General features: G+C 69.3%; 48 protein-coding genes and 2 tRNA genes (1 of these 50 running past the window's edge). 9 read left to right on the top strand and 41 right to left on the bottom strand.

What is annotated here, in order from left to right; all coding sequences use genetic code 11:
- The 20 genes from nusA to tpiA all read right to left on the bottom strand — a co-directional run.
- Positions 1-1,007: the 5' portion of a transcription termination factor NusA gene (nusA, locus tag SLW55_RS11410; RefSeq protein ID WP_017908136.1), read on the bottom strand. Its footprint begins 505 nt before the window's first position; the window shows 1,007 of its 1,512 coding nt (coding positions 1-1,007); the start codon lies at positions 1,005-1,007; the stop codon falls past the left edge of the window.
- Positions 1,004-1,609 carry a ribosome maturation factor RimP gene (gene rimP, locus SLW55_RS11405; protein WP_152180887.1) on the bottom strand — a complete coding sequence of 202 codons (606 nt, stop codon included), beginning with the start codon at positions 1,607-1,609 and terminating at the stop codon, positions 1,004-1,006. Before rimP ends, nusA begins: the two co-directional genes overlap by 4 nt.
- Before the next feature lie 207 nt (positions 1,610-1,816).
- Positions 1,817-1,893: transfer RNA gene (locus tag SLW55_RS11400), tRNA-Met, on the bottom strand.
- 207 nt (positions 1,894-2,100) lie between these two features.
- Positions 2,101-3,576: an NADH-quinone oxidoreductase subunit NuoN gene (gene nuoN / locus SLW55_RS11395; protein WP_026143462.1), complete on the bottom strand. Its 1,476-nt coding sequence runs from the start codon at positions 3,574-3,576 to the stop codon at positions 2,101-2,103.
- 36 nt (positions 3,577-3,612) lie between these two features.
- On the bottom strand, positions 3,613-5,115 hold the full coding sequence (locus tag SLW55_RS11390; protein WP_295930980.1) for an NADH-quinone oxidoreductase subunit M: 1,503 nt from the start codon (positions 5,113-5,115) through the stop codon (positions 3,613-3,615).
- A gap of 20 nt (positions 5,116-5,135) precedes the next feature.
- Positions 5,136-7,283, bottom strand: coding sequence for an NADH-quinone oxidoreductase subunit L (nuoL, locus tag SLW55_RS11385; RefSeq protein ID WP_267093798.1), 2,148 nt, complete (start codon positions 7,281-7,283; stop codon positions 5,136-5,138).
- A gap of 7 nt (positions 7,284-7,290) precedes the next feature.
- Positions 7,291-7,596 (bottom strand): NADH-quinone oxidoreductase subunit NuoK, encoded by a 306-nt coding sequence (nuoK, locus tag SLW55_RS11380; protein ID WP_017908131.1) that lies wholly within the window; start codon positions 7,594-7,596, stop codon positions 7,291-7,293.
- Positions 7,593-8,240 (bottom strand): NADH-quinone oxidoreductase subunit J, encoded by a 648-nt coding sequence (locus tag SLW55_RS11375; protein WP_017908130.1) that lies wholly within the window; start codon positions 8,238-8,240, stop codon positions 7,593-7,595. The genes nuoK and SLW55_RS11375 overlap by 4 nt, the downstream gene beginning before the upstream one ends.
- Positions 8,241-8,249: 9 nt before the next feature.
- Complete coding sequence (gene nuoI / locus SLW55_RS11370) at positions 8,250-8,738, bottom strand: NADH-quinone oxidoreductase subunit NuoI (protein ID WP_012915532.1); 489 nt, start codon at positions 8,736-8,738, stop codon at positions 8,250-8,252.
- A gap of 3 nt (positions 8,739-8,741) precedes the next feature.
- Positions 8,742-9,833 carry an NADH-quinone oxidoreductase subunit NuoH gene (gene nuoH, locus SLW55_RS11365; protein ID WP_017908129.1) on the bottom strand — a complete coding sequence of 364 codons (1,092 nt, stop codon included), beginning with the start codon at positions 9,831-9,833 and terminating at the stop codon, positions 8,742-8,744.
- On the bottom strand, positions 9,830-12,079 hold the full coding sequence (nuoG, locus tag SLW55_RS11360; RefSeq protein WP_320745142.1) for an NADH-quinone oxidoreductase subunit NuoG: 2,250 nt from the start codon (positions 12,077-12,079) through the stop codon (positions 9,830-9,832). Before nuoG ends, nuoH begins: the two co-directional genes overlap by 4 nt.
- Complete coding sequence (gene nuoF / locus SLW55_RS11355; RefSeq protein ID WP_043092569.1) at positions 12,076-13,419, bottom strand: NADH-quinone oxidoreductase subunit NuoF; 1,344 nt, start codon at positions 13,417-13,419, stop codon at positions 12,076-12,078. The genes nuoG and nuoF overlap by 4 nt, the downstream gene beginning before the upstream one ends.
- A gap of 5 nt (positions 13,420-13,424) precedes the next feature.
- Positions 13,425-13,952 carry an NADH-quinone oxidoreductase subunit NuoE gene (gene nuoE / locus SLW55_RS11350; protein WP_320745141.1) on the bottom strand — a complete coding sequence of 176 codons (528 nt, stop codon included), beginning with the start codon at positions 13,950-13,952 and terminating at the stop codon, positions 13,425-13,427.
- Positions 13,949-15,256, bottom strand: coding sequence for an NADH-quinone oxidoreductase subunit D (locus tag SLW55_RS11345; RefSeq protein ID WP_017912135.1), 1,308 nt, complete (start codon positions 15,254-15,256; stop codon positions 13,949-13,951). The genes nuoE and SLW55_RS11345 overlap by 4 nt, the downstream gene beginning before the upstream one ends.
- Positions 15,253-16,002, bottom strand: coding sequence for an NADH-quinone oxidoreductase subunit C (locus SLW55_RS11340; protein ID WP_026144075.1), 750 nt, complete (start codon positions 16,000-16,002; stop codon positions 15,253-15,255). The genes SLW55_RS11345 and SLW55_RS11340 overlap by 4 nt, the downstream gene beginning before the upstream one ends.
- A gap of 32 nt (positions 16,003-16,034) precedes the next feature.
- On the bottom strand, positions 16,035-16,589 hold the full coding sequence (locus SLW55_RS11335) for an NADH-quinone oxidoreductase subunit B (protein WP_010343006.1): 555 nt from the start codon (positions 16,587-16,589) through the stop codon (positions 16,035-16,037).
- Positions 16,580-16,936: an NADH-quinone oxidoreductase subunit A gene (locus tag SLW55_RS11330; protein ID WP_010343005.1), complete on the bottom strand. Its 357-nt coding sequence runs from the start codon at positions 16,934-16,936 to the stop codon at positions 16,580-16,582. Before SLW55_RS11330 ends, SLW55_RS11335 begins: the two co-directional genes overlap by 10 nt.
- Positions 16,937-17,043: 107 nt before the next feature.
- Positions 17,044-17,128: transfer RNA gene (locus tag SLW55_RS11325), tRNA-Leu, on the bottom strand.
- A gap of 51 nt (positions 17,129-17,179) precedes the next feature.
- Positions 17,180-17,605 carry a preprotein translocase subunit SecG gene (gene secG / locus SLW55_RS11320; RefSeq protein WP_267100183.1) on the bottom strand — a complete coding sequence of 142 codons (426 nt, stop codon included), beginning with the start codon at positions 17,603-17,605 and terminating at the stop codon, positions 17,180-17,182.
- A 62-nt stretch (positions 17,606-17,667) separates the two neighbouring features.
- The gene (gene tpiA / locus SLW55_RS11315) at positions 17,668-18,429 is read right to left on the bottom strand and encodes a triose-phosphate isomerase (protein WP_267100182.1); all 762 of its coding nucleotides are present in this window, start codon (positions 18,427-18,429) and stop codon (positions 17,668-17,670) included.
- 113 nt (positions 18,430-18,542) lie between these two features.
- Here tpiA and SLW55_RS11310 point away from each other — a divergent pair, with 113 nt between their 5' ends.
- A complete protein-coding gene (locus SLW55_RS11310) occupies positions 18,543-19,343 on the top strand; it encodes an SDR family NAD(P)-dependent oxidoreductase (RefSeq protein ID WP_267100181.1) in 801 nt (266 codons plus the stop codon).
- 129 nt (positions 19,344-19,472) lie between these two features.
- Here the strand turns inward: SLW55_RS11310 and SLW55_RS11305 are convergent, their stop codons facing one another.
- From SLW55_RS11305 to trpB, 5 genes are all read right to left on the bottom strand, one after another.
- Entirely contained in the window at positions 19,473-20,411 is a 939-nt protein-coding gene (locus tag SLW55_RS11305; protein WP_242156702.1) for a 2-oxoglutarate and iron-dependent oxygenase domain-containing protein, read from the bottom strand.
- Positions 20,412-20,528: 117 nt separating this feature from the next.
- Complete coding sequence (gene glmM, locus SLW55_RS11300) at positions 20,529-21,872, bottom strand: phosphoglucosamine mutase (protein WP_152236077.1); 1,344 nt, start codon at positions 21,870-21,872, stop codon at positions 20,529-20,531.
- Between the two features lie 142 nt (positions 21,873-22,014).
- Complete coding sequence (gene accD, locus SLW55_RS11295; RefSeq protein ID WP_017909810.1) at positions 22,015-22,902, bottom strand: acetyl-CoA carboxylase, carboxyltransferase subunit beta; 888 nt, start codon at positions 22,900-22,902, stop codon at positions 22,015-22,017.
- Positions 22,903-23,240: 338 nt separating this feature from the next.
- Positions 23,241-24,044 carry a tryptophan synthase subunit alpha gene (trpA, locus tag SLW55_RS11290; RefSeq protein WP_267100180.1) on the bottom strand — a complete coding sequence of 268 codons (804 nt, stop codon included), beginning with the start codon at positions 24,042-24,044 and terminating at the stop codon, positions 23,241-23,243.
- 155 nt (positions 24,045-24,199) lie between these two features.
- On the bottom strand, positions 24,200-25,417 hold the full coding sequence (gene trpB, locus SLW55_RS11285) for a tryptophan synthase subunit beta (RefSeq protein WP_150409858.1): 1,218 nt from the start codon (positions 25,415-25,417) through the stop codon (positions 24,200-24,202).
- Positions 25,418-25,514: 97 nt separating this feature from the next.
- On the opposite strand from trpB, the gene SLW55_RS11280 reads away from it, so the two are divergent.
- Positions 25,515-26,417, top strand: a complete 903-nt coding sequence (locus SLW55_RS11280; protein ID WP_295959672.1) for a LysR family transcriptional regulator — start codon at positions 25,515-25,517, stop codon at positions 26,415-26,417.
- A 172-nt stretch (positions 26,418-26,589) separates the two neighbouring features.
- On the opposite strand, the gene SLW55_RS11275 is transcribed toward SLW55_RS11280, so the two are convergent.
- From SLW55_RS11275 to prmB, 12 genes are all read right to left on the bottom strand, one after another.
- Positions 26,590-27,678, bottom strand: coding sequence for a toxic anion resistance protein (locus SLW55_RS11275; protein ID WP_320745140.1), 1,089 nt, complete (start codon positions 27,676-27,678; stop codon positions 26,590-26,592).
- A 42-nt stretch (positions 27,679-27,720) separates the two neighbouring features.
- Positions 27,721-28,434 (bottom strand): hypothetical protein, encoded by a 714-nt coding sequence (locus tag SLW55_RS11270; protein ID WP_320745139.1) that lies wholly within the window; start codon positions 28,432-28,434, stop codon positions 27,721-27,723.
- A complete protein-coding gene (locus SLW55_RS11265) occupies positions 28,431-33,779 on the bottom strand; it encodes a DNA repair ATPase (RefSeq protein WP_320745138.1) in 5,349 nt (1,782 codons plus the stop codon). Before SLW55_RS11265 ends, SLW55_RS11270 begins: the two co-directional genes overlap by 4 nt.
- 122 nt (positions 33,780-33,901) lie before the next feature.
- Positions 33,902-35,902, bottom strand: coding sequence for a hypothetical protein (locus SLW55_RS11260; protein WP_320745137.1), 2,001 nt, complete (start codon positions 35,900-35,902; stop codon positions 33,902-33,904).
- Positions 35,899-36,579, bottom strand: coding sequence for a DUF1449 family protein (locus tag SLW55_RS11255; protein WP_017912820.1), 681 nt, complete (start codon positions 36,577-36,579; stop codon positions 35,899-35,901). Before SLW55_RS11255 ends, SLW55_RS11260 begins: the two co-directional genes overlap by 4 nt.
- 233 nt (positions 36,580-36,812) lie before the next feature.
- On the bottom strand, positions 36,813-37,475 hold the full coding sequence (locus tag SLW55_RS11250; RefSeq protein WP_010342993.1) for a phosphoribosylanthranilate isomerase: 663 nt from the start codon (positions 37,473-37,475) through the stop codon (positions 36,813-36,815).
- Entirely contained in the window at positions 37,472-38,245 is a 774-nt protein-coding gene (truA, locus tag SLW55_RS11245) for a tRNA pseudouridine(38-40) synthase TruA (protein ID WP_017911049.1), read from the bottom strand. Before truA ends, SLW55_RS11250 begins: the two co-directional genes overlap by 4 nt.
- A 217-nt stretch (positions 38,246-38,462) precedes the next feature.
- Positions 38,463-40,505 (bottom strand): FimV/HubP family polar landmark protein, encoded by a 2,043-nt coding sequence (locus SLW55_RS11240; RefSeq protein ID WP_320745218.1) that lies wholly within the window; start codon positions 40,503-40,505, stop codon positions 38,463-38,465.
- A gap of 554 nt (positions 40,506-41,059) precedes the next feature.
- Positions 41,060-42,085 carry an aspartate-semialdehyde dehydrogenase gene (locus tag SLW55_RS11235; protein ID WP_267096802.1) on the bottom strand — a complete coding sequence of 342 codons (1,026 nt, stop codon included), beginning with the start codon at positions 42,083-42,085 and terminating at the stop codon, positions 41,060-41,062.
- 100 nt (positions 42,086-42,185) lie between these two features.
- Positions 42,186-43,220 (bottom strand): D-glycerate dehydrogenase, encoded by a 1,035-nt coding sequence (locus SLW55_RS11230; RefSeq protein ID WP_267093791.1) that lies wholly within the window; start codon positions 43,218-43,220, stop codon positions 42,186-42,188.
- Positions 43,213-44,316 (bottom strand): chorismate synthase, encoded by a 1,104-nt coding sequence (aroC, locus tag SLW55_RS11225; RefSeq protein ID WP_320745136.1) that lies wholly within the window; start codon positions 44,314-44,316, stop codon positions 43,213-43,215. Before aroC ends, SLW55_RS11230 begins: the two co-directional genes overlap by 8 nt.
- Before the next feature lie 10 nt (positions 44,317-44,326).
- The gene (gene prmB, locus SLW55_RS11220; protein WP_160960969.1) at positions 44,327-45,253 is read right to left on the bottom strand and encodes a 50S ribosomal protein L3 N(5)-glutamine methyltransferase; all 927 of its coding nucleotides are present in this window, start codon (positions 45,251-45,253) and stop codon (positions 44,327-44,329) included.
- 79 nt (positions 45,254-45,332) lie between these two features.
- Between prmB and SLW55_RS11215 the strand changes: the two genes are divergently transcribed.
- Positions 45,333-45,983, top strand: a complete 651-nt coding sequence (locus tag SLW55_RS11215; RefSeq protein ID WP_010340523.1) for an SCO family protein — start codon at positions 45,333-45,335, stop codon at positions 45,981-45,983.
- Positions 45,980-46,825 (top strand): archaetidylserine decarboxylase, encoded by an 846-nt coding sequence (gene asd / locus SLW55_RS11210; RefSeq protein ID WP_295912135.1) that lies wholly within the window; start codon positions 45,980-45,982, stop codon positions 46,823-46,825. The genes SLW55_RS11215 and asd overlap by 4 nt, the downstream gene beginning before the upstream one ends.
- A gap of 680 nt (positions 46,826-47,505) precedes the next feature.
- On the opposite strand, the gene SLW55_RS11205 is transcribed toward asd, so the two are convergent.
- The gene (locus SLW55_RS11205) at positions 47,506-49,104 is read right to left on the bottom strand and encodes a transglycosylase SLT domain-containing protein (RefSeq protein WP_320745135.1); all 1,599 of its coding nucleotides are present in this window, start codon (positions 49,102-49,104) and stop codon (positions 47,506-47,508) included.
- A gap of 221 nt (positions 49,105-49,325) precedes the next feature.
- Between SLW55_RS11205 and SLW55_RS11200 the strand changes: the two genes are divergently transcribed.
- On the top strand, positions 49,326-50,942 hold the full coding sequence (locus SLW55_RS11200) for a helicase HerA-like domain-containing protein (protein ID WP_320745134.1): 1,617 nt from the start codon (positions 49,326-49,328) through the stop codon (positions 50,940-50,942).
- Between the two features lie 58 nt (positions 50,943-51,000).
- Positions 51,001-51,453 (top strand): GFA family protein, encoded by a 453-nt coding sequence (locus SLW55_RS11195; protein ID WP_295926825.1) that lies wholly within the window; start codon positions 51,001-51,003, stop codon positions 51,451-51,453.
- A gap of 129 nt (positions 51,454-51,582) precedes the next feature.
- Here SLW55_RS11195 and nudK read toward each other — a convergent pair whose 3' ends face one another.
- Complete coding sequence (gene nudK, locus SLW55_RS11190) at positions 51,583-52,185, bottom strand: GDP-mannose pyrophosphatase NudK (RefSeq protein WP_267100168.1); 603 nt, start codon at positions 52,183-52,185, stop codon at positions 51,583-51,585.
- A 249-nt stretch (positions 52,186-52,434) separates the two neighbouring features.
- On the opposite strand from nudK, the gene SLW55_RS11185 reads away from it, so the two are divergent.
- A complete protein-coding gene (locus tag SLW55_RS11185; RefSeq protein ID WP_320745133.1) occupies positions 52,435-53,715 on the top strand; it encodes a hypothetical protein in 1,281 nt (426 codons plus the stop codon).
- A 61-nt stretch (positions 53,716-53,776) separates the two neighbouring features.
- On the opposite strand, the gene SLW55_RS11180 is transcribed toward SLW55_RS11185, so the two are convergent.
- Positions 53,777-55,216 carry a rhomboid family intramembrane serine protease gene (locus SLW55_RS11180; RefSeq protein WP_320745132.1) on the bottom strand — a complete coding sequence of 480 codons (1,440 nt, stop codon included), beginning with the start codon at positions 55,214-55,216 and terminating at the stop codon, positions 53,777-53,779.
- Between the two features lie 108 nt (positions 55,217-55,324).
- Between SLW55_RS11180 and greB the strand changes: the two genes are divergently transcribed.
- On the top strand, positions 55,325-55,831 hold the full coding sequence (gene greB / locus SLW55_RS11175) for a transcription elongation factor GreB (RefSeq protein ID WP_017911327.1): 507 nt from the start codon (positions 55,325-55,327) through the stop codon (positions 55,829-55,831).
- Positions 55,832-55,873: 42 nt separating this feature from the next.
- Here the strand turns inward: greB and rimO are convergent, their stop codons facing one another.
- Positions 55,874-57,280, bottom strand: a complete 1,407-nt coding sequence (gene rimO / locus SLW55_RS11170; RefSeq protein WP_320745131.1) for a 30S ribosomal protein S12 methylthiotransferase RimO — start codon at positions 57,278-57,280, stop codon at positions 55,874-55,876.
- A 36-nt stretch (positions 57,281-57,316) separates the two neighbouring features.
- Between rimO and SLW55_RS11165 the strand changes: the two genes are divergently transcribed.
- On the top strand, positions 57,317-57,671 hold a 355-nt coding region (locus SLW55_RS11165), incomplete at its 3' end, for a recombinase family protein (RefSeq protein WP_320745130.1).

The raw sequence follows: 57,671 nt of genomic DNA, 5'->3' as shown, positions 1-57,671 counted from the left end.
GTCAGGCGGCTGGCCAGGCGCACGTTCTGGCCGCCCTTGCCGATCGCCTGGGCCAGGCGGTCTTCCGCCACCGCCAGGTCCATCGAGTGCTTCTCTTCATCGACGATGATCGACTGCACCTCGGCCGGCGCCATCGCGTTGATGACGAAGTTGGCCGGGTTGTCGTTCCACAGCACGATGTCCACGCGCTCGCCGTTGAGCTCGTTGGACACCGCCTGCACGCGCGAACCGCGCATGCCGATGCAGGCGCCGATCGGATCGGTGCGGGTGTCGTGCGCCAGCACCGCGATCTTGGCGCGGTCGCCCGGATCGCGTGCGCAGGCCTTGATCTCGACCAGGCCCTGGCCCACTTCCGGCACTTCCAGCTTGAACAGCTCGATCATGAATTCCGGCGCGGCGCGGCTGATGAACAGCTGCGGGCCACGCGGCTCCGAACGCACTTCGGCCAGGTAGCCGCGCACGCGGTCGCCGGCGCGCAGCACGTCGCGCGGAATGCCCTTGTCCTTGGGGATGAAGGCCTCGGCGTTGCCGCCCAGGTCCACGTAGATGTTGCCGCGCTCGGCGCGCTTGACCACGCCGGTGACCAGCTCGCCGACGCGATCCTTCCACGCGTCCACCACCTGCTGGCGCTCGGCCTCGCGTACGCGCTGCACGATCACCTGCTTGGCGGCCTGCGCGGCGATGCGGCCGAAGTCCGGGTTCTCGATCTGCTCTTCGATGTAGTCGCCGACGTCCACGCCCTCGGCCTCGTCGACCGCGTCCATCAGGCGGATCTGCCGGTCGGGCGATTCCATCACCACATCGTCGGCCACCACTTCCCAACGCCGGAAGGTTTCGTAGGTGCCGTCCTTGTGGTCGATGGTGACGCGCGTCAGCACGTCCTGGTCGGGGTAGCGCTTCTTCGCCGCCGACGCCAATGCGGCCTCGATCGCGTCGAAGATCACTTCGCGCGGCACGCCCTTTTCGTTGGCCACCGCGTCGACTACCAGCAACAGTTCCTTGCTCATTCTTTCGCTCCGCGCGCAGCCTCGTCGGCCGCCGGTTCGTTGGATGGTTTCTTATTGGATTTTGCGTTCTTGCCGGCCGGCTTCGGGCCCTTGCCCGGCTTGGTCGGCGCCAGACCCAGCGCCGCCCAGTCGGGCATGATCCGCGCCTTGTCGATGTTGTCGAAGTCCACCGCCAGTTCGGCGCCGTCGACCTCGAAGATGATGCGGCCGGCAGCGGCGTCGGCCTGCACGATGCGCCCCTGCAAGCGACGACGGCCCTGCTGCGGCAGCTTCAACACCACCTTGGCCGATTCGCCGAGGTGACGGGAAAACTGTTCGGCGCTGAACAGCGGCCGGTCCACGCCCGGCGAGGACACTTCCAGCGTGTAGTTGCCGCTGATCGGGTCTTCCACGTCCAGTTGCGCCGAGACCTCGCGGCTGACCCGCTCGCAGTCGTCGATATTGACCACGCGTTCGGGCTGCTCGGCCAGCGGCACGTCGATGTACAGGCGCAGCGTGGCGCCGCCGGGGGCCGGAAGATATTCCGCGCCCAGCAGTTCCAGGCCCAACGCGTCCACGGTCGGGCCCAGCAGAGTCGCGATTTCGTTTGCCTTGTCGCTCACAGCCTGCCTTGCATCTGAAAAGGTTGAAAAGTCGATTGCGTGCATTTCCCGGACCCCGGAAACGACAAAGGGCCCTCTGGGCCCCTTGTCCGGTAAAACTCCGGTCACGCTGGATTCCGGTTGCGACGACGGGAACATGCGTCATCGCGAAGCCCAAACTTCCCTGCCGCAGACAACCGATGCACTGGTTGCCGCTGCAGACAAAGATGGTAGCGGGGGCAGGATTTGAACCTGCGACCTTCGGGTTATGAGCCCGACGAGCTGCCAGACTGCTCCACCCCGCAGCAGAAGCGGAATTATGAAGAATCAGTGCGTCGATTGCAAGCCCTGATTTTCATCTCGATGCGGTAGCGACGCTGCCGTTCGAAGGACGCCATGATAACCGCACACGATGGAAAACGAAACAACAATCGCATCGCCGAATGCAAAAACGCCAACGCCGCCTTGCGGCGGCGTTGGCGGAAAACAGCGGGAAAACCGCCCTTTCGCGATCAGGCCAGGTGCGCGAAGGCGCGCTGGCACCACGCCATCAGCGGGCTCCAGGCCAGGCCGAAGGCCAGCAGGCCCAGCGCGTTGACGCCCAGCGCCACGCCCAGCACGCGGTCGTCGTTGGCCGGCAGCGGCGTGCCGACCGGCTCGTCGAAATACATCACCTTGATCACGCGCAGGTAGTAGAACGCGCCGATCACCGCGCACAGCACCGACAGCACCGCCAGGCCGGTCCACCACAGGTTCTGGTCGGGCACCGCGACGACCGCGCCCAGCACCGCCAGCTTGGCCCAGAAGCCCAGGAACGGCGGCACGCCGGCCAGCGAGGCCATGATGCACAGCACCAGCAGCGCCATCCACGGGTTGCGCGCGTTCAGGCCCTTGAAGTCGTCGATGTTCTCGGCCTCGAAGCCCTTGCGCGACAACGCGATGATCGCGCCGAACGAGGCGGTGGACATCACCGCATAGCAGATCGCGTAGAACAGTGCCGCCGCATAGCCGCGCTCGCCGCCGCCGGCCACGCCCAGCAGCAGGAAGCCGATGTGCGAGACCGTGGAATACGCCAGCATGCGCTTGAGATTGCTCTGCGCCACCGCCATCAGGTTGCCGACCACCAGCGACAGCGCCGCCAGGCCGCCGATCACCCAGTGCCACTGCGCCGCCAGCGGGCCCACGCCCACTTCCAGCAGGCGGTAGGCCATGCCGAACGCGGCCAGCTTGGACGCCGAACTGATGAACAGCGCGATCGGCGCCGGGGCGCCCTGGTAGACGTCCGGCAGCCACATGTGGAACGGCGCGGCGCCGAGCTTGAAGGCGACGCCGGCGATCATGAACACGGTGCCGGTGAGCAGCAGCATGTGCTCGCGGCCGTTGCCGATCGCCTCGTGGATGCCGCTCAGGCTCAGCGTGCCGGTGGCGCCGTAGATCAGCGACATGCCGTACAGCAGTAGGCCGGAGGCCAGCGAACCGAGCACGATGTACTTCATCGCCGCTTCGGTGGCCATGCCGTTGTCGCGGTTGGAAGCGACCAGCGCGTAGGAGCACAGCGCCAGCAGTTCCAGGCCCAGGTAGACCATCAGCAGGCTGCCGGCCGAGACCAGGATCATCATGCCGACCGTGGCGAACAGCACCAGCACCGGGATCTCGCCCTGGTACAGCTTGCGCTCGCGCAGGTAGCTCCAGCCATAGATCAGGGTCAGCGCGCTGAGGCCCACGATCACCGTCTTCATCACGTCGGCGGCGGCATCGCGCACGAACATGCCGTTGAACACCTCGCCCTGCCCGCCCACGCCGGCCAGCAGCATCGCGAACACCGCGACCAGGATCGCCACCGAGACGATGTGGGTCCAGGCCTTGTTGCGCTCGCTGATGAACAGATCGAGCATCAGCAGGAAGAAGGCACCGGCGGTCAGCACCAGCTCGGGCAGCAGGGGCGGCAGGTCGACGGTGGTCAGAGGCAGCAGCGCAGGGGTGGTCATCATCAAATCTCTGGAATCAATACGCTCGACGGCCGCTTACAGCTTGCTGGTGGCGATCTGCGCCGCCAGCTTCGCGATCGAGGGCTCCATCAGGTCGGTCAACGGCTTCGGATACAGGCCCAGGGCGAGCACGCCGAGCGCGAACACGCCCAGCACCAGCGCCTCGCGGCCGTTGATGTCCTTCAGCTCGGCCACGTGCGCATTGGCGACCTCGCCGAAGAACACGCGCTTGTAAAGCCACAGGGTGTAGGCGGCGGTGATCACCAGGGTGGTCGCCGCGCCGAAGGCCAGCAGCGGGTGCGCCTGGAAGCTGGCCATGATGACCATGAACTCGCCGACGAAGCCGCTGGTGCCCGGCAGGCCCGCATTGGCCATGAAGAACAGCATCGCGAAGGTCGCGAACCACGGCATCACGTTGACCACGCCGCCGTAGTCGGCGATGCGGCGGGTGTGCATGCGGTCGTACAGCACGCCGACGCAGGAGAACATCGCGCCGGACACGAAACCGTGCGAGATCATCTGCACCATCGCGCCCTGCAGTCCCAGCCGGGCCGCATCGGTGCTGCCGAAGCCGACCAGGGCGAAGGCGACGAAGGTGCCGAGGGTGACGAAGCCCATGTGCGCGATCGACGAGTAGGCGATCAGCTTCTTCATGTCGTCCTGGACCAGGGCGACCAGGCCGACATAGATCACCGCGATCAGCGACAGCGCGATCACCAGCCACGCCCACTCGTTGCTGGCGTCGGGCAGGATCGGCAGGTTGAAGCGCAGGAAGCCGTAACCGCCGATCTTCAACGCGATCGCCGCCAGGATCACCGAACCGGCGGTCGGCGCTTCCACGTGCGCGTCCGGCAGCCAGGTGTGCACCGGGAACATCGGCACCTTGACCGCGAAGGCGATCAGGAAGGCGAAGAACAGCCAGGTCTGCTCCTTCGAGGTCAGCGACAGCTGGTAGAGGTCGGCGAGCTGGAAGCTGCCGCCCTTCAGGTACAGGTAGATCAACCCGACCAGCATCAGCACCGAGCCGAGGAAGGTGTACAGGAAGAACTTGACCGCGGCGTAGATGCGGCGCGGGCCGCCCCAGATGCCGATGATCAGGAACATCGGGATCAGCATCGCCTCGAAGAACACGTAGAACAACATCGCGTCGGTGGCGGAGAAGATGCCGACGGTGACGCCTTCCAGGATCAGGAACGCGGCCACGTACTGGTTGACGCGCTTGTCGATCGAGGTCCACGCGCCGATCAGCGCCAGCACCGTGACCAGCGTGGTCAGCACGATCAGCGCCACCGCGATGCCGTCGGCGCCGAGGTTGTAGCCGATGTCGTATGCCGGGATCCAGGCATGTGTCTCGACGAACTGCAGCGCGTCGCTGGCGTAGTCGAAACCGGTGAGCAGCGGCACGCTGAGCGCGAAGGTCAGCAACGCCACCAGCAGCGACGCCCAGCGCGCCGCACGCGCATCACGCAGGGCGAGCACCAGGGCGCCGCCGATGATCGGCAGCCAGATCAGGATGGAGAGTAGAGGCCAGTTCGACACGTGTTCTTATTCCGTACAGGTCAACGCCAGAAATGCATCAGCACGCCCAGCAGGGCAATGAGACCGACGATCATCGCGAAGGCGTAGTGATAGAGGAAACCGGATTGCGTGCGACGCAGCAGATTGGCCGCCAGGTCGATCACGCGTGCGGTGCCGTTGACCATGACGCCGTCCACGACATGCGTATCCACCGCGCGCGACACCTTGCCCAGGCGCACGCCGCCGCTGGCGAAACCGCCGATCCAGAGCTTGTCGAAACCGTACTTGTTCTCGAGGATCCACACCGGCACCGAGAAGGTCTTGCGCGCCTTCGCCGCCAGTTCCGGCTTCCACAGGTACAGGATCCACGCCAGGGCGAAACCGGCCAGGGTCAGGAAGAACGGCGGCTGGGTCAGGCCGTGCAGGGCGAACGCGACCGGGCCGTGGAACTCCTCGGCCAGCGCGCCGACGGTGTCGCGCGCCGGATCGTAGAAGTCGACGATGCCGGTGAAGAAGCTGACCGCCTGGCCCTTGATCGCCGCCGCGGCATGGTGCCCCGCCCAGTCGGTACCGAACAGCATCGGGCCGATGGTGAAGAAGCCGATCGCGATCGACGGGATCGCCAGCAGGATCAGCGGCACCGTCACCACCCACGGCGACTCGTGCGGTTCATGCGCGCCGTGGTGGCCGTGGCCGTGATCGTCGTGTGCGTGATCGTCGTGGGCATGCGCACCGTGGGCGTCGTCATGATGCGCATCGTGGTGCGCATGCGCATCGCGGAAGCGCTCCTGGCCGTGGAAGGTCAGGAACAGCAGGCGGAAGCTGTAGAAGCTGGTGATCAGCACGCCGCCGAGCACGGCCCAGTAGCCGTAGGTCGCGATCCAGCCATGCGAGGTATGCGCGTGGTGCTGCGCCGCCTCGATGATGGTGTCCTTGGAGTAGAAGCCGGCGAAGAACGGGGTGCCGACCAGCGCCAGGGTACCGATGACGCTGGTCCAGTAGGTGATCGGCATGTACTTGCGCAGGCCGCCCATCTTGCGCATGTCCTGCTCGTGGTGCATGCCGATGATCACCGAGCCGGCCGCCAGGAACAGCAGCGCCTTGAAGAAGGCGTGGGTCATCAGGTGGAACACCGCGGCCGAGTACGCCGACACACCCAGCGCCACGGTCATGTAGCCCAGCTGCGACAGCGTCGAGTAGGCGACCACGCGCTTGATGTCGTTCTGCACGATGCCGATCAGGCCGGTGAAGAACGCGGTGGTGGCGCCGACGACCAGCACGAAGTTCAGCGCGGTCTGCGACAGTTCGAACAGTGGCGACATGCGCGCCACCATGAAGATGCCGGCGGTGACCATGGTCGCGGCGTGGATCAGTGCCGAGATCGGGGTCGGGCCTTCCATCGAGTCCGGCAGCCACACGTGCAGCGGCACCTGCGCCGACTTGCCCATGGCGCCGATGAACAGGCACACGCAGATGATGGTGGAGACATTCCAGGCATGGCCCGGCAACAGTTGCACCTGGGCCAGACCGCCGGCGGCATCGCTGCCCAGCACCGCGGTGGCATTGGCGAACACGCTGGCGTAGTCCAGCGTGCCGAACCACAGCAGCACGCCGGCGATGCCGAGGATGAAGCCGAAGTCGCCGACGCGGTTGACCAGGAACGCCTTCATGTTGGCGAACACCGCGGTCGGGCGCTTGAACCAGAAGCCGATCAGCAGGTACGACACCAGGCCCACCGCTTCCCAGCCGAAGAACAGCTGCAGGAAGTTGTTGCTCATCACCAGGCTCAGCATCGAGAAGGTGAACAGCGAGATGTAGCTGAAGAAGCGCTGGTAGCCCGGATCGTCGGCCATGTAGCCGATGGTGTAGATGTGCACCAGCAGCGACACGAAGGTCACCACCACCATCATCATCGCGGTCAGGCGGTCGACCATGAAGCCGACGTGGGCCGAATAGTGGCCGACCTCGAAGAAGGTGTAGAGGTTCTGGTTGAACGGCGAGGCGCCCTGCCCGACCAGCTGGTACAGGGTCCAGCACGACAGCGCGCAGCTGACCGCGACGCCGAGGATGGTGGCGAACTGCGCGCCCTTGCGGCCGACCTGACGGCCGAACAGGCCGGCGATGATGCTGCCGACCAGCGGGGCCAGCACCACCGCGATCAGCAGACTCTTGGAGAGCGTAATTTCCATCTGCAGGTCAGCCCTTCAGCGAATCGACTTCGGCCACATTGATCGTGTGGCGGGTACGGAACAGCGTCACCAGGATCGCGAGGCCGATGGCGGCTTCGGCCGCGGCCACGGTCAGGATGAAGAACACGAACAACTGGCCGGCGGCGTCGCCGAGCTCGCGCGAGAAGGCGACGAAGTTGATGTTGACCGACAGCAGCATCAGCTCGATCGACATCAGCAGCACGATGACGTTCTTGCGATTGAGGAAAATGCCGGCCAGGGCGATGCAGAACAGCACCGCGCCGAGCGCCAGCAGATGGCCTAGGGAGATCATGGCTGGCCCTCCTGCGATGCCGGCGGAGTGTGGAGCGTGGGCTTTTCGGCGGCCATCTTGACCATGCGCAGACGGTCGCCGGCCTTGACCCGCGACTGGTCGCCCGGGTTCTGGGTCTTGATGCCGGTGCGCTTGCGCAGGGTCAGCATCACCGCGGCCACGACCGCCACGGTCAGGATGATCGCGGCGAACTCGAACGGCAGCAGGAACTGGGTGAACAGGGTCTTGGCCAGCCAGGTGATGTTGGAGGTGTCGGCGGCCTGCGCCGCGGCGTTGTCGGCCGGGAACGGCGCCGCGCTGCGCGCCTTCACGCCGATCAGGGTGACCATCTGCACCAGCATCGCCACTGCCACCACCAGGCCCACCGGCAGGTAGCGCACCCAGCCTTCGCGCATGCGGGCGGTGTCGATGTCCAGCATCATCACCACGAACAGGAACAGCACCATCACAGCGCCGACGTAGACCAGCACCAGGGTCACGCCGAGGAACTCGGCGCCCACCAGCAGCCACACGCAGGCGATGGAGAAGAACGTCAGGATCAGGCACAGCACTGCGTACACGGGGTTGCGCACGCTGATCACCGCGCCGGCGGCGACCGCGGCGATGGTGGCGAAGATCCAGAAAGCGATATTGACCCAATCCATTTCGGAACCTCAGCGGAAGGGAGCGTCGGCAGCGCGGCGCTCGGCGATCTCGGCCTCGAGCCGGTCTCCGATCGCCAGCAACTGCGGCTTGGTGACGATGTTCTCGCCGCGCTTTTCGAAGTGGTACTCCAGCACCTGGGTCTCCACGATCGAATCCACCGGGCAGCTTTCCTCGCAGAAGCCGCAGTAGATGCACTTGAACAGGTCGATGTCGTAGCGGGTGGTGCGGCGGGTGCCGTCCTCGCGCTTGGTCGAGTCGATGGTGATCGCCAGCGCCGGGCACACCGCCTCGCACAGCTTGCAGGCGATGCAGCGCTCTTCGCCGTTGGGATAGCGGCGCAGCGCGTGCAGACCGCGGAAGCGCGGCGACTGCGGGAACTTCTCCATCGGGTACAGCACGGTGTACTTGGGACGGAACGTGTACTTCAAGGTCAGCCACAGGCCGCCGAGCAGCTCGAGCAGCAGCAGGCTCTTGAAGTAATGGGTGATTTTATTCATCGCTTACACGCCCTTCTGGATCACGCCGTAGAACACCATCAATGCCGTCACCGCGATCCACACGATCGTCAGCGGGATGAACACCTTCCAGCCCAGGCGCATGATCTGGTCGTAGCGGTAGCGCGGGAAGCTGGCGCGGAACCAGATGTACGCGCTGGCGAAGAACAGCACCTTCATCAGCAGCCACGGCCAGCCGCCGGTCCAGATCCAGTTGACCCACGGCGAGATGTCCGCGGTGACCCAGCCCTGGATCGGGCTCAGCCAGCCGCCCAGGAAGAAGATCGAGACCAGGAAGCTGACCAGGATCATGTTGGCGTATTCGGCCAGGAAGAACAGCGCGAACGCACCGCCCGAATACTCGACCATGTGGCCGGCGACGATTTCCGACTCGCCTTCGACCACGTCGAACGGCGCGCGGTTGGTCTCGGCCACGCCGGACACCCAGTACACGATGAACAGCGGGAACAGCGGGATCAGGAACCAGTCGAAGAACCCGGAGCTGCCGGCCTGCGCCTGCACGATCGTGCTCAGGTTCAGGCTGCCGGCCGCGATCATCACGCCGACCAGGGCGAAGCCCATCGCGATCTCGTAGCTGACCACCTGCGCCGCCGAGCGCATCGCGCCCAGGAAGGCGTACTTGGAGTTGGACGCCCAGCCGGCCAGGATGATGCCGTACACGCCCAGCGAGGTCATCGCCAGCAGGTACAGCAGGCCGGCGTTGGCGTTGGACAGCACCAGCTTGGCGTCGAACGGCACCACCGCCCAGGCGGCGAAGGCCGGCGCCAGGGTGATCAGCGGCGCGATCACGAACATCGCCTTGTGCGAGCTGCTGGGCTGGATGATTTCTTTGAACAGCAGTTTGAAGACGTCGGCGAAGGCCTGGAAGATGCCCATGCCCACGTACATCGGCCCGTGGCGCACGTGCATCCAGCCGATCAGCTTGCGCTCCCAGACCACGTAGAACGCCACCGCGATGATCACCGGCATGGCGATCAGCAGGATCTTCAGCACGATCCACAGGACCACGCCGAGGGCGCCCAGGCCGAGGAACCACTGGTGCAGCGGATCGACCACGTTCAACAGCATCTCGTTCATGCAGCCACCACCGTCACCCGACCGGCGCCCAGCGGCGCGGTCGCGCCGTGGCCCGTTTCGATCCAGGCCGCGCCCGGCGCGACCCGCTTGTCCGTCGCCAGCGGCAACGTGGCGCTACCCGCCGCGGTGCCGACCTTGACCATCTGCCCGTCGCTCAGGCCCAGGCGCGCCGCCTCGTCCGGATGCAGCGCAATGCCCGGCGCGCGGTTCAGCGGATGCTGCTGCAGCGCCTGCGCGCGGCGCACCACCGCATCGGTGCGGTAGATCGCCGGACTGGCGGCCAGTTCCAGGCCCTCGTCCTGGCGTGCCGGCTGCGCCGAGCTCGCCGCGGCGACCTCGCGCGGCTGCAGGCCGTCGCGTAGCCCGGCCAGGTCGATGAACTCGAAGCCGGGCAGGCCCAGCTCGCCGCCGAGCGCACGCAGCACGCGCCAGCCCTCGCGGGCCTCGCCCGGCAGCTTGCCGCCGGCGCGGGTGCGCTGGTCGCTGCCGTTGAGGTTGGTCAGCGTCGCCTCGATTTCCGGCAGCGCGCCGATCGGCAGGATCACATCGGCCACGTCGCGGGTGGAGGCGCAGGCGAAGTGGCTGAACGCCACCACCTTGGCGCCGGCCAGCGCGCTGCGCGCGGCGGCGGCGTCGGCGAAGTCCAGGCCCGGCTCCAGGCCGTACAGCACGTAGGCGCTGCGCGGCTCGGCCAGCATCGCGGCGACGTTGCGACCGCGCGGCAGCACGCCGTAGCGCGACAGGCCCAGCGCGTTGGCGCCCTGCGGGATGCGGCACAGCGCCGCGCCGGTGGCGGCGGCGAAGTCGCGCGCGGCGGCACGCAGCGCCGCGGCCTGCGGATGGTTCTCGGCCAGCGCGCCGACGATCAGCACAGCACGGCCGGCGCCCTGCACCGCGTCGCGCAGCGCGGCGTCGGCCAGCGCCTCGGCGAACTTCGACGGCGCCACGATCTGGCGGCCGGCCTGGTCGAAGGCCACGTCGAAATCGACCGGGTTGATCGAATACACCTTGGTCTGGCGCTGCATCCGCGCCTTGCGCAGGCGTGCATGCAGCAGCGGCAGTTCATGGCGCAGGTTGCTGCCCAGGATCACCACCACGTCGGCCTGCTCGATCTCCGCCAGCGGCAGCGCGAACGGTTCGGCCAGCGCGGCATCGGAGAAGTCGCGGTTGTACACGCGGTGATCGAGGTTGCCACTGTCCAGGCCCTCGGCCAGGCGCGCCAGCAGCGCGCCCTCCTCGTTGGAGGTGGACGGATGCGCGAGCACGCCCAGCGCGTCGCCGCGGTTGGCCTTGAGGATCTCGCTCGCGGCGGACAGCCCTTCGGCCCACGACACCTCGCGCCACTGCCCGTCGACCTTGCGCATCGGCCGCAGTGCGCGGTCCTCGGCGTACAGGCCCTGGTGCGAGTAGCGGTCGCGGTCGGACAGCCAGCACTCGTTGACCGCTTCGTTGTCGCGCGGCACGGTGCGCAGCACTTCGCCGCGGCGCACGTGCAGGAACAGGTTGGAGCCCATCGCGTCGTGGTAGCCCAGCGACTCGCGCGCCCCCAGTTCCCAGGGCCGCGCGCGGAACTGGAACACCTTGTTGGTCAGCGCGCCGACCGGGCACACGTCGACCACGTTGCCGGACAGCTCGGTGGTCAGCGGCTTGCCGTCGTAGGTGCCGATCTGCAGGTTCTCGCCGCGGTACATGCCGCCCAGCTCGTAGGTGCCGGCGATGTCCGCGGTGAAGCGCACGCAGCGGGTGCACTGGATGCAGCGGGTCATCTCGGTGGCGACCAGCGGCCCGATGTCCTCGTCCGGCACCACGCGCTTGCGCTCGTTGAAGCGGCTGACCGAACGGCCGTAGCCCAGCGACACGTCCTGCAGTTCGCACTCGCCGCCCTGATCGCAGATCGGGCAGTCCAGCGGATGGTTGATCAGCAGGAATTCCATGACGCTGCGCTGGTACTTCAGCGCCTTGTCGCTGCGCGTCTGCACCTTCATGCCGTCCATGACCGGCGTGGCGCAGGCCGGCGACGGCTTGGGCGACTTTTCGACATCGACCAGGCACATGCGGCAGTTGGCCGCGATCGGCAGCTTCTCGTGGTAGCAGAAGCGCGGGATCGGGATGCCGGCCTTGTCGGCGGCCTGGATGATCATCGAGCCCTTGGGCACGACCAGCGACTGGCCGTCGATCTCGACGGTCACATGGCCTTCCGGCACGACCGCGGGGGTCGCGCCGGGATTGTTGGGTTGCGCGCTCATGCGGCGGCTGCCTCCACCTTCTTGCCGTCAACCATCGAATGACCGTTGACGATGTAGTACTCGAATTCGTCCCAGAACTGGCGCAGGAAGCCCTGGATCGGCCAGGCCGCCGCTTCGCCGAAGGCGCAGATGGTGTGGCCTTCGATCTGCCCGGCGACGGTGCGCAGCTGGTGCAGGTCTTCCATCGTGGCCTTGCCGGCGACGATGCGCTCCAGCACGCGATGCATCCAGCCGGTACCTTCGCGGCACGGGGTGCACTGGCCGCAGGACTCCTTGTGGAAGAACTGCGAGATGCGGCAGGCGAACTTCACGCAGCACACGCTGTCGTCGAGCACCACGATCGCGCCCGAGCCCAGGCCGGTGCCCAGCGCGCGCAGGGTGTCGTAGTCCATCTGCAGGTCTTTGAGCTGCTCGGCCTTCAGCACCGGCATCGACACGCCGCCCGGGATCGCGCCCTTGAGGGTGCGGCCCGGCTTCAGCCCGCCGGCCATTTCCAGCAGTTCGTCGAAGGTGGTGCCCAGCGGCACTTCGAAGTTGCCGCCCTTCTGCACGCAGCCGGACACCGAGAAGATCTTCGGGCCGCCGTTCTTGGTCTTGCTCAAGCCCAGGAACCATTCCGGGCCGTTGCGGATGATCGCCGGCACCGACGCGTAGGTCTCGGTGTTGTTGATCGTCGACGGCTTGCCGTACAGGCCGAAGTTGGCCGGGAACGGCGGCTTGTAGCGCGGCTGGCCCTTCTTGCCTTCCAGCGACTCCATCAGCGCGGTCTCTTCGCCGCAGATGTAGGCGCCGGCACCGAGGGCGCCGTAGATGTCGATGTCGATGCCGCTGCCGAGGATGTCCTTGCCCAGCCAGCCATTGGCGTAGGCGTCGGCCAGGGCCTGCTCGAAATGCTCGAACGGCTCGTGGTGGAACTCGCCGCGCAGGTAGTTGTAGCCCACGGTGGAGCCGGTGGCGTAGCAGGCGATGGCCATGCCCTCCACTACCGAATGCGGGTTGTAGCGCAGGATGTCGCGGTCCTTGCAGGTGCCCGGCTCGGACTCGTCCGAGTTGCACAGGATGTACTTCTGCGGCGCGCCCTTGGGCATGAACGACCACTTCAGGCCGGTCGGGAAGCCGGCGCCGCCACGGCCGCGCAGGTTCGACTGTTTGACCATCTCGATCACCTGCTCCGGCGGGATCTTCTCTTCGAGGATCTTGCGCAGCGCGGCGTAGCCACCGGTCTTCAGGTAGCTCTCGTAGGACCACGGGGTGTCGTAGTGCAGCGTGGTGTACACCACCTGGTGCGGCTGCGGCGCGGGGCCGACCGGACCGGTGGGGGCGTGGGGATGCTGTGCCATTGCCGTTACTCCAACCCGTCCAGCAATTCGTCGACCTTGTCCTTGGTCAGATGCTCATGGTAGTGGCCGTTGATGACCATCATCGGTGCGCCGGCGCAACCGGCCAGGCACTCTTCCTCGCGCTTGAGGTAGACGCGGCCGTCGGCGGTGGACTGGCCCAGCTTGCAGCCGAGCTTCTTCTCGGCGTGCGCGACCAGATCCTCGGCACCGTTGAGCCAGCAGCTGATGTTGGTGCAGAACGCGACGTTGTTGCGGCCGACCTTCTCGGTCTCGAACATCGAGTAGAAGCTGGCGACCTCGTAGGCCCACACCGGCGGCAGCTCCAGGTACTTGGCCACGCCGGCGATCAGTTCGTCGGTCAGCCAGCCCTCGTTCTGTTCCTGCGCGGCGTGCAGGCCCTGCAGCACCGCCGAACGCTTGCGGTCCGGCGGGAACTTGCTCAGCCAGTGATCGATGTGCGCGCGCGTCTTGTCGCTCAGCACCACCATCGGATCGACGTCGCGCGCCGCTTCGAAATTACCTGTCGCCTTCATCGGTCGACCTCACCAAACACCAGATCATAGGTACCAATCATCGCCACCACGTCGGCCAGCATGTGGCCGCGCACGATCGCGTCCATCGACGACAGATGGGCGAAGCCCGGCGCACGCAGGTGCACGCGGAACGGCTTGTTGGCGCCGTCGGACATCAGGTAGCAGCCGAACTCGCCCTTCGGCGCCTCGACCGCGCAGTAGGTCTCGCCGGCCGGCACGCAGTAGCCTTCACTGAACAGCTTGAAGTGATGGATCAGCGCTTCCATGTCGTCCTTCATCTCGGCGCGCTTGGGCGGCGCCACCTTGAAGTTCTCGACCATGACCGGGCCCGGGTTGGCCTTCAGCCACTGCACGCACTGCTTGATGATGCGGTTGGACTCGCGCATCTCGGCCACGCGCACCAGGTAGCGGTCGTAGCAGTCGCCGTTGGTGCCGAGCGGAATGTCGAAATCGACGCTGTCGTACTTGGCGTACGGCTGCTTCTTGCGCAGGTCCCAGGCGATGCCCGAGCCGCGCAGCATGGCGCCGGTCATGCCCCAGGCGTAGGCCTGCTCCGGGGTGACCACGCCGATGCCGACGGTGCGCTGCTTCCAGATGCGGTTGTCGGTGAGCAGGGTCTCGTACTCGTCCACGCGCGCCGGGAAGGTGTTGGTGAACTCCTCCAGGAAGTCCAGCATCGAGCCTTCGCGCGCGGCGTTGAGCCGCTTCAGCGCATTGCCCTTGTGCCAGCGCGATTCCTGGTACTTGGGCATACGGTCCGGCAGGTCGCGATAGACGCCGCCCGGGCGGTAGTAGGTCGCGTGCATGCGCGCGCCCGACACCGCCTCGTAGACGTCCATCAGCTCTTCGCGCTCGCGGAACGCGTACAGCATCACCGCCATCGCGCCCAGATCCAGGCCGTTGGAGCCGACCCACATCAGGTGGTTCAGGATGCGGGTGATCTCGTCGAACATGGTGCGGATGTACTGCGCGCGCTCCGGCGCCTCGATCCCCATCAGGGTCTCGATCGCGCGCACGTAGGCGTGCTCGTTGCACATCATCGACACGTAGTCCAGGCGATCCATGTAGCCGATCGACTGGTTGAACGGCTTGGACTCGGCCAGCTTCTCGGTGCCACGGTGCAGCAGGCCGATGTGCGGATCGGCGCGGACCACGGTCTCGCCGTCCATCTCCAGGATCAGGCGCAGCACGCCGTGCGCGGCCGGATGCTGCGGGCCGAAGTTCATCGTGTAGTTGCGGATTTCCTGCTTGGCTTCGGCAGGATTGCTGGCGAACCCGTCGTGCGCCTGGTGGTACTCGCTCACTTGGCGGACTCCTTCTGTGCTTCGCCCGCCGCGGTCTGGTAGCGCGCATCGTCTCGGATCACGCGCGGCACGCCCACGCGCGGCTCCACCGAGGTCACCGGCTCGTAGATCACGCGCTGCTTCTCTTCGTCGTAGCGCACTTCGACGTTGCCGATCAGCGGGAAATCCTTGCGGAACGGATGGCCGACGAAGCCGTAGTCGGTGAGGATGCGGCGCAGGTCCGGGTGCCCGGCGAAGACCACGCCGAACAGGTCGAACGCCTCGCGCTCGAACCAGTTCGCGCCCGGCCAGATGTCGGTGACCGAGGCCACCACCGGCAGGTCTTCGTTCGGCGCGTAGCAACGCACGCGCAGACGCTGGTTGTGGCGGTAGGAAATCAGCTGCGCCAGCACCGCGAAACGCTGCTGTGGGACCGGCAACGGCTGGGCGCCGCCGGCAGCCTCACCGCTGGGGAACTCACCCCAGGCGAAACGGCCCACGGCCTTGCCTTCGACGCCGCGGCTGAAGCCGTGCGAGGACACGTCGGAGGTATCCCACTCGTCGCTGCCGTAGCCGAGGTAATCGACGCCGCACAGGTCGGACAGCTGTTCGAAACCGAACTCGTCGCGCAGCGCCAGGCAGGTGGCGTGCCAGGCGTCGGCCGGCACTTCCAGGGTGACTTCGCCGCGCGGAAGGGCCACGAAGACCTGGCTGCCGGGGAAACGGGCGCCGAGTCGGTCGCTAAAGGAAGATGCTTGCTCTGCCATGGGGGCTTGGCGTGCTCTCGAGGAAAGAGGAATCAGCGCGCGATGGTCTGGGTTCGCCAGATCTTCTTCTGCAACTGCAGGATGCCGTAGACCAGGGCCTCGGCGGTCGGCGGGCAGCCCGGGACGTAGACGTCCACCGGCACGATGCGGTCGCAGCCGCGCACCACCGAATACGAGTAATGGTAGTAGCCGCCGCCGTTGGCGCAGCTGCCCATCGAGATGACCCACTTCGGGTCTGGCATCTGGTCGTAGACCTTGCGCAGCGCCGGGGCCATCTTGTTGACCAGGGTGCCGGCGACGATCATCACGTCGGACTGGCGCGGCGACGGGCGGAACACCACGCCGTAGCGGTCCAGGTCCAGGCGCGCGGCGCCGGCGTGCATCATCTCGACCGCGCAGCAGGCCAGGCCGAAGGTCATCGGCCACATCGAGCCGGTGCGCGCCCAGTTCAGCAGCGCATCGACGCTGGTGGTGACGTAGCCCTTTTCCAGCAGAGGGTTTTCGCCTTCGGGACGCAGGATGTCGTCCACCCGCCCTTCCGGGATCGGGTTGGTCATCAGGCGATCCAGGGTCTGAATCACTCCCATTCCAGCGCTCCCTTCTTCCACACGTAAACAAAACCGAGGAACAGCATGCCGACGAACAGTCCCATGGTGACCAGGGAGCGAGCGCCCAGGTCCATGAACACCTGCGTCCACGGCACGATGAAGATGATTTCCAGATCGAAGACGATGAACTGGATGGCGATCAGGTAGTAGCGCACATCGAACTTCATGCGCGCGTCCTCGAAGGCCTCGAAGCCGCACTCGTACGGCGAGAGCTTCTTCAGGTCGGGACGCCGGGGACCGAGGAACCGTCCCACCAGCATCAGCGCGACGCCGATACCGGTGGCCACGATCAGAAACAGCAGGGTCGGCAAATATTCGGCCAGCACTCGCGATTCTCTCTTGCCTGTGCCCGCACGCGTGCCGCGCAGGCATGGGATAGACGATTCTCCGGGCGAGGGCGTGATGCCTTCGCGCAGAAACCGTAGCCAAACAATGGTGCCCAAGAGGGGACTCGAACCCCTACGACCTAAGTCGCTACCACCTCAAGGTAGTGCGTCTACCAATTCCGCCACCTGGGCTTGCGTAAAACCTGCGCGGCAATCCCGCCGCGCAGCATATTGTAACCGCCTTCAGTCTTTCTGCGACGGGGCAGGCGACTTTTCTTGCGCTTTTTGCGGCGCCTGCTGGGCGGCCGGGGCGGCAGCCGGCGCCGCGGCGGCGGCCGACGGCGCCTGCGGGACCTGCAGTTCGCCGGCCGGCGCAGCCGGCGCCGGGGTGGCCGACTGCGACATCACGCCCAGATTGGCGTCGGCCGGACGCGCGCTGTGGCCGGCGTACCAGGCCATGAACAGGCTGATGGCGAAAAACACCACCGCCAGCCACTTGGTCGATTTGGACAGGAAGTTGGACGCGCCGCGCGATCCGAACACGGTGCCGGACGCGCCGGCGCCGAACCCGGAACCCGCCGCCGCACCGGCGCCGCGTTGCATCAGGATCAGCGCGATCATCGCGATCGCCACCAGCACGTAGACCACATTGAGGATGACCATCAGCATTTCGAAATCCGTCCGGACAGTACGACTTGGGGGACGAACGGCCGCCAGCGGCGGCCGTTCGCTCAACAGGTGGCCGCCGCTCGCACGATGGCCAGGAATTCCGCGGCGACCAGCGAGGCGCCGCCCACCAGCCCGCCATCGACATCCGGCTGCGCGAACAGCTCGGCGGCGTTGTCGGGCTTGACGCTGCCGCCATACAGGATCGGCAACGAATCCGCGATTCTAGCATCGCGCGCCGCCACTTCGCCACGGATGAACGCGTGCACCGCCTGCGCCTGCGCCGGGCTGGCGGTGCGGCCGGTGCCGATCGCCCAGACCGGCTCGTAGGCCACCACCGCGCGGGCGAAGCCCTCGGCGCCGACCAGATCCAGCACCGGCGCCAGCTGCGCGGCGATGACCGCCTCGGTGCGCCCGGCCTCGCGCTGCTCCAGGGTCTCGCCCACGCACAGGATCGGGACCAGCCCGGCGTGCATGGCGGCGGCGAACTTGCGCGCGACCAGCTCGCTGCTCTCCTGGTGGTACTGGCGCCGCTCCGAATGCCCGACCAGGCCATAGTCGGCGCCCACGTCCACCAGCATCGCCGCCGACACCTCGCCGGTGTAGGCGCCCTTCTCGTTGCTGCTGACGTCCTGCGCGCCGAAGCGCAGCAGCCGGCCCTCGAAATGCTCGATCAGGTCGCCCAGGTAGGGCAGCGGCGGCAGGATCACCACCTCCACGTCGTGCTCGGCCTCGTGCAGCCCGGTGACGATCTCCCGCACCAGGTCGGCGGCGAAGTGGCGGGTGCCATGCAATTTCCAGTTTCCGGCTACGATCTTGCGTCGCATCGGCGCATCTCCGGCGAAAAAGTGCCGAGAGGATAGCCGATGCGCCGCCAAGGGCAGGCATCGCCCCTGCCCCGCCCTGCGCCACGCCGCCCGCTCCACACCCAGAGACCGTCATGACCCAGCTTCCCGGCTACGCCCTGATCACCGGCGCCTCCAGCGGCATCGGCCGCGAGATCGCCCGCGAATACGCCCGCCGCGGCGTGCCGCTGATCCTGACCGCGCGCCGCGAGGCGCAGTTGCAGGCGCTGGCCGCCGAACTGCGGCCGCAGGTGCCGGTGGAGGTACTGGTCGCGGACCTGGCCGATCCGGCCGCGCCAGCCGCACTGGTGGCCGAGATCGAACGGCGCGGTCTGGCGGTGCGGATCCTGGTCAACAACGCCGGTTACGGCGTGCCCGGCCGCTACATCGCCCAGGACTGGGCGGTGCACGCGGCATTCCTGCAGGTGATGGTCGGCGCCGTGTGCGAACTGACCTGGCGGCTGCTGCCGGCGCTGCGCGCCAGCGGCCACGGCCGCATCCTCAACGTCGCCTCGTTCGCCGCCCTGGTGCCGGGCGCGGACGGCCATACCCTGTACGCGGCGGCGAAGTGCTTCATGCTGCGCTTCAGCGAATCGCTGGCGCTGGAGAACGCCGACCGCGGCGTCGGCGTCTGCGCGTTATGCCCAGGCTTCACCTGGTCCGAGTTCCACGACGTCACCGGCACCCGCGAACAGATGAACGCCCTGCCGCGCTGGCTCTGGCTGCAAACCGCCGCGGTGGCCCGCGCCGGCATCGACGGCGCCGAACGCGGCAAGGTCCGGGTGGTCCCCGGCGCGGTCTACCGCGCCCTGCTCGGCCTGACGGCACTACTGCCCAATGCCCTGCTGCTGCGGATGATGGGGCGCGGCTCGCATCGGATCAGGAGTGTGGAATGAGGCTGGGAATGGAGAAACGGGAAAGGGGAATGGGAACAGCCGCGCCTCCAAGCCGACGAAGGCCTGTAGCAACACTGGGCACGGAAACCCGCTTTTACCGATTCCCCACTCCCTATTCCCGATTCCCAGCTACTTCAGCTTGATCTCGCGCAACCGCTCCTCCAGATACCCCTGCGCGGTGATCGGCTCGGGATAGCGGCTGGGGTTGTCGGCGCTGACGCAGGACGGCAGCACGTCGATCACGAAGTCCGGGTTCGGGTGCAGGAAGAACGGTACCGAGTAGCGCGGCTGGCGCGCCTGCTCGCCCGGGGGGTTGACCACGCGGTGGGTGGTCGAGGGGTACACGTGGTTGGTCAGGCGCTGCAGCATGTCGCCGATGTTGACCACGATGGTGTCGGCGTCGGAGGTGAACGGCACCCACTCGCCCTGCTTGGACTTCACTTCCAGGCCGGCGGCGCTGGCGCCGACCAGCAAGGTGATCAGGTTGATGTCCTCGTGGGCGCCGGCGCGCACGTTGGGGATGTCGTCGGCGGTGATCGGCGGGTAGTGGATCGGGCGCAGGATCGAGTTGCCCGAATCGGTCTTGTCGACGAAGTAGTGCTCGGGCAGGCCGATGTGCAGGGCCAGCGCCGACAGCACGCGCGCGCCGAGCTGGTCCAGCGCCTGGTACAGGCCGTAGCCGTGGGCGCGGAAGCCGGGCACTTCGCTCGGCCACAGGTTCGGCGGCATCACCGCGCGGTACGGGGAGTCGTCGGCGATCTCGCGGCCGATGTGCCAGAACTCCTTCAGGTCGAAATGCTTGGAGTCCTTGGCGGTCTCCACGCCGAAGGCGGTATAGCCGCGCGCGCCGCCGCTGCCGGGCAGGTGGTAGGTGCGCTTGGTCTCCTCGGGGAGGGCGAAGAACGCCTTGAACACGTCGTAGGCCGCGTCGATCTGCGCCTGGGCGATGCCGTGGTTGCGGATGCCGGCGAAGCCCCACTCGCGGTAGGCCGCGCCCAGCTCGGCGACGAAGGCCTCGCGGTCGGTGTCGAAACGGGTGATGTCGAGGGTGGGAATGCGCGCAGTCATGGCAGGAACCGTCATCTCGTGAGAGGAAGCAAACGCCGCGCTCAGCGCAGCAGGCGATACAGCAGGTAGAACGTGACCGCCTTGGCGACGATCACGAAGAGGGCAATGGCGATCGACTCACGCCGCGTCACGGACCGCCTCGGCCAGGGCGTCGAGGGTCTGCCGCATCAACGCGGCATCGTCGGCCTCGACCGTGACCCGCACCACCGGTTCGGTGCCGGAGGCGCGCAGGAAGGCGCGCCCGCGCCCCTGCACCGCCGCCTGCGCCGCGGCCAGCGCGGCCTTCACGGTCTCGGCCTCGAGCGGGCGCACGCCCGGCTGCAGGCGCACGTTGATCGTCTGCTGCGGCACCTTCTGCAGCCCGGCCAGCGCCTGGCGCAGGGTCTGCCGCGAGCGCTTGAGCACTTCCAGCACCTGCAGCGCGCTGACGATGGCGTCGCCGGTGGTGGCGCGGTCCAGGCACAGCATGTGCCCGGAGGCCTCGCCGCCGAGCACCCCGCCCTGTTCGACCAGCGCCTGGTGCACGTAGCGGTCGCCGACCTTGGCGCGCAGGAACGGCACCTGCAACGCGGCCAGCGCCCGTTCCAGGCCATAGTTGGTCATCAGCGTGCCGACCACCGGGCCGTGCAAACGACCGCTGGCCTGCCAGCCGCAAGCCAGCACGTACAGCAGGCCGTCGCCGTCGACCGGGTTGCCCTGGTCGTCGGCCATCAGCACGCGGTCGCCGTCGCCGTCGAAGGCGATGCCCAGGTGCGCGCCATGCTCGCGCACGTTGGCGGCGAGGTTGTCGATGTGCATCGAGCCGACGCCGGCGTTGATGTTGAGCCCGTCCGGCGCGGCGCCGATGGCGATCACCTCCGCGCCCAGCTCGCGGAACAGCAGCGGCGCGATGTGGTAGGTCGCGCCGTGCGCGCAGTCCAGCACCAGTTTCAGCCCGCGCAGGTCGAAGCCGCGCGGCACGCTCGCCTTGCAGAACTCGATGTAGCGGCCGATCGCCTCGCGCGCGCGCATCGCCTTGCCCAGCCGCTCGGACTCGACGGTGGCGAACGGTGCGTCCAGCGCGGCCTCGATCGCCTGCTCGGTGGCGTCGTCGAGCTTCTCGCCGTGTGCGGAAAAGAACTTGATGCCGTTGTCGTAGTGCGGATTGTGCGAGGCGCTGATGACGATGCCGGCATCGGCGCCGAGGGTGCGCGTGAGGAACGCCACCGCCGGGGTCGGCATCGGCCCGAGCAACTGCACGTTGGCGCCGGCCGCGACCAGCCCGGCCTCCAGCGCCGACTCGAACATGTAGCCGGAGATGCGCGTGTCCTTGCCGATCACCACGGTCGGCCGCGCGGTGCCGCCGGCGACCAGCACGCGGCCCAGCGCATTGCCCAGGCGCATCACGAAATCGGCGGAAATCGCCCCCTGCCCGACCCGGCCGCGGATGCCGTCGGTGCCGAAGTATTTGCGTTGGCTCATGCGCTGGGGAATCGGGAATGGAGAATCGGGAATCGGGAACCGCCGGAGACGTCCAGGGATCGCGACAAGCACGGGCTTGCCGCGCGATGCGACGCACGCGCGACACCACGATTCCCCATTCCCGACTCCCGATTCCCGGCCCTCATGCCGCCTCGCTCTTCGCCGGGGCCGGCTGCCGCATCATCAGCGCCAGCAGCTCGGAGAGGCGGTCGCGCAGTTCGCGGCGGTCGCAGATCTGGTCGATGGCGCCGTGCTCGAGCAGGAACTCCGAACGCTGGAAGCCTTCCGGCAGGGTCTCGCGCACGGTCTGCTCGATCACGCGTGGGCCGGCGAAGCCGATCAGCGCGTACGGCTCGGCGATGTTGATGTCGCCGAGCATGGCGAAGCTGGCCGACACGCCGCCGGTGGTGGGATGGGTCAGCACCGACACGTACGGCAGGCCGGCCTCGCGCAGGCGGCCGAGCGCGGCCGAGGTCTTGGCCATCTGCATCAGCGAAAACAGGCCTTCCTGCATGCGCGCGCCGCCGCTGGCGGAGAAGCACACGAACGGTGCGCCGATCTTCAGCGCGGTCTCCGCGGCCAGGGCGAAACGCTCGCCGACCACCGAGCCCATCGAACCGCCCATGAAGGCGAAATCGAACGAAGCCGCGACCAGCGGCTGGCCCTTGAGCAGGCCCTGCATCGCCACCAGCGCGTCGTATTCGCCGGTGCTCTTCTGTGAGGCCTTGATGCGCTCGCCGTACTTCTTCTGGTCCTTGAACTTGAGCGCGTCGGTCGGACCCAGGCGCGCACCGATCTCGGTCGGCGCGGTGTCGGCGTCGAACAGCGCGGCCAGGCGCGCGCGCGCGCGGATCGCCATGTGGTGGCCGCACTTCGGGCACACCTCCAGGTTCTCCTCCAGCTCCGGCCGGTACAGCACGGCGCTGCAGTTGGGACACTTCTCCCACAAGCCTTCGGGAACGCTGCGCTTCTTGCTGGGCGTGCTGTCGGTGCGGATGCCCGAAGGCATCAATTTGCTGAGCCAACTCATGCGATGTGACGATCCATTGGGCGGCCGCGAGAGCCGCAGAGGGGCGACAGTCTAACTCGGTCCCCCGGTGGCCTGCAGACGGTGGCGCATGGAGCGACCAGGCCGGCCGGTAGCGGCGCGGCCGCCGCCAGAACGCCTGCTGCGGCCGCGCAACGCGGGACGTGCGGTAGCGTCGCCGCCATCCCGCATCGTCGACACCTAAGCGGGGGCTAGCGACGGCGCGTGCCGTCCGACCAACGATGCATGTACCGCATGCTCCGCACGCACCACATTTGCGGCATTGCGGCAAAACGCGAACGCCCGCGCGCGGCGGGCGTTCGCGACGGACCAGGCGGGGCTCAGCCCGCGTCCAGCGCCTGCCGCAGCGGCGTCAGGAACGCCAGGGCGGCGTCGCGCGCGGCCTGCGGGCTGCCGGCCTCGGCCAGCGCCGCGACCAGCGCGCTGCCGACCACCACGCCGTCGGCATCGACCGCCATGGCCTTGGCGCTGGCGGCGTCCTTGATGCCGAAGCCGGCCACCACCGGCACCGGGCAGCGCGCGCGCAACTGGCGCAGGCGATCGCCGGCGGCACGGGTATCCAGCCGGTCGGCGCCGGTCACGCCGGCGAAGCTGACGTAGTACAGATAGCCGCGCGCCGCCTCGCACAACAGGGCGATGCGCGCGTCGCTGGTGGTCGGCGAGGCCAGCACGATCAGGTCCAGGCCGGCGTCGGCGAAGACCGTCAGGGTCTCGGCCGACTCCTCCGGCGGCAGGTCGACCAGCAGTACGCCGTCCACGCCGGCCGCCACCGCTTCCTCGGCGAAGCGCGCGGTGCCGTGGATCTCCACCGGGTTGAGGTAGCCCATCAACACCACCGGCGTGGTGGCGTCGTCGCGGCGGAACGCGCTGACCGTCTCCAGCACGTAGCGCAGGCCGGCGCCGCGCGCCAGCGCGCGCTCGGAGCTGCGCTGGATGGTCGGGCCATCGGCCATCGGGTCGGAGAACGGCACGCCCAGTTCGATCACGTCGGCACCGGCCTCGACCAGCGCGTGCATCGCCGGCACGGTCGCCTCCAGCGACGGATCGCCGGCGGTGAGGAAGGGGATCAGGGCCTTGCGGCCTTGGGTATCGAGTCGGGCAAAGGTATCGGCGAGGCGGTTCATGGAGGGCCTATGCACCCCTCTCCCGCCGGGAGAGGGGTTGGAGAGGGGTTGGGGTGAGGGGAAGAGGCGAAGCGGTGCGGAATGAGTAGGGGGCTGCGCCCGCACCCGCATCCGGCGCTCCGCGCCACCTTCTCCCGAAGGAGAAGGGTAAAGCGTTACAGCGTCAGCCCCTCGCGCGCGGCGATGGTATGTACGTCCTTGTCGCCGCGGCCGGACAGGTTGCACAGCACCAGCGCGTCCTTGGGCAATTCGCGCGCCAGCTTGATCGATTGTGCAACGGCGTGGCTCGACTCCAGCGCGGCGAGGATGCCTTCGGTATGCGCCAGCAGGTGGAACGCGGCCAGCGCTTCGTCGTCGGTGATGCCCTGGTAGATGGCGCGGCCGCTGTCGGCCAGGAACGCGTGCTCCGGACCCACGCCCGGGTAGTCCAGGCCGGCGGACACCGAGTGGGTCTCGACGATCTGCCCGTCGTCGTCGCAGATCACGTAGGTGCGGTTGCCGTGCAGCACGCCGGGGCGACCGGCGGCGATCGAGGCGGCGTGGCGGCCGCTGCCGATGCCATCGCCGGCGGCCTCGGCGCCGTAGATCTTCACCGAAGCGTCGTTGAGGAAGGCATGGAACAGGCCGATGGCGTTGCTGCCGCCGCCGACGCAGGCGCTGATCGCATCCGGCAGGCGGCCGTAGTCGCGCAGCATCTGCTCACGCGCCTCGCGGCCGACGATGGCGTTGAAGTCGCGCACCATGCGCGGGTAAGGATCGGGACCGGCGACGGTGCCGATGATGTAGAAGGTGTCCTGCACGTTGGTCACCCAATCGCGCATCGCCTCGTTGAGCGCGTCCTTGAGCGTGGCCGAGCCGGAATGCACCGGCACCACCGTGGCGCCGAGCAGCTTCATCCGGTAGACGTTGATCTTCTGCCGCTCGATGTCGGTGGCGCCCATGTACACCACGCACTCCAGGCCCAGCCGCGCGGCCACCGTGGCGCTGGCCACGCCGTGCTGGCCGGCGCCGGTCTCGGCGATGATGCGGGTCTTGCCCATGCGGCTGGCCAGCAGCGCCTGGCCGATGGTGTTGTTGATCTTGTGCGCGCCGGTGTGGTTCAGGTCCTCGCGCTTGAGCAGGATCTGCGCGCCGCCCACTTCGCGGCTGAGCCGCTCGGCGTGATAGATCGGGCTGGGCCGGCCGACGTAGTGGGTCAGGTCCTTGTCGTAGGCGGCGATGAAGGCCGGATCCTGGCGCGCGGCGTCGTAGGCCGCGGCCAGCTCCTGCAGCGGGCCGATCAGGGTCTCGGCGACGAAACGGCCGCCGTAGCGGCCGAAATGGCCGGCGGCGTCGGGATAGGCGTGGAAGTCGCTGACGGGGACAGAGGACATGGCGCAACCGGGGGCAACAGGACAGGCCTGCACTTTAGCGCACACGTTCCCACAGAAAAACCGATAAAGTCTGACGCAATCCGTCAGGAAAACTCACATGACCAGCACGCGCCGCCTGCCCTCGCTCAACGCTCTGCGTGCGTTCGAGGCCGCGGCGCGGCTGCGCAGCGTCGGCGCGGCGGCGGCGGAACTGCATGTCACTCATGGCGCGGTGAGCCGTCAGGTGCGGCTGCTGGAGCAGGAACTGGGGCTGCCGCTGCTGCAGCGCGACGGCCGCGGCATCCGCCCGACCGCCGCCGGCACGCGCCTGTGCGAGGCCGCCGGCAGCGCCTTCGCGCAGTTGCAGGACGCGGTGGCAGAGTTGCGCCGCCCATCACGCCCGGCCGCGCTGGTGCTGGGCTGCCCCGGCAGCATCCTGGCCCGCTGGATGATTCCGCGGCTGCAGGCGCTGCAGCGCGACCTGCCGGCGCTGACCCTGCACCTGTCCGCGCACGAGGGCGACTTCGCCGCCGACCTGGACGGCCTGGATGCGGCGCTGCTGCTGGGCCAGGCGCCATGGCCGGCGGACTGGCAGGTGCGCGTGCTGGCGCCGGAGCGGATCGGCCCGGTACTCAGCCCGGCCCTGCCGCAGGCACCGGCCCTGACCGCGGCCGCGCCGGCGACACTGCAGGAACTGCCGCTGCTGCATACGGTGTCGCGCCCGCAGGCCTGGCCGGCCTGGGCCGAGGCGCAAGGCCTGGCGCCGGCGCAGTTGCGCTACGGCACCGGCTTCGAGCACCTGTACTACCTGCTGGAGGCGGCGCTGGCCGGGATCGGCGTGGCGATCGCGCCGCAGCCGCTGGTCGCCGACGACCTGGCCAATGGCCGCCTGCTGGCGCCCTGGGGCTTCGTCGACACCGGCGGGCAGTGGGCGCTGTGCGCGCGGCGGGAGCAGCAGGATCCACGGGTGGAGGCGTTGGCCGGGTGGTTGGCCGGCGAGTTGCGGGAGGATCGCGGCTAGGCGTATTGCCTGGCCTGTTCGCTGGCAATTCGCGGCGCAACCGCGCTGTACAGGACGCTTGGCCGCGACGCCTGGCGTGCGCGGGAGTGGAGGTGTCTGTCGCGGCTGAAGCCGCTCTACATGGGTGCGTGGGGCGTCGAGCGCCCATCGGCGGGCGGGCGCGTCAGCCCGGCTACGCCGGCGCGGCCAGGCGCCGCTGCAGGTCGTCGCGCAGCCGGCTCAGCTCGACCTCGGCGGCGCGCCGCTGCTGCATGCCGTCGCGGTGGATCTCGCGCACCTCCTCCACCGTGGCGATCAGTTGCTCGTGCACGTGGCGCAGCGTGTCCATGTCGATCACCGCGCGTTGGTTGGCACGCGCCGTGTCCACCGAGGCCTGCCGCAGCAGGTCGGCGTTGCGGCGCATGATGTCGTTGGTGGCATCGTCGATGGCGTTGGACAGCACCACCGCGTTCTGCTGCTCGTGCAGCGACAGCTGGATCGCGAACTGGCGCTTCCACGACGGGATGGTGATGTCGCGGACGGTGTTGAACTTCTCGATCAGTTGCAGCGCGTTGGCCTGGATCAGCCGGATCATCGGCAGCGCCTGCTCGGCCGCGTGCTGCATCACCTGCAGGTCGCCGACGCGCTTGTCGAGCAGGCGCAGGGCGGTATCGATCTCGGCGCGCTGGCCGCGCGCCTGCGGATCGTCCTGGCCCGCCAGCGCCAGGTGCTGTTGCTGCAGTTCGGCCAGGCGCAGCTTGCCGGCAGCGACGTGCAGGCCCAGTTCGCGGCGCTCGGCCTGCACCATCTGGTGCATGCGGTCGAATTCGCCCACGCGCTGGCCGAGGTTGGCCTGCTGCGTGCCGACGTCGCGCAGCAGTTGTTCGATCTGCCGGTTGGTGTCGCTGAACTTCTGCACCAGTTCGTCCTTGGACGCGCGCAGGCGATCGATCAGGCCGCCGATCAGCGGCACCCGCGAGCGCTCGCCGAGCTGGTCGAGCTTGAGCGCGCGCGCGATCCGCACCACTTCGCCGAGCTTGTCGCCGCTGGCCTCCAGGTCGCGGTTGCGGACCTGGTCCAGCAACTGGCTGGAGAACGCGGCGGTCTGCGCGGCGACCTCGGTGCCGAACAGGTGCAGGCTGCCGGGCGTGAGTTCGCGCAGGCCCTGCGCCAGCGCCGCGATCTGCGCACGATCGTCCGGCACCAGGCCGAGCGCCTTGAGCTCGGCTTCGTCGGGTTGCAGCGGCAGGCTCTGCGGCGTCAGCGGGTGTTCCTGGGTCATCATGGTTCTCCTTCGATAGCGATTCGCGGCGGCGGCGCAGGCTCAGCGCAGTCTAGCCCGCATGGCCTGCAGTTCGGCCAGGATGTGTTGCTGCGCCTGTGCGGCGCGGGCCACGTGGTCCCTGCCCTGCGCTGCCTGCGGCGTGACGGCGGCCTGGCGCCAGGCCGGCAGCAGCACGTCGCGGATGTTCCTGTAGCGTTGCAGCAGGTGCTCGCCCTGCTGTTGCAGCAACCGCCATTGCGCCGCTTCCAGGCGCCAGGCGGCGGCGAGGCGGCGCAAGTGGTCGAGTCGCTGGTTCCAGGCCTGCGCCAACGCCGGGTCGGGCGTCGGCGCCGCGGCGATCCAGCGCTCGAGCGCGGCCACGCCGGCCTCGGCGACGCCGGCGCTTTCGGCATATGCCTGGCCCGCGTGCCGCAGCGCCTGGGCATGCGCATCGGCGCGCAACAGGACCACGCCCAGTTGCGCCTGCAGGGTCTCGGCCTCGGCCTGGCGCTCCAGGTCGCGGCCGAGCAGACGGCCGAGCAGGCTGCTGTCGCGGCGGATCCGCCGCGGATCGCGCGCCTGCAGTGCGTGCTGGATGCGCTCCAGCTCCTGCACCAGTGCCGCGCCGGCGTCCGGCGCGGCGGCGCGCGCGGCCAGGGCCTGTGCGACCGCCTCCAGCAGCGGCGCCGCGTAGCCGGACGCGACCTGCGCGTCGTTCGCCGCGGGCGGCGACACCGGCGGCTCGGGCAGCGCAGGAGCGGCGCGCGCGCTCACGCCGGGCCGGGTTCGGGATCGTCGCTGCGCGCGGCGCCCGCGTCGCCATAGAAATGCCGCGCCAGCGCTTCGTCGAGCTGGCGTTCGGCCAGCGTGCGCGGCCGCCGCACGCGCGGCTCCGCTGCCGGCGCGGACGGCTCGCGCAACGACGCGCGCAGCGCCTCTGCCAGCGCGGTCAGCGCCTGCCCGGCCTGCGCCTGGCCCTCGTGCGAGCGCGCGAGTGCGTCCAGCAAGGGCTGCAGCGCGGGCGTGACCGATGCTTCCGTCTGCGCAGGCGCGGCCGGCGTGGCCACGGGCGTGGCGGGCGGCGCTTCGCGCTCGCGTTCGGCCAGCACCTGCCGCAGCAGCGCAAGAAGTTGCTCCCAGCGTGCCGGTTCCGGACTCGGCTCGGCACGCAGCCCCTGCAGGCCGCCTGCGATGTCCGCCAGCTGCGCCACCATGCGCCCGCCGACATCGGCCTCGTCGGCGCCCATCGCCTTGTTGCGCAGGAAGTCGCGCTTGATCTGGTCCCAGCGCGCCTGTTCCTCGGCGCCCATCGCGCCGCGCAACTCGGCCAGCTTGAGCAGGTTCTCCTCGGCGCCGCTGGTCAGCAGTTGCGCCTCGCCCAGGTAGTGGTCGGAGATCAGCTGCTGCAACTCGGCCTCGTTCATCACCGGCGAGACCTTCTCCGCCAGCTTGTTCATGTTGCGGTAGCTGCCCTGCAGCCGGAACGGCGGCTCGGTGCGGTAGCGATCGTCCTGCGCGGCGCTGGCGATGTACTGCTGGTTGACCTTGTACACCACCTCACGCACGCGCAGCAGGCGCTGCAGCGTGGCCACGATTTCGTTGATCTCCGCGCCGCTGTAGGCATGGCTGAGCGCGTTGCTGGAGATCTCCTTGCCGCGCGCGCGATCCACCAGCAGGTACAGGTCCGCCAGCTCGCGCGTGGCCAGCGGCGCGAGCACCGGATTGGAGGTGAGCGCGTTCTCGATGTAGCTGAGCAGGAACGTCTCCTCCATGCCGCCGAGCACGTCGCCCAGGTTGTAGATGTCGGCGCGGTTGGCGAGCATGTCCGGAATCTTGAACACCTCGCCGGACTCGGTGTACGGATTGCCGGCCATCACCACGCAGAACTTCTTGCCGCGCATGTCGTAGGTGCGCGTGCGCCCCTTCCACACGCCCTCGATGCGGCGCGTGCCGTCGCACAGCGAGATGAACTTCTGCAGGAATTCCGGGTGCGTGTGCTGGATGTCGTCGACGTACAGCATGGTGTTGTTGCCCATCTCCAGCGCGAGATTGAGCTTGAGCAATTCCTGTCGCGCGGTGGCGTCCGGCGCCTGCGCCGGATCCAGCGAGCGTACCGCGTGGCCCAGCGCGGGACCATTGATCTTCATGAAGACCAGGCCGAGCCGGCTGGCGACGTACTCCATCAGCGTGGTCTTGCCGTAGCCGGGCGGCGAGATCAGCATCAGCATGCCCATCAGGTCGCTGCGCTTGTTCTCGCCGACCGTGCCCATCTGCTTGGCCAGGTTGTCGCCGATCACGCCCAGGTAGACCTCATTGATCAGCTTGTTGCGCACGAACGAGGACAGCGGCCGCGGCTTGAACTCGGACAGGCGCAACTGCTCGCGCTCGCGGGCGATGACCTGCTGGCGCAGTGCCTGGTACTGGCGGAAGCCGGGCACGAACACCTGCTCGTGGTGGCGCAGGCGCGCCAGGAAATCGTCGATGGCCAGGCGCAGGCGCCCGCCTTCGATACGCGGATGTTCGCCGAGCAGGCCCTCCACCGTGGCCATCAACGCCACCTCGCTGGCGCGGCTGCGCAGCCGCGGCGCCAGCAGCGCGATCGCCACCGCCTCGGGCGCGTAGCCGGCGTGGACCGCGAAGCGCGGATCGTGGCACAGGCCCTGCACCCACTGGCTGGCCTGCGTCCAGGCGGCGCCAAGCTTGCCGCGCACGCGTTCCAGGCCTTGCTCGAACTGCTCGCGCAGCCCGGCCTCGGCCAGCCGCGCATGCAGCGCATCGAGCAGTTCCCGCGCATGCCGGCTGAACGGAAAAGTCGGTTCGCCTTGCGCCAGTTCGGCCGCCAGGTAGGCGGCGGCCGCCCGCGCCTGGGCGGCATCGAACGCAAACCCTGCGTCCTCGGCGAAGCGGTCCATGGCCTGCGCCATCTCGACCTGCAGCGCGTCGCGGCCGTCGCGCGCGCCGAACAGGCGCGCGATCGCATCGACGCCGGCCTGGCGCGCGACCCACGCGGCCACCTCCTCCTCGCGCTGGCGTTCGGCCCAGAACGCCAGCGCCAGCGCGCGCGCGGCCGGGGCGTGCATCAGCGTGCCCGCGGCCTGCTGCAAGGGCAGCAGCGCCTGCAGGATGCGCGTGGCGTCGTGGTCGTGGATGCCGCGCTCGTAGCCCTCGCGGTAGCGCGGCGCGGCGAAGTCGCGCACGCTGCGCGCCAGCGCGTCGGGTGTGGCCGCCAGTTGCGCCAGCGCATCCAGGCTCAGCCCCTCCTCGCCCGCCAGCGCCGCTTCCAGCATGCGCCCGGCCAGGTATTCGCCGCGGTACAGCGTGGGCGATTCCGAATCCAGCGCCACCTGCCAGTAGGCGCGGGTGGCGTCCAGCGCGGCGTCCTGCAGCGGCTCCAGGTAGTCGGTGCCGGTCAGATGCAGCGCCAGTCCGTCCTCGCGCGGCAGCAGGGTCAGGTCCAATGCTTGCGTGTTGACGCTGAAGCGGTGCCGCGGACCCAGCCGCACCACGTTGCCGCCGGCCTCGAACAGCTCGCTGCGGTCGCGCAGCGCGCGCACCGCCTGGTCGCGCACGCCCTTCAGCCGCGCCTCGACGTCGTCGGCCTTGACGCTGTCGCGGTAGCCGCGCAGCCGCTCGGCCAGTTCGCGCAGCTTGAGAATCAGCGGGTCGCCGGCGAAGAAGGCGTTGAGTTCGTCGGCGTTGGCGAAGCGCTCGGTGCGCCGCGGCAGGCCGTCGAGGATGCGCGAGGCCGCGTCCAGCAAGGAGCGCGCCTTGCGCTGGCGGTCGTCGAGCAAGGCCTGCTTGTGCGTCTCGAACGCCTCGACCAGTTCCTCGCGCTTGCTGAGGATGTCGCCGAGGAACTGCTCGTGCTCGCCGAACTGGCTCTCCAGTTCCTCCAGTTGCACCATCAGCCGCGACAGTTGCTCGTCGGCGCGCTCGGGATCGGTGGACAGCGCCAGCGCGCTGGTGATCGCCTGGCCGAACAGCGCGAACTGCGCGCCGAACTGGGCCACGGTCTCGGCCGAACCCAGGCTCTTGCGGCGCTGCTCGGCACGCGCACGCGCCTGGTTGAGCCGCGCGTAGACTTCGGACAGGGCCTCGACCACGCGGGTGCGCTCGGTGGCGTCGTCGACCTTGAGCCCGGCCATCAATTCCGACAGCAGGTCCAGATCGGCCGACATCGCCTGCATCGCCTGCACCTGCTCGGACAGCGCGCGCGCGGTCGCCGCCACCTGCGCCGCCGCGTCCAGCTCGGCCAGGCGCGCGTGCAACGGCGCCAGCGCGCTTTCGCTGCCGAGGAAACGCCCGGTGGCGGCGCCGACGGTGTCGTGGGCCTGCTGCAGCGTCGCGCCCATCGCATCGATCGCATCGGTGTCGATGTAGCGGTACTCGCGGATGGTCAGCAGATGGCCGCGCTGCGCGGCGATGGCGTTGAGCGGTTCGACGAACTCCTGGATGCTGTTCCAGTTCTCCGGCTGCAGCCGCGCCAGCAGCGCCTTGTGCGCGGCCGTGGCCTCGGCCATCGCCTGGTCGGACTGCTGGCGGATCGACAGCACCTTTTCGTATTCGTCCAGCACCGCCTCGCCGGTGGCGCTGATGCCGCGCAGCACGCCGGCCAGGTCGCCGCAGTGCGCGTCCTCCAGCCAATGGTGCGCGTCGAACAGGCGCCGCGCGTCCTCCACCAGCAACTGGTAGCGCTGCACCGACACCTCGTCGCGGTCGATCGCGCGCGCCAGCCCGAACAGGCTGGAGATGCCGCGCACCAGTTCGGCATTGCCGATGCGACCGAGGAAGGTGTTGCTCGGCGGGCGCCTGGCAGCGAACTCGTCGCTGCTGAAGGGAGTCTGCCAGACCTGCATCGGATGGATCCGGGTCGGCTCGCTGCCCTCGGCATGGAACAGCACCATGCGCCCGTCCTGCAGCAACGCGTAGCCATGGCCGAACACCGGGTTCTGCAGCGCGCGGCGGATGGTGTTGTAGACGAACAGCGCGGACTTGCCGCCCTCGCGCTCGTAGAAGATGTACAGCACGTCCTCGCCGTTGGGCGAGCGGATCGCGCGCTTGAACTGCATCCCGTCCATCGCCGCGTCGAACGCCTTGTGATCGCCGTTCTGCAGGTAATAGCCGCCGGGAAAAATGATGCCGTGGTCCTCGGGCAGCTGCACGCAGGCCTGCACGATGGCATCGTTGCGCACGATGCGGCCGCTGAGCGTGTTGTAGATCAGCCCGCGCCACTGCGTCTCGCGATACGGCAGCACCTTGAGCAGGACCAGGCTGCCGACCCGCGCGAAATCGAACTGCGCATCGTCCAGCGACTGGGTCTTGTCCTCCACCGGTTCGCTGTAGATGCCCTGTCCGGTCTCGGTGTTGTTCTCGACCTTGATGGTCAGATCGCCGCCGATGGTCTCCACGAACAGGGTATCGAGGATGTTCAGATGCGAATGGCGCCCGTTCACCGCCATCTCGCGGGTGGCGCGGGTCCATTCGAAGTCGAACGGCGGCGGCAGCGCTATGTCGCGTTCGCCGCGCGCATCGATGTAGGTGAGCACGCCGTCGCTGTCCTGCGCCCAGCGGAACACGCGCACGTCGCTGCTGCGCTCGCCGATCTGGAACGCCGCCAGCAGCTTGCCGCCGATGACGATCAGTTGCAGTAGCCGCGCGTGCTTGTAGTAGGCGTACAGCTCGCCGAAGTCGTGCACGAAGCCGGCCTGGCCGAGGAAGCTGCCGGCCAGGTCGATCGGGCTGACGTCGTAGCCGTCGGCGCCCTCGACCAGCCGGTACAGCCCGAACACGTCCTGCACGCGGGTCTGGTTCTTGAGCCCGAGGAACACGTTGTAGCCGAACAGCAGCAGGTCCGGCCCGACCTGCACGATGTCGCGGCCGACGCAATTGTGCTCGGTGCGGATGCGGAAGCGGCCGTCCACCTCGAGACGGCTGTCGCCGAACTCCTGCAGGCGCTGCCGGTTGAGCGCCTCGACCGCGTCCTGCAACCGCGCGCCCTGCTCGACCAAGCGCTTGCGCAGCACGTCGTAGGCGCCGCCCTGGGCGACCGCCTGGTCGACCTGGCTGGGCGCGTCGCCCTCGGGCTGGGGATCGGTCTGGGATTGGGGGGGTGTTGCCATCGTCGCGGCTCCTGCCGGCTTGCGGGGGATCGGCGCATCGCGCCGCGCGCCCGCCACGGGTTGCGGCGACGCGCCACCGTCGCCGGCCGCGCGCCGCCTGCGCACTCAGTCCAGTGCCGCGCTCAAGGCTCGGCGACGGGCAGTTGGCCAGCCGCGTCCGGCGCCAGCCGCGACGGCGCCGCCGCGCCGCGCTGCACGCCGAGATAGCGCTGCATCAGGTCTTGCACGATCGGGCTCTTGTCGGCCAGGCCTTCGATCGACTTGCCGAGCGAGACCGCCTTGATGAGGTTGTCGAACATGCCGCCGTCGCCGCCGACCAGGTCGATGTCGGCATTGCGCAGGGCGCTGGCGATGACCTCGGCGTTCTCCTTGGACACTTCCTTGCCGGCCTCGATCGACGCCAGCGCCTGCTTGAGGCTGTTGTCGAGCAGCATCCGGAATTCCTCGTGGCCGCGCGCGCTGTCGCTGAGCGCGCCGATCGCCTCGAACTTGCGGGTCAGGCCGTCGGCCTCGGCCAACAGGCGCTTCTCCACCACCACCGCCTCGGCCATGCCGATCCACTCGGCGGCGCTGGCCTTGGCCTTGCCCATCTGCTCTTCGCCCTGCGCCTTGGCCTGCAGCGTCTCGGCCAGCACGCGCGCCTCGTTGCTGCCCTGCTTGAGGCTGGCATCGGCCTTGGCCTCGATCACCCGCGCCTCGGCGATACCGACCTTCTCGATCGCCAGTGCCGAGGCCTCCTTGACCTGCGCGTCGGCCAGACCGGGCGCGGCCTTCTCGGCGCGGATGCCGTCGGCGAGCAGCTTCTTGGCTTCGGCCTGCTTGCCGGCGGCGTCGTGTTCGGCCTGCGCCAGGGTGGTCAGTTCGACCGCGCGGTGCTTGGCCGCGGTCTCGCGCGCCTGCGCGTCCTTGACCTGGCGCACCAGCAGTTCCTGCGCCTTGGCCTCCGCTTCCAGGATCGTGACCTGCTTGAGCCGGTCGGCCTCGGCGACCTGGCGCACTTCCTTGATCCGCTCCTCTTCCTGCGCCACGGTCTTGTCGATGGCGATGCGCTCGCGGGTGATGTTGGCCACGTCCATCTTGCCGTTCTCGACCACCTTGTCGCGCTCCACGCCCTGCAGCTGCACCTCGCGATCGGTGGTGACCTGCTCCAGCTGGCGCGCACGCGCGACCCGCTCGACCTCGATGGCTACCGCGCGCTGGCGATTCTGTTCGGCCACCTCGACCTCGCGCAGGCGGTTCTGCTCGCGGATGTCGATCAGCTGCTGCGCCTCGATGCGCGCGTTCTCCGCCAACTGGCGCTGCTCCTCCTGCACCTTCAGCGTCTCGGCCTGCTCGCGCGCGCGGATCGTGTCGACCTCGCGCTTCTGCCGCGCCTCGGCCTCGGCCTGCTGCCGCTCCAGCGCCAGCATCGCCTCGCGCGCCTCCACGTTCTTCTTGGTGATCGCCAGCTTCGCGTTCTGCTCCAGCTCGTTGGTGACCACGTTCTGGGTGCCGGTGAGCTCGGTGATCTTGCGGATGCCCTCGGCGTCGAGGATGTTGTGCGGATCCAGCAGCGCCTTGGGCGTCTGCTCCAGGTAGTCGATCGCCACGTCCTCGAGCACGTAGCCGTTGAGGTCGTTGCCGATCACCGCGATGATCTCGTCGCGGAACTCCTGGCGCTTCTCGAACAGCTCGGTGAACTCGAACTTCTTGCCCACCGTCTTGAGCGCCTCGGAGAACTTGGCGTTGAACAGTTCGTCGACCGCGTCCTTGTCCGAGGCGCGGTCGGCGCCGATCGCCTTGGCCACGCGCAGCACGTCGGCCTGGGTCTCGTTGACCCGCAGGTAGAACGCCACGGCGATGTCGGCGCGCATGTTGTCGCGGCAGATCAGCCCTTCCTTGCCGCGGCGGTCGACCTGAAGGGTGATCAGGCTGATCCGCATCAGCTCGGCGCGGTACAGCACCGGCACGATCAACGCGCCGGTGAAGTGCACCTTGGGCGTGGCGCTCATGTCGTTGACGATCAGCGCTACGCCCTGATCCACCTTGCGGTAGAACGCGCGGAACAGGCCGGCCAGCCCCAGCAGCAGCACCAGCAGGATGCCGACGCCGATCAGAAACGGCGCCATCGTCGCAAAACTCATCGGTGGATCTCCTTATCGCCCGCAATCAGGCTGTGTGGAAACGGCAAACCCGGCAGATCCTGCTCGCGGGCGATCAGATAGTGGTTGTGCGCCTGCACGTAGTCGACCAGCACCACGCGCTCGCCGCGCGGATAGACCTGGCCGGCCTGGGCACGCACCTGCAGGACCAGGCCGGCGCCGCCATCGTCGACGGTGGCGTAGCCGGAGTCCGCGTCGGCACGCGGCGAGGCGACGACGCCGACCTTGCCGAGCAACGACGTCTGCGCCACCGGCCGCAGCCGCAGCAACAGCCGGCGCAGCGGCCGCAGCATCCAGGAGGTCAGCGGCAGCGCAGGCAGCAGGGCCAACAGCGCCACGCCGCTGCCGATGCCCCAGCGCAGGCCGGCCGGCAGGGACTGCAGCAGGAAAAGATGGACGAAATAGGTGCCGAGCCAGCCCCAGAACGAGAGCAGCGCCACCACCAGCATCACCGGCGCACCGCCCAGGCCCAGCCGCGCGAAGACGGCGGACACGCCGTGCAGGCCATGGTCGGCGCCGTCGACATGCAGATGCCCGTCGGGCGCGGCATGGTCGCCGATGCCGAAGGCGGCCAGCGCCCAGTAGAGCGCGGAAAATGCCAACAGGATGCTGTACGGCAACGTGGGAAATCCCAGTGCGACGTTCAGGAACTCGGCCATCCCCTCATCCTTGCTGTGCCGTGACGGCGCGCCCCATCATGGGCACGCGTCATCCCGCCGGCCTGCGCGCACGGCGCGCGGCGGACCGCCGGCAGGTTCTAGAGCCGGATGATACGTGAAAGTCGCGGCGGTTGGCCCGCGGCGCGGGCCGATGCGGCGGCACCTGCGGCGGCCGGCGCCGGCCCGGACCCGGCAGCGGGCTGCTCCCGGCGGCGCGTGCCAGCCGGCAGAGCTCAGCAGTTGGTGTTCAACTCGTGGCAGTCGGCGCGGCGCACTTCCTCGACGAACTTGCGCATCTTGTGGCCGTCCTTGATCCCGGGCTGGCTCTCGATGCCGCTGGACACGTCCACGCCCCACGGCAGGGTGCCGATGATCGCGTCGAACACGTTGTCGCCATTGATGCCGCCGGCGAGCAGGAACGGCCGGTGCAGGCCGGTCGGCAGCCGCGACCAGTCGAAGGTCTTGCCCGAACCGCCGCTTTCGCCGGGCGCGTGGCTGTCGAACAGGAAGCCGGCCGCGTTCGGATACTGCAGCTGCAGGGTGCGCGCATTCACCTCGCCGCCGCCCATCGGCACCGCCTTCAGGTACGGCAGGTTGAAGCTGCGACAGAAGCCGTCGTCCTCGTCGCCATGGAACTGCAGCAGGGTCGGACGCACCGTGCGCAGCACCTCGCGCACCTCGTCCTTGGGGTTGTCGCGGAACAGCGCCACCACGTCCACCATCGGCGCGGCGGCCTGGCGCATGGCCCGCGCCTCGGCCGGCGCCACTCGCCGCGGGCTGCCATGGGCGAACACGAACCCGATCGAATCCACGCCCAACTCGCCTGCCAGGCGGATGTCGCCGGCGCGGGTCATGCCGCAGAACTTGATGCGGGTGCGATACAGCGTGCGATTCATAGCGTGACCTCGTCCGGAAGCGTCCAGTGGGCGGGATAGAGGGGACCGACGAACACCAGGCCCTGCGGCGGTGCCGTCGGACCAGCGACGCGGCGGTCGCGTCCCGCGAGCAGTTCGCCAATCCAGGACACCGGCTTTTCGCCCGTTCCCACCATGACAAGGGAACCAACGATATTGCGCACCATGTGATGAAGGAATGCATTGGCCTGGACCTGGATCTCGACCAGCTCGCCGCTGCGGGTCACCGCGATCGACTGCAGCTCGCGGCGCGCGTGCAGGGCCTGGCACTGCACGCTGCGGAAGGCGCTGAAGTCCTGCTCGCCCAGCAGCGCCTGCGCCGCCGCGTGCATGGCGTCGGCCTGCAGCGGCCGCCGCTCCCAGCTCAGGGTCTGCCGGTACAGCGCCGGGCGTACCTGGCGGTTGAGCAGGCGGTAGCGGTAGCGGCGCGCGCGGGCGGAGAAGCGCGCGTGGAAGTCGTCGGCCACCGGCACGCACCAGCGCACGCACACCGAGGGCGGCAACCGCGCGGTGGCGCCCAGCATCCAGCCGCGCGCCGGGCGCGGCGCATCGCAATCGAAATGCACCACCTGGCACTCGCCGTGCACGCCGGCATCGGTGCGGCCGGCGCAGACCACGCTCACCGGGGCGTCGGCCACCGACGACAGCGCCGCCTGCAGCGTGGCCTGCACGCTGGGGCCGCCACTCTCGCCGAGCTGCTGCCAGCCCTGGAACTCGCTGCCGTCGTATTCCACGCCTAGCGCGTAGCGCATGGCGACCTCCACTGCAGTGCGGCATCGACGTCGGCGCGCGCTGCGGCCGACGCGCGCAGGGACCAACACGGGGCGCCTGCAACGCCGCAGCACTGCATCTGCCAGTCCCGGAACGCGCCTTCGGCGTGCGCCCGCCGCCCAGGGACACGCTGCCGCAGGGCCGTCCCGCTCCAGGCCGGACGGCCGCGGCGAGCGCGCCGCGCGCCGCCTGCTGCCATCAGTCCAGCCGTCCCAGCAATTGCAGCGCCTCGGCGCGTGAGGCCGGATCGCCACTGGCCGCGACCTCGGTCAGCAGGGTACGTGCCGTCTCGTTGTCGCCCAGATCCATGTACGCCACCGCCAGTTCCAACCGCTCGCGGCCCGCCGGCGGATACGGCGACGGTGCTTCGGCCGGGGCCGGGGCCGGGACCGGCGCGGCAGGCTGATGCCAGGTCGGCTCCTGCCGGCCGCCGCCGGCGCCCTTGTCGGCATGGGCGTCGCCGCCCGGCACTGCGAACACCGGCGATGGCTGCCGCCACGGCGCCTCGGCAACCGGCTCGGCGGCCGGTGCGGCCTCCGGATGGGCATCGGACACGCCAGCGGAATGGTCGTCGTCGTTGTCCGCGGACAGCGGCGCATCGGCCGGCGCCTGCCGCAGCGACTGCTGCGCCAGCACCCGCTCGAAGGCGTCGTCGTCGAGTGCGGTGTGGTGATCGGCGTGATCTGAGTGATCGGCGGCAGCGTGGTCGAGATGGTCGGCGCGCTCCCACTCTTCCAACGCCTCGTGGTCGCGGGCGACCGCCTCCTCCTCGGCCAGCGGCTCGGCCGGCTCCAGCGGCGGCAGTTCCGGCGCATCGACATCACGGTGCGCGACCACCGGCACCGCGGCGCTCGCCGCCAGCGCGGCGGCGTCGTCGCGCGGCAACGGCGGCAGCGGCGAGGGCTTGCGCCGGCGCGACAGCAGCCAGGCACCGAGGCCCAGCACCAGCAGGCTCAGCCCGCCCCACAGCCACAGCGGGAACCCGTCATTGGCCGGCGCTTGCGCGGGCGCGGCCGCTGGCGCCGCCTGCCCGGCCTGGGCCAGGCGCTTCTGCGCCGCGGCCAGGTCGCTGTCCTTCAACGCGATCAGTTGCTGCTGCTGGGCCTTCAGCTTTTCGAGCTGCTCCACCCGCGAACGCAGTTCCTGGACCTCGGCATCGCGTGCCGCGAGGTCTTCGCGCGCCTGCTGCAATTGTTGGGCTGCCACCATGTCTCCTTCGTCGCCGGCACCGGTGCCGGACTTGGTTCCCGCCTCGCGGCGCGTCGCCGGCACCGCCGGCGCGATTTCCAGGCGTGCGCCAGCGGCGGCGGCCGGCGCCGCGGCGGCCGGCTTGGGCGCAGTCTGCGCCGTCGCCGCGTCCTGCTGCGCCTGTGCCGGCTGCGGCACCGGCGCACGCGCCTGGCGCCATTGCGCCGCCTGCTCGCGCACCACCGCCTCGGCGGCGGCGGCATCCAGGCTGGCCAGATCCTCCTCGCGCGGGGCGCGCAACACCGCGCCCTGCTTGAGCAGGTTGAGATTGCCGCGGATGAAGGCGTCCGGATTGGCGCGCAGCAGCGCGACCATGGTCTGGTCCAGCGAATGGCCGTTGCCGCGCGCCAGTTGCCCGGCGATCTGCGACAGGGTCTGCCCGGCGCGCACCGGCGCCAGCGCATCGCCGGGCGCGGCCGCAGGGGCCGGCGCCGGACGCGGCGTGGCGCCCGGCCTAGCGCTTGGCGTCGCCGGCGTGGCGGCGGCTGCAGGCGCTGGCGCCGCGGTGGACGTTTCGCGGGCGATGCGGTCGGACGGCTGCGCCGCGGCCGGCGCATCGATCGCCGGTGCATCGATCGCGGCGGCGGTGTTGGGCGCATCGATCAGCGCGGAGTATTCGCGGATCAGCCGCCCCTGGCCCCAATCGACCTCGATCAGGAAGCTCAGCGACGGCACGTCGACCGGCATGCGGCTGCTGACCTGGATCACCGCGCGGCCCTTGCGGGTCTGGCTGAAGCGGAACTGCAGATCGCTGACCAGGCCCTGCGGGCGCTCCAGCCCGACCCGCGCGAAGGTCGCCGGCGAGGCCAGCGCCACCCGCGCCCGCTCCAGTTCGCCCGGCTCGTTGGAGATCACCGGGATCTCGGCCAGGAACGGCTCGCCCGGCTTGGACAGCACGCGGATATCGCCCAGGCCCAGGGCCAGCGCGGCCTGGCTGCAGGCCAGCAACAGCAGCGCCGCGGCGGCGCGACAGACATGGCGCAGCCCGCGCACGGCGGACACCGCATCGCCGCGATGGCGACGGAACAAACGTGGTTGTAGGCGCATCCCGCCCCTGCCCCTTGGAATCATGCGTGCAATATATAGGAAGCCGGGACCGGGGACCCGGGGTCCGGAAAAGCCGAGACAGGGACCGCGTTGCTGGTGCACCGCTGAAATCCACGACGCAAGAACAAACTGCAGCAGGAAAGCCCAGGCACGCCACTGTGGGAGGGACTTCAGTCCCGACGCGAGGTGCGGCCGCTGTCGGGACTGAAGTTCCCAAAAAATCCGGGCCCGGAAAAGCCGCCGTGGGGAGGCTGGAGACTCGGAAATCCGAGACAGGGACCGAGCTTCATAACGCGGTGTGCGGGATCTCGCGTCGGGACTGAAGTCCCTCCCACAACGGGGCGAGCGCGGATACCTGCGACTTCCATTTTCCAAACAAAAAGCCAGGGCTCGCGCCCCGGCCTTCGCTCCACTCCGCCGCACGATCAGGCCGCGCGGCCAGCCACGCCGCCACGCCATGAAACCGCGGGACCCGGGTCCCCGGTCCCGGGTCCCGGCTTTCAGCCCTCCTGAGCCACCAGCTCGGCCAGCTGCACCGCATTGAGCGCAGCGCCCTTGCGGATGTTGTCGGCCACCACCCACAGATTGAGGCCGCGCGGGTGCGAGAAGTCCTCGCGGATGCGGCCGACGAACACCGGGTCCTTGCCGGAGGCATGGGTCACCGGGGTCGGATAGCCGCCGGCCTTGTGCTCGTCGACCACTTCCACGCCCGGCGCCTGACCCAGCAGCGCGCGCGCCTGCTCGACGGTGATCTTGCGCTTGGTCTCGATGTTGACCGCTTCGGAATGGCCGAAGAACACCGGCACGCGCACCGCGGTGGGGTTCACCAGGATGCTGCTGTCCTCGAGGATCTTCTGCGTCTCCCACACCAGCTTCATCTCTTCCTTGGTGTAGCCGTTGGGCTGGAAGTCGTCGATGTGCGGGATCAGATTGAAGGCGATCTGCGCCTGGAACTTCTGCGGCTCGATGTCCTGGAACGCCAGCAACTGCGCGGTCTGCTTGCCCAGCTCCTCCATGCCCGAGCGGCCGGCGCCGGACACCGACTGGTAGGTGGCCACGTTGATGCGCTCGATGCCGTATTCCTTGTGGATCGGCGCCAACACCGGCATCAGCTGCATGGTCGAGCAGTTGGGGTTGGCGACGATGCCGCGCGGACGGTGCTTCAGCGCGTGCGGATTGACCTCCGACACCACCAGCGGCACGTCGTCGTCGTAGCGGAAGGTCGAGGAGTTGTCGATCACCACCGCGCCGGCCGCGGCGAACTTCGGTGCGTATTCCTTGGAGATGCCGCCGCCGGCCGAAAACAGCGCGATGTCCACGCCGCTCGGGTCGAACGTGGCCAGGTCGAGCACGGTGACCTTGTGGCCCTTGAACTCGACCTGGCCGCCGGCCGAGCGCTCGGAGGCCAGCGGGTACAGCGTGGCGACGGGGAAATCGCGCTCGGCGAGGATGCTCAGCATGGTCTCGCCGACGGCACCGGTGGCACCGACGACGGCGACGTTGAAACGACGGGTTGCATTGCTCATGGAAGATTCGATCCGCAGAAAAAGAAGGGGAGGAACAGCCGCACTGCCACGTGGATTCGGGGAACCTGCCGTGCGCGTCGCGCGCGGCGCCGCAGGCTCCCTATCGTTTTTTGTCCGCAATCGCCCGCGCGCCGCCGGCCGCGGCGATCGCGTCCAGGTTCAGCGCGTTGGGCGGGCGCCCGGCGTCGGCGCCGATGCCCAGGGCGGCAAGCAGGTTGTCCACCGCCAGCGACACCATCGCGCGGCGCGTGGCCACGCTGGCGCTGCCGATGTGCGGGGTCAGCACCACGTTGCGCAGCGCCAGCAGCTCCGGACGGATCGCCGGCTCGCCTTCGAACACGTCGAGTCCGGCCGCGGCCAGACGCCCGTTGGCCAGCGCGTCGGCCAGTGCGACTTCATCCACCAGGCCACCGCGGGCGATGTTCACCAGCGTCGCGGTCGGCCGCATCTTGGCCAGTGCGGCGGCGTCGACGATGTGATGCGACTGCGCGCTGTACGGCAGCACCAGCAGCAGGTGGTCGGCGCGCGCCAGCAGGTCGTCGAAGCCGACGTACTCGGCGCGATGCGCGCGCTCCACCTCGGCCGGCAGGCGGCTGCGGTTGTGGTACAGCACACGCATCGAGAAGCCGGCGGCGCGGCGCGCGATGGCCTGGCCGATGCGGCCCATGCCGAGGATGCCGAGGGTGCTGCCGTGGACATCGGCGCCGAGCATGGTCTGGAACGACCACTGCTGCCACTGCCCCGCGCGCAGCCAGCGCTCGGCCTCGCCGACGCGGCGCGCGGCGGCCATCAGCAGGGCGAAGCCGAGATCGGCGGTGGTCTCGGTGAGCACGTCGGGGGTGTTGGTGGCGACGATGCCGGCCGCGCTGAGCGCGTCCAGGTCCAGATTGTTGTAGCCGACGCCGACGTTGGCGATGGCGCGCAGCCGCGGCGCACCGGCGATCTCGGCGGCGCCGATGCGTTCGTTGAGGGTGACCAGGGCGCCGTCCAGCGGCGCCAGCGCCGCGGCCAGGTCCTGCGGCGAATACCTGGTCACGTCCGCGGTGGTGGTCAGCACGCAATACTCGCCCAGCCGTGCGACGACGTCGTCGAACAGCGGCTGGCTGACCCACACCCGCGGCCGCGACTCAGCCATCGCCACCGCCGGGGACGCGCGGCGTCACCGTGCCGACGTCGCCGCATTGCGCGCGGTGGCGCAGCGCCTGGTCCATCAGCACCAGCGCCATCATCGCCTCGGCGATCGGGGTGGCGCGGATGCCGACGCAGGGGTCGTGGCGGCCGGTGGTGATCACGTCCACCGCCTGCCCGTCCACATCCACCGTGGCGCCGGGCAGGCGCAGGCTGGAGGTGGGCTTGAACGCCACCGAGACGACCACGGGTTGGCCGGTGGCGATGCCGCCGAGCACGCCGCCGGCGTGGTTGGACTGGAAGCCGTCCGGCGCGATCAGGTCGCGGTGCTCGGTGCCCTTCTGGGTCACCGCGGCGAAGCCGTCGCCGACCTCCACGCCCTTGACCGCGTTGATGCTCATCATCGCCGCGGCCAGTTCGCCGTCGAGCTTGCCGTAGATCGGCTCGCCCCAGCCCGCCGGCACGCCGTCGGCGACCACGGTGACGCGCGCGCCGATCGAATCGCCGGACTTGCGCAGCGCATCCATGTACGCCTCCAGCTCCGGCACCTGCGGCGCGTGCGGCCAGAAGAACGCGTTGTCCTCCACCGCGTCCCAGGCGAAGCCCTGCGGCAGCAGCGGCCCGAGCTGCGACAGGTAGCCGCGCACGCGCACGCCGTAGCGCTGCGCCAGCCACTTCTTGGCGATCACGCCGGCGGCCACGCGCATGGTGGTCTCGCGCGCGGACGAGCGCCCGCCGCCGCGCGGATCGCGGATGCCGTACTTCTGCCAGTAGCTGTAGTCGGCATGGCCGGGACGGAACTGCCGGGCGATGTCGGTGTAGTCCTTGCTGCGCTGGTCGGTGTTGCGGATCAGCAGGCCGATCGGAGTGCCGGTGGTGCGGCCCTCGTAGACCCCGGACAGGATCTCGATCTCATCGGCTTCGCGTCGCGCCGAGGTGTGCCGGCTCTTGCCGGTGGCGCGGCGCTGCAGGTCGTGGGCGAATTCGCTGGCGTCCAGTTCCAGCCCCGGGGGGCAGCCATCGACCACGCAGCCGATCGCCGGCCCGTGCGATTCGCCGAAGGTGGTGACGGTCAGCAGCTTGCCGAAACTGTTCGCGCTCATGTCGCTTGCGTCACCGGTCCGCGGCCAGCGCGGCGATGCGCGCATGGTGCGTCAGCAGCTCGCTGCGCTCCACCGCGAAGATGCCCATCTGCCCGACCTTGAACTCGACCCAGGCGAAGTCCACTTCTGGCAGCAGCTGCGCCAGCGCGCGTTCGGACTCGCCGACTTCGCAGATCAGCAGGCCGTCCTCGCTCAGGTGCGCCGGCGCGTCGCGCAGGATCTTCAGCGCCAGGTCCAGGCCGTCGTCGCCCGCGCGCAGGCCCAGTTCCGGCTCGTGCGCGTACTCCGGCGGCAGCGCATCGGTCTCGGCGTGGGTGACGTAGGGCGGATTGGTCACGATCAGTTCGTAGCGGCGCCCGCCCAACCCGGCGAACAGGTCGGACTTGACCAGTTCGACGTTGTCGGCCAGCAGCCGCTCCTTGTTCTCGGCGGCCAGGCTCAGCGCGTCGTCGCTGATGTCGACCGCGTCCACCTGCCAGTTCGGGTTGTAGTGGGCCATGGCGATGGCGATGCAGCCCGAGCCGGTGCACAGGTCCAGCGCGCGCTCCACCGGGCGGCCGGCCAGCCACGGCTCGAACCCGGCTTCGATCAGCTCGGCGATCGGCGAGCGCGGCACCAGTGCGCGCGCATCGCTCTTGAAGCTGAGCCCGGCGAACCAGGCCTCGCCGGTGAGGTAGGCGGCGGGGATGCGCTCGGCGATGCGGCGCTCGAACAGCGCCAGCACCTGCGCCTTCTCCGGCGTGGTCACCCGCGCGCTGCCGTAGGCCGGGCCGAGGTCGTGCGGCAGGTGCAGCGCATGCAGCACCAGTTGCGTGGCCTCGTCCAGGGCGTTGTCGTAGCTGTGGCCGAAGCTCAGCCCGGCGGCGTTGAAACGGCTGGTGCCGTAGCGGATCAGGTCGATGATCGTGTGGAGTTCGGCGGCCGCGTCGGCAGTCATGGCAACAGGCAAGGCAATTCGGCCCCCGATTATAGAGGCCCGGCCGCTATGATGAGCGTTCGTTGCATGGGAAATCAGTATGTTCAACCGCACCTTCGGCATCGTCCTGGTGGTTGCCCTGGCCGCCGGCCTGGGGCTGCTGCTGGCCCAGAAGTACTTCGGCGGCAGCGCCGCCCCGGCCTGGCCGGAGACCCGCACGGTGCGCATGTACCCGCAGCCGCGGCCCCTGCCCGACTTCCACCTGCGCCAGACCGACGGCACGCCGCTGGTGCCGGGCGAGCTCAAGGGACACTGGACCCTGGTGTTCCTGGGCTTCACCGCCTGCCCGGACGTGTGCCCGACCACCCTGGCCGACCTGGCGCGCGCGCAGAAGCAATGGGAGACCTTGCCGGACACGCTGCGCCCGCGCGTGCTGTTCGTCTCGGTCGACCCGCAGCGCGACACCCTGCCGCGGCTGGGCGAGTACGCCCACGCCTTCCACAAGGACACCATCGCCGCCACCGCCGACGTGCCCGAGCTGGAGCGCTTCGCCACCGCGCTGGGCTTCGTGTTCCAGAAGGTGCCGGGTAAGCATTACGCCGAGAACCCGAACGACTACAGCATGGACCACTCCGCCGCGATCGCGGTGCTCGACCCGCAGGGCCGCCAGGCCGGGCTGATCCGCCCGCCGTTCGATGCCGCCGCGATCGCCGCCGACCTGCAGGCCCTGACCAAGGCCACCGCCCCATGAGCCTGACCACCCGTCTGACCTATGTGCTGCCGCACCGGCTGCTGTCCTCGCTGGCGCGACGCTTGGCCTATTCGTCGCGGCCCGGGCTCAAGCAGTGGCTGATCGACACGGTGGTGCGCCGCTTCGGCGTGGACCTGAGCGAGGCTGCGCAACCGGACGCGACCGCTTACCCGACCTTCAATGCCTTCTTCACCCGCGCGCTGAAGCCGGGCGCGCGCGTCGCCGCCCCCGACCCGCAGGCGCTGCTGATGCCGGCCGACGGCCGCATCAGCCAGCTCGGCCGGATCGAGGACGGGCGCATCTTCCAGGCCAAGGGGCAGTCGTTCACCGCCGCCGAACTGCTCGGCGACGATGCGGCCGCGGCCCCGTTCGCCAATGGCCTGTATGCCACCGTGTACCTGTCGCCGCGCGACTACCACCGCGTGCACATGCCCTGGACCGGCACCCTGCGCGAAACCGTGCACGTGCCGGGGCGGCTGTTCAGCGTCGGCACCGACGCGGTGCGCACCGTGCCGCGCCTGTTCGCGCGCAACGAGCGCCTGGTCTGCCATTTCGACACCGACTTCGGCCCGATGGTGTCGGTGATGGTCGGCGCGCTGCTGGTGTCCGGCGTGGAAACGGTGTGGAGCGGCGTGGAGATCCCGCGCTACGCCGACCGCATCACCCGCAAGGACTGGCGCGGCAAGGGGATTACCCTGCAGCGGTTCGAGGAGATGGCGCGCTTCAACTACGGCTCCACGGTGATCGTGCTGCTGCCGCCCGGCGTGGCCGCGTTCGACCCGACGCTGAAGGCGGAATCGCCGGTGCGGCTGGGGCAGGCACTGGCGCGCCTGGTGCGCTGAGGTGCGAGGGCCGCGCTGCGGCCCCTTTGTGCAGAGACACCCTTGTGGGAGGGACTTCAGTCCCGACGCATGGACGCTGGACGGACCGCCTACCTGCAATGGATGACGGCAAGCCACACGCCCGAGACTGCGAATGGCCCGACCCTCATCCGGCGCTACGCGTCACCTTCCCCCGAAAAAGGGGGCCATGGTCCCGAGGGGAGAAGGGATGGGGATCGCGCTTGGATCTCGCGGTCGACGTTCATGCTAGCGACCCGCGAGATGCAATGGCCCCACTGTGGGAGGGACTTCAGTCCCGACGCATGGAAGGTGACAGACCGCCAACCCGCAATGGATGACCGAAAAGCCACGCGCCCAACACTGCGGCAGCCGCACCCTCATCCGGCGCTGCGCGCCACCTTCCCCCGAAAAGGGGGCCATGGTCCCAGGGGGAGAAGGGATGGGCCGCGCTCGTGTCTCGCGGCCGGAGCTTCAGCTAGCGACCCGTGAGATACAACGGCACCCACTGTGGGAGGGACTTCAGTCCCGACGCATGGACGGTGACAGACGGTCCGTCCGCGATGGATGACCGAAAAGCCACGCGCCCAACACTGCGGCAGCCGCACCCTCATCCGGCGCTGCGCGCCACCTTCCCCCGAAAAGGGGCCATTGTCCCGGAGGGAGAAGGGAGCGACAGCGCCCTACTTCTCGCAGCCCACCAGCTTCAGCGACTGCCCCGGCTTCAGCGAATAACCCGGCGCACGCAAGCCATTCGCCTTAGCCAGCTCCTTCAGGTCGCAGTCGTGGCGGTCGGAAATCCGGCCCAGGGTGTCGCCCTTGGCCACGCGGTAGTTGCGCACCTGCTTCTGCTTGGGCTTGGCCGGCGCGGGACGGCCGGTGGCCACCGTGGTCGGCACGCCGGCGACCGGGCTGACGTCGCCCACCGCCACGTTGCCGGTGAGGTCGGCGACCGGCGCCGGGCTGCCGCTGCGCACGGCGGAGGTAACGTCGGCGGTGATCAGCGCACGGGCCAGGTCGGCGCGTGGGCCGCTGACGCAGTAGCGGTTGTACAGGCCGACGATCTTGGTGGTGGCGTTGATGGTCACCCCGGCCGGGATCCAGCCGTCCGGCTCGTAGCGCGGGTTGAGGTTGCGCAGCGCGCGCATGTAGCCGTCGCGGGTACCGTCGCTGCCCAGGCAGATGGTCAGTTCGTAGATGGTGGTGGACTTGGCCAGACGCAGCGTGGCCGGCTGCGCATTGATCTTGGGGAAGGCCACGCCGTACTGCTGCGGGTGCAGGAAGATCCACGCCGCGGCGATCACCATCGGCACGTAGTCCTTGGTCTCGGCCGGGAACTGGTTGTACACCGACGCGTCCCAAAAACTGCGGCCGGGCATCTGGTTGAACACGCGCGCGGCGCGGCCTTCGCCGCCGTTGTAGCCGGCCAGCGCCAGTTCGACGCTGCGGTTGAGTTCGGCCATGCGCTCGTTGATGTAGACCGCGCTGGCCTCGGCGGCGCTGCGCGCATCGTAGCGGGTGTCGAAGCCAGTACCGTCCGGGCCCAGGCCGAAGCGGCGCCCGGTGGCCGGCATGAACTGCATCAGCCCGGCAGCGCCCACCCGCGAATTGGCGTGCACACGGCCGTTGGACTCCTTGGCGATGATGCCGAACAGCAGCGCTTCCGGCAGGCCGCGCTTCTCCCACTCCGGCCACATGATCGCGCGCAGGTTCTGGTAGTTCTCGTAGCTGCTCATCAGTGCCGGCCGCATGTCGGTGAGCCAGCGGCGGATGCCGGCCTGTACCGCCGGGTTGTACTCCACCATCGAATCGAAGGCGTGGCGCTTGTCGTTGAGCAGGCGCGCCGCACGCGCGGCTTCCGGCACGTCCGCGGCCAGCGGGCTGATGTGGTCGGGGTCGGCCTGCAGCGGCGCGGAATCGTCGTCGGCGGCATCGGTGTCGCTGGCCTGGCCCTGCGCGTCGGCCTTGGCTTTCAGCAGGCGCTTGTACGCGCCCAGATAGGTGCCCACCTCGCAGCCGCGCTGCTTGATGCAGGCCTGGATCACGTCCTCGATGTCCTCCAGTGCGGCGTCGCTTTCCTGGGTGCCCTTGGGGTCGCTGTTGCCGACCAGCACCAGGGCGTCGTTGTAGCGCTTCTCGGCGGCGGCCAGGCGCTGGTCGAGGACGGCGATGGCGGCCTGGTCGCGGGCGGACACACGGGCTTGGGCGGCAGGAGCGGTGCAGGTCAGCGCCACGGCAGCCGCGACGGGCCACGCGTGGGTGAAGCGGAACGGAAGGGGCATGGTGGGACGCGGCGACGGAAAGGCCGCAGGGTAGCCCCCGCCGTCGCATCGCGGCAAGGTCGCGGCGACCAGGGTCCGGCCCGCGGCGGGGCCAGGGTTCATCGCCGGCGGCCATCCCGCACCGCAACACAAGTACCGCGCGCGCTGGCTCCCGCGCCACCGATGTCGTCCGCCACGCCGGTGCCGCCCCCGCGAACGACCACACCTCGCAAAGACCGCGGTTGGCCGGGAGTGCCGGCAGTTGCAGGCCGGCGCAGCGCGCCCGCGGTGGCTCGCACGCGTTCGGCCATGCCGCGTACGTTCTAGAATCCGGGCATCTCACTGCGGACCCCGATATGGACCCGATCCTGCTAGGCAAAGGCGTGACCGACGACATCGCAGTGCTGCTGCAACCGCGCCTGGGCAACCGCCACGGCCTGGTCGCCGGCGCCACCGGCACCGGCAAGACCGTGACCCTGATGACGCTGGCCGAAGGCTTTTCGCGCATCGGCGTGCCGGTGTTCCTGGCCGACGTCAAGGGCGACGTGGCCGGCCTGGCAATGCCCGGCAATGGCAACGAGAAGGTGCTGCAGCGCGCCCGGGAGATCGGCGTGGCCGACTACGCCCCTGCGGCCAATCCGGTGCTGTTCTGGGATCTGTACGGCAAGCTCGGCCATCCGGTGCGCACCACCGTCAGCGAGATGGGCCCCACCCTGCTGGCGCGCGTGCTGGAACTCAACGACACCCAGGCCGGCGTGCTCGACATCGTGTTCAAGCTGGCCGACGACCGCGGCCTGCTGCTGCTCGACCTGGACGACCTGCGCGCGCTGCTGGCGCTGGTGGTGGAAGAGCGCAAGGACATCTCCACCGAGTACGGCCTGGTCAGCGCGCCGTCGGTGGCGGCGATCCAGCGTGCGCTGCTGCGCCTGGCCCAGGGCGGCGAAGGCTTCTTCGGCGAGCCGGCGCTGGACCTGGCCGAGCTGATGCGGGTCGACCACGACGGTCGCGGCGTGATCGGCATCCTCGCCGCCGCGCAACTGGTGCTCAAGCCGCGCCTGTACTCGACCTTCCTGCTGTGGCTGCTGTCGGAACTGTTCGAGCGGCTGCCGGAAGTGGGCGACCTGGACAAGCCGAAACTGGTGTTCGTGTTCGACGAGGCGCACCTGCTGTTCGACGATGCGCCGCCGGCGCTGGTGCAGCGCATCGAGCAGGTGGTGCGGCTGATCCGCTCCAAGGGCGTGGGCGTGTACTTCTGCTCGCAGTTCCCGGACGACGTGCCCGACAGCATCCTCGGCCAGCTCGGCAACCGCGTGCAGCACGCGCTGCGCGCCTACACGCCGCGCGATCAGAAGGCGGTGCGCACCGCCGCCGAAACCTTCGTGGCCAATCCCAAGCTGGACGTGGCCAAGGCCATCTCCCAGCTCGGCACCGGCGAGGCGCTGGTGTCCACGCTGCAGGACAAGGGCGTGCCGGCACCGGTGCAGCAGACCCTGATCGCCCCGCCGCGCTGCCGCATGGGCGCGATCACCGACGCCGAGCGCGCGCAGGTGCGCGCCGGCAGCCCGGTCGGCACGCGCTACGACACGCCGGTCAATCGCGAATCGGCGGCGGAACTGCTGGCGCGCCGGGTCGAGCAGAGCGCCGACCACAGTGCCGCGCCGCCGGCGCGCACCCGCGAACAGGACGAAGCGCAGGACAGCGGCTTCGGCCAGGCGGTCAAGGACGCGGTGTTCGGCACCAAGCGCCGCCAGGGCATGCTCGAGGCGATGGCCAAGCAGACCTCGCGCACCATCGGCAACCGCATCGGCCAGCAGATCGTGCGCGGCATCTTCGGCAGTATCTTCGGCGGCAAGCGCTGAGCGCGGCCGACGCCAAAGGAAGCTCCAGCATGGACAGGAACGCGATGAGCGCCTTTCAATGATGTCGCGGCAAGACAAGCCGACAACGCTCCAGGGAAGCTGCCACTGCGGCTGCCTGACCGTCGCGTTCTCGACGGATCAACCGGCCGAGGACATCCGTCCGCGCGCCTGCGACTGCAGCTTCTGCCAGAAGCATGGTGCGGGATACGTTTCCGATCCCGCCGGCACGCTGCGACTGACGGCCACGCATGCCGAGGCCGTGCATCGTTATCGCCAGGGTGCGGAGGCCGCGCAATTCCAGCTGTGCCGCCAGTGCGGGGTGCTGGTCGCGGTCACGTTCGAGCATCAGGGGCGGCTTTACGGTGCCGTCAATGCCGGCTGTCTGAACAAGACGCCGGCGTTGGGGGCCGCAGCACCGGTGTCCCCACAATGGCTGGACGCCGAGGCAAAAATGGCCCGATGGCGGCAGGCGTGGGTGCCGGACGTGCAATGGGTCATCGCTGACACCTGAGCATGCCTGCCGCACACCGTCGTCACCAGCGATCGACAGGCGCAGCGTTCAGAACGCTGGATGCGCTGTTAGGCGCGGCCTTCGATCCTGGCGATGCCACCCGCAGAGACAAGAACCGATAAAGCTACGCTAGGCCAGCAAACCGTGCAGCTTGGCGTACTGCAGCAGCATGATGGTCTTGGCGTCGGCGATCTCGCCGGTGTCGATCATCGCCAGCGCCGCATCGAGCGCCAGCTCCAGCACTTCGATCTCTTCGCCCTCGGCGGCCACGCCACCGCCGGTACCGACCTTGTCGCGATCGACATACTCGCCCACGAAGAAGTACAGCCGCTCGGTCACCGAACCCGGACTCATGAACGCCTCGAACACCTTGCGCACGTTCTCGATCCGGTAGCCGGTCTCCTCTTCGGTCTCCTTGCGGATGCAGGTCTCCGGATCGTGGCGATCAAGCAGGCCGGCGCAGGCCTCGATCAGCATGCCGTCGGGGTTGCCGTTGAGCAGGGTCGGCAGACGGAACTGGCGGGTCAGCATCACCGTGCGCTTGGCGCGGCTGTACAGCAGGATGGTCGCGCCGTTGCCGCGGTCGTAGGCCTCGCGCGTGAGCGCCTGCCAGCTGCCGTCGTGGCGCTGGAAATCGAAGCTGACCTTGCGCAGCACGTACCAGTTGTCCGACAGCACTTCGATGTTGGTGACGCGCACGCGCGGGTTGCCGGAAACGAACGAAGGGTCCAAGCGAAACTCCAAGGGACAAGGGACACGGCAGGCCGCAGGCGCGGCACCCGCCACACCTCTGCCGCCGTTCGACCGGGCAGTGTAGCCAGCACGCACCCCTGCGCGCCGGCACGGGGTGCGCTTTGCGCAACCGACCACACTCCCTCGGTGCCGCCGTCCGCATTGCGCTGCCGCCCCCCAGCCAGGCGCCCGATTGCGTGCGCCGCAGCCGACCCGCACAATCGTCACACTTCGTAGACAGGGGGCGTCATGGAAGACCGTCGTCGCGCGGGCGCGAGCCGCGTACACCGCAGCACACCCGAACCGTTCTGGGCGCGCACCCGCGCCATCGCGCTGTATCCGCTGCGCGGCGGCGCGCTGTACGCGCTGATCGCGCTGACCCTGTGCAGCCTGCTGGGCATGCTGCCCGGCATCGGCTGGATCCTGGGCATCGTCACCACCCTGGCCATCTACAAGTACGCCTTCGAGATCCTGCGGCACACCGCCGATGGCTACCTGGACGCGCCGGAACGTGGCTTCGACATCGGCGACGGCGTGGTGCTGCGGCTGCTGGCGATGATGATCCTGCTCGGCGTGGCGGTGTTCGCCGCGCTGCTGCTGACCGGGCCGGTCGGCGGCCTGCTGATGCTGCTGGCGGTGGTGCTGCTGCAGCCGGGCATCCTGATTTTCCTGGCGATGGACGGCAGCCTGCGCCGCGCGCTGAACCCGGCGGTGTCGATCGGCCTGGCGCTGCGCATCGGCTGGCCGTACCTGGCCGCGTTCGGCCTGCTGTTCGTGATCCAGGCGAGCGCGCTGGGTGCCGCCGCCTGGCTGCAGCGCGTCCTGCCGCCGCTGGTCGCCGACCTGGCGGTCACCGTGGTGACGATCTGGGGCCTGTTCGCCGCCTTCCACCTGATGGGCTATCTGGTCTACCAGTATCACGCCGTGCTGGGCTACGAACCTGCCGCCGACGCCGCGAGCGGCTTCACCCGACACGACCCGGACCAGCGCGTACTCGACGAGGCCGAACAGCTGGTGCGCGACGGCCATACCGACGACGCGCTGCAGGTGCTGCGCAGCGAAGTGCGCACCCGCGCGGTGAGCCTGGGCGTGCACGAGCTGTACCAGCGTCTGCTGCGCGGCAGTGCGCGCCAGGACGAACGCCGCGAGCACACCCGCCAGTACATCCACCGGCTGCTGCAGGAGAAGCAGGAACGGCGGGCACTGGCCCTGCAGCGCGAGGCGCTGGATGCCGATCCCGACTTCGTGCCGCTGCTGCCGGAACAGGCCACGCTGCTGGCCGAACGCGCGCAGCTGGCCGGCCAGTTCCGGCTCGCCGCCGACGGCCTGCAGGCCGCGCTGCGTGCCTGGCCGAAGGCACCGGAACACAGCACCTGGTCGCTGCAGGCTGCCTTGCTGCTGGCCGAACGCTTCGGCGAGGACGCGCAGGCGCGCGGCCTGCTGGAACACGCGCTGAGCCGCTGCGACGACGAGGTGCAGCGCGGCAAGCTGCAGGCGGCGTTGCGCGCGGTGACGATCGCGCCGGTCTAGCGCCAGTCGCGCACGGTGCGGGGCGCGCCAACATGCCCCGCTTCGGTACCGGGCCGCGCCCTCACGCGTTGGCGAGCAGGAACCGCGCCTTGTCCGCCTGCGGCAGGTCCGGGTAGCGCTCGACCAGCGCCTGCAGCACGCGCCGCCACTCCGCCGTGGCCTGGCGTTCGCCATGGCCCAGCGCCAGCCGGAACCAGGCCTGCGCCTGCTGCTCGCGTGGCGACACCGCATCCTGCGCCAGCAGCGTCTCGGCCTCGGCCAGCATTCCCAGCGCCACCCAACGCGCGAACAACGCCGCACGCATCGGTGCATCCAGATCGCCGGCCGCGGCAAGCACTGCCGCCTGCTGCTGCGCCTCCTGCACGGACGGCGCCGCCAGGCGCAGCACGTCCAACGCACGCAGCCGCGCCGTCGCGACCTGGCCGGCGTTCGCGGCCAGGCGATAGCGCGCCAGTGCCACATCGAAGCGCTGCGGCGCTTCCGCCGCCAGCGCGTCCAGCAATGCGCCGGCCTGGACGTGCTCCAGCCGGCCCAGATGCGCCTGCGCACGCTCCCAGCGGTCATCGGCCGGCGCCCCGCCATCGTCGCGCAGGAAGGCCTCGCGCGTCTGCCCGGTTGCCACCAGCACGGCACCGAGCAGCGCGCCGACCATCAGTCCGCCGGCATGCGCGTCGAAGCCGATGCCGGCATCGCCGTTGAACAGCAGGTTGTACAGCTCCCAGCCCAGCCACAGCGGCAACAGCACGATGGCCGGCGCACGCACGTAGTCGAACAGCACCGCCACCCAATAGAAGAAGCGCACCGGACGCCGGCCCCACACCACGCAGAACGCGCCCATCAGCGCGGCGATGGCCCCGGACGCGCCAAGGCCCGCCCCGGCCTCGCCCCAACGCCAGCACAGGCTGGCCGCGCTGGCGCCGAACGCACCGAGCAGGTACACCGCCAGGAACCGCCAGCCGCCGATCGCGCCTTCCAGCAGCGTGCCCAGCGCCAGCAGGAACAGCATGTTGCCGAGCAGGTGCATGGCGTCGGCGTGGAGGAACGCCGCGCTGAGCATGCGCGCCGGCGCCCATTCCGAACTGCGCTGCACATGGCGCAGGGTGAACACGCGCTGCAGCAGCGCGTCGTAACGCGCGCGCAGCGGCGTCCACGCCTGCTGTGCATCGGCATCGGCGAAGGCGCTGCCGTCGCGCATGGCCTGCACGAAGCGCACGTCGTGCACGGTGGCGGCGCCGACGAAGGCCGGCCGCTCCGCCGCCGGTACCTGCTGCAGTTGCGCCAACGCCTCGCGCTGACCGCTGCGCTCCAGATGGCGCGCGTAGGCCGGCGCTTCCAGCGCACCGAGACCGGAGTCCAGGTAGTAGCGCTGCGCCTGCCGCAGCGGCGCCGCGTCGTGGCGCTGCCAGCCCGCGTACACCGCGATGTTGAGCAGGATCAGCAGCAGCGTGACCAACGGAAAATTGTCCCGCGACAGCGGCTTGTGCAGCGGCAGGATCAACATCGAAGAACGTCCATGTGCGGGGCGGCGCCAGCTTCGGCCATCGCCTGCGGGTGCGCAAGCCGCAGGCACGCGCTAGCATCGCCACCCCGCTCCACCGCAGTCGCACCGATGAGCCGCTGGCGTCCCCCTGCCGAAAAAAGCACCGCCCTGATCACCCCGGAAGGCCATGCCCGGCTCAAGGCCGAGCTGGAGGAACTGTGGCGGGTGCGCCGGCCCGAGGTGGTCAAGGCGCTGGCCGCGGCGGCGGCCGAGGGCGATCGCTCGGAGAACGCCGAGTACACCTACCGCAAGAAGCAACTGGGCGAGATCGACCGACGCGTGCGCTACCTGAGCAAGCGCCTGGAAGCGCTGCGCGTGGTCGCCGAGGCGCCGTCCGACCCGCAGGCGGTGTTCTTCGGCGCGCACATCGAACTGGAGGATGCCGACAGCGGCGAACTGCGCCGCTACCGCATCGTCGGCCCGGACGAGACCGACGCGGCGCGCGGCTGGATCAGCATCGATTCGCCGCTGGCGCGTGCGCTGCTGAAGAAGCGCGTCGACGACGAAGTGGAAGCGCAGCTGCCCGGCGGCCGCCACAGCTTCGTGGTGGTGGCGGTGGACTACGCCGCGCCGTGAGCGCGCGGCGCCGTGGCGCCACGCATGCCGCCGCCTGCAGCGTCAGAGCACCCGCAGATCCAGCGGCGTTGCCGACGACGCCTGCGCCGGCAGGGCATCGCCGAACAAGTCGTGCTCGTCGCTGTCGGTGATCTCCACCTGCACCAGATCGCCCGGCTTCAGCCCAAGCTCGCCGCCGTTCTGGATATGCACCAGGCCGTCGATCTCCGGCGCATCGGCCTTGGAGCGCGCCACTGCGATGCCGTCCTCCAGCAGGTCGACCAGGCACTCCTGCACCGTGCCGATCTTGGCTTCCAGGCGCGCGGCGGAAATCGCCGCCTGCCGCTCCATGAAGCGCGCCAGCCGCTCCTGCTTGAGTTCCTCCGGCACCGGATCCGGCAGCGCATTGGCGCTGGCGCCTTCCACCGGCGAATAGGCGAAGGCACCGACGCGGTCGAGCTGCGCGGCGTCCAGGAACTCCAGCAACTGCTCGAACTCGGCGTCGGTCTCGCCGGGGAAGCCGACGATGAAGGTCGAACGCAGGGTGATTTCCGGACACAGCGCACGCCAGCGCTGCACGCGCTCCAGGGTGCGCTCCACCGCGCCTGGCCGCTTCATCAACTTGAGGATGCGCGGGCTGGCGTGCTGGAACGGGATGTCCAGGTACGGCAGCAACTTGCCCTCGGCCATCAGCGGGATCACGTCGTCCACGTGCGGGTACGGATACACGTAGTGCAGGCGCGCCCACGCGCCCAGTTCCGACAGACCCTCGCACAGCGCCTTCATCCGCGTCTGATAGCTGCGGCCGCGCCACTCGCGCTCGGCGTACTTCAGGTCCACGCCATAGGCCGAGGTGTCCTGCGACACCACCAGCAACTCGCGCACCCCGCCCTTGACCAGGCGTTCGGCCTCGCGCAACACCTCGTCGACCGGGCGCGACACCAGGTCGCCGCGCATCGACGGAATGATGCAGAAGCTGCAGCGGTGATTGCAGCCTTCGGAGATCTTCAGGTAGGCGTAGTGCCGCGGGGTCAGCTTGACGCCGATGTCGTCCTCGGCGCCCCGCGCGCGCGGCAGCAGGTCCACGAACGGATCGTGGCGCGGCGGCAGCGCCGCATGCACCGCTTCCATCACGCTCTGGTAGTCCTGCGGGCCGGACACCGCCAGCACGTCCGGATAGGCCGCGCGGATCTGCTCCGAGCGCTTGCCCAGGCAGCCGGTGACGATGACCTTGCCGTTCTCGGCCATGGCCTCGCCGATCGCCTCCATCGACTCGGCCACGGCCGAATCGATGAAACCGCAAGTGTTGACCACCACCACGTCGGCGGCGTCGTAGCTGGGCACGATCGCATAGCCCTCCACGCGCAGCTGGGTGAGGATGCGTTCGGAATCGACAAGGGCCTTCGGGCACCCAAGGCTTACCATACCTATACGCGGCTGTCGGGCCGCCTGTGCAGTCGTTTCTGTCATGTGGGGTGAACTGTGAATGGTCTTGTCTATAGCTACATGCGCTTTTCCGACCCGAGCCAGGCGGCCGGCCACAGCCGCGAGCGCCAGGAGGCGTACGCGTCAAAATGGGCGGCGGAGCACGGTCTGCAGCTGGACAACAAGCTCACGATGCTGGATGAAGGGCTGTCAGCCTATCACCAGCGGCACGTGACGTCAGGAGCGCTCGGGGCGTTTCTGGCGGCGGTACAGGCTGGACGGATCGAGGCGGGATCGGTGCTGGTGGTCGAAGGACTCGACCGGCTTTCGCGCGCCGAGCCGATCCAGGCACAGGCGCAACTGGCCCAGATTGTAAATGCCGGCATCACGGTAGTCACCGCCAGCGACGGCAAGGCCTACAGCAGGGAGCGGCTTC

The organism is Xanthomonas sp. LF06-19, from assembly GCF_034105425.1.
In the GTDB taxonomy this organism is placed as follows: Bacteria; Pseudomonadota; Gammaproteobacteria; order Xanthomonadales; family Xanthomonadaceae; genus Xanthomonas_A; species Xanthomonas_A sontii.
Note: the sequence above shows the minus strand (reverse complement) of the source record. Positions and strands in the feature narration are given on the sequence as shown.

Bases quoted from the DNA above. Each gene is read 5' to 3' on its own strand.
- SLW55_RS11250 (WP_010342993.1), bottom strand. From the start codon at position 37,475: ATGAATCGCACGCTGTATCGCACCCGCATCAAGTTCTGCGGCATGACC.
- nuoH (WP_017908129.1), bottom strand. From the start codon at position 9,833: ATGAACGAGATGCTGTTGAACGTGGTCGATCCGCTGCACCAGTGGTTC.
- nuoN (WP_026143462.1), bottom strand. From the start codon at position 3,576: ATGACCACCCCTGCGCTGCTGCCTCTGACCACCGTCGACCTGCCGCCC.
- SLW55_RS11310 (WP_267100181.1), top strand. From the start codon at position 18,543: ATGACCCAGCTTCCCGGCTACGCCCTGATCACCGGCGCCTCCAGCGGC.
- nuoG (WP_320745142.1), bottom strand. From the start codon at position 12,079: ATGAGCGCGCAACCCAACAATCCCGGCGCGACCCCCGCGGTCGTGCCG.
- nuoK (WP_017908131.1), bottom strand. From the start codon at position 7,596: ATGATCTCCCTAGGCCATCTGCTGGCGCTCGGCGCGGTGCTGTTCTGC.
- greB (WP_017911327.1), top strand. From the start codon at position 55,325: ATGAGCCGCTGGCGTCCCCCTGCCGAAAAAAGCACCGCCCTGATCACC.
- SLW55_RS11185 (WP_320745133.1), top strand. From the start codon at position 52,435: ATGGAAGACCGTCGTCGCGCGGGCGCGAGCCGCGTACACCGCAGCACA.
- aroC (WP_320745136.1), bottom strand. From the start codon at position 44,316: ATGAGCGCGAACAGTTTCGGCAAGCTGCTGACCGTCACCACCTTCGGC.
- truA (WP_017911049.1), bottom strand. From the start codon at position 38,245: ATGCGCTACGCGCTAGGCGTGGAATACGACGGCAGCGAGTTCCAGGGC.
- SLW55_RS11375 (WP_017908130.1), bottom strand. From the start codon at position 8,240: ATGGATTGGGTCAATATCGCTTTCTGGATCTTCGCCACCATCGCCGCG.
- SLW55_RS11195 (WP_295926825.1), top strand. From the start codon at position 51,001: ATGATGTCGCGGCAAGACAAGCCGACAACGCTCCAGGGAAGCTGCCAC.
- nuoL (WP_267093798.1), bottom strand. From the start codon at position 7,283: ATGGAAATTACGCTCTCCAAGAGTCTGCTGATCGCGGTGGTGCTGGCC.
- SLW55_RS11180 (WP_320745132.1), bottom strand. From the start codon at position 55,216: ATGTTGATCCTGCCGCTGCACAAGCCGCTGTCGCGGGACAATTTTCCG.
- SLW55_RS11305 (WP_242156702.1), bottom strand. From the start codon at position 20,411: ATGACTGCGCGCATTCCCACCCTCGACATCACCCGTTTCGACACCGAC.
- SLW55_RS11205 (WP_320745135.1), bottom strand. From the start codon at position 49,104: ATGCCCCTTCCGTTCCGCTTCACCCACGCGTGGCCCGTCGCGGCTGCC.
- accD (WP_017909810.1), bottom strand. From the start codon at position 22,902: ATGAGTTGGCTCAGCAAATTGATGCCTTCGGGCATCCGCACCGACAGC.
- SLW55_RS11230 (WP_267093791.1), bottom strand. From the start codon at position 43,220: ATGGCTGAGTCGCGGCCGCGGGTGTGGGTCAGCCAGCCGCTGTTCGAC.
- rimO (WP_320745131.1), bottom strand. From the start codon at position 57,280: ATGACAGAAACGACTGCACAGGCGGCCCGACAGCCGCGTATAGGTATG.
- secG (WP_267100183.1), bottom strand. From the start codon at position 17,605: ATGCTGATGGTCATCCTCAATGTGGTCTACGTGCTGGTGGCGATCGCG.
- glmM (WP_152236077.1), bottom strand. From the start codon at position 21,872: ATGAGCCAACGCAAATACTTCGGCACCGACGGCATCCGCGGCCGGGTC.
- SLW55_RS11260 (WP_320745137.1), bottom strand. From the start codon at position 35,902: ATGAGTTTTGCGACGATGGCGCCGTTTCTGATCGGCGTCGGCATCCTG.
- nuoE (WP_320745141.1), bottom strand. From the start codon at position 13,952: ATGAAGGCGACAGGTAATTTCGAAGCGGCGCGCGACGTCGATCCGATG.
- prmB (WP_160960969.1), bottom strand. From the start codon at position 45,253: ATGACTGCCGACGCGGCCGCCGAACTCCACACGATCATCGACCTGATC.
- SLW55_RS11275 (WP_320745140.1), bottom strand. From the start codon at position 27,678: ATGACCCAGGAACACCCGCTGACGCCGCAGAGCCTGCCGCTGCAACCC.
- trpA (WP_267100180.1), bottom strand. From the start codon at position 24,044: ATGAACCGCCTCGCCGATACCTTTGCCCGACTCGATACCCAAGGCCGC.
- SLW55_RS11340 (WP_026144075.1), bottom strand. From the start codon at position 16,002: ATGGCAGAGCAAGCATCTTCCTTTAGCGACCGACTCGGCGCCCGTTTC.
- tpiA (WP_267100182.1), bottom strand. From the start codon at position 18,429: ATGCGACGCAAGATCGTAGCCGGAAACTGGAAATTGCATGGCACCCGC.
- nuoF (WP_043092569.1), bottom strand. From the start codon at position 13,419: ATGGCACAGCATCCCCACGCCCCCACCGGTCCGGTCGGCCCCGCGCCG.
- SLW55_RS11265 (WP_320745138.1), bottom strand. From the start codon at position 33,779: ATGGCAACACCCCCCCAATCCCAGACCGATCCCCAGCCCGAGGGCGAC.
- trpB (WP_150409858.1), bottom strand. From the start codon at position 25,417: ATGTCCTCTGTCCCCGTCAGCGACTTCCACGCCTATCCCGACGCCGCC.
- SLW55_RS11215 (WP_010340523.1), top strand. From the start codon at position 45,333: ATGTTCAACCGCACCTTCGGCATCGTCCTGGTGGTTGCCCTGGCCGCC.
- asd (WP_295912135.1), top strand. From the start codon at position 45,980: ATGAGCCTGACCACCCGTCTGACCTATGTGCTGCCGCACCGGCTGCTG.
- SLW55_RS11335 (WP_010343006.1), bottom strand. From the start codon at position 16,589: ATGGGAGTGATTCAGACCCTGGATCGCCTGATGACCAACCCGATCCCG.
- SLW55_RS11255 (WP_017912820.1), bottom strand. From the start codon at position 36,579: ATGGCCGAGTTCCTGAACGTCGCACTGGGATTTCCCACGTTGCCGTAC.
- SLW55_RS11235 (WP_267096802.1), bottom strand. From the start codon at position 42,085: ATGAGCAATGCAACCCGTCGTTTCAACGTCGCCGTCGTCGGTGCCACC.
- nuoI (WP_012915532.1), bottom strand. From the start codon at position 8,738: ATGAATAAAATCACCCATTACTTCAAGAGCCTGCTGCTGCTCGAGCTG.
- SLW55_RS11280 (WP_295959672.1), top strand. From the start codon at position 25,515: ATGACCAGCACGCGCCGCCTGCCCTCGCTCAACGCTCTGCGTGCGTTC.